60 protein-coding genes and 3 tRNA genes (2 of these 63 cut by a window edge) are annotated in these 55,021 nt (G+C 73.7%); 43 read left to right on the top strand and 20 right to left on the bottom strand.

Features of this window, described 5'->3' with window-relative positions; genetic code table 11:
• From NP048_RS15010 to NP048_RS19400, 19 genes are all read left to right on the top strand, one after another.
• Positions 1–393, top strand: partial view of a DUF4265 domain-containing protein gene (locus NP048_RS15010; protein WP_227576426.1) — the 3' portion only. 66 nt of this gene lie to the left of the window's left edge; only the last 393 of its 459 coding nucleotides appear in the window; its start codon lies off the left edge, out of view; it ends in the stop codon at positions 391–393.
• 167 nt (positions 394–560) lie between these two features.
• Positions 561–1,121 (top strand): hypothetical protein, encoded by a 561-nt coding sequence (locus NP048_RS15005; protein ID WP_227576425.1) that lies wholly within the window; start codon positions 561–563, stop codon positions 1,119–1,121.
• 199 nt (positions 1,122–1,320) lie between these two features.
• Positions 1,321–1,719 (top strand): hypothetical protein, encoded by a 399-nt coding sequence (locus NP048_RS15000; RefSeq protein WP_227576424.1) that lies wholly within the window; start codon positions 1,321–1,323, stop codon positions 1,717–1,719.
• Between the two features lie 253 nt (positions 1,720–1,972).
• On the top strand, positions 1,973–2,419 hold the full coding sequence (locus tag NP048_RS14995; protein WP_227576423.1) for a DUF7919 family protein: 447 nt from the start codon (positions 1,973–1,975) through the stop codon (positions 2,417–2,419).
• Entirely contained in the window at positions 2,416–2,682 is a 267-nt protein-coding gene (locus NP048_RS14990) for a hypothetical protein (RefSeq protein WP_227576422.1), read from the top strand. The genes NP048_RS14995 and NP048_RS14990 overlap by 4 nt, the downstream gene beginning before the upstream one ends.
• A gap of 165 nt (positions 2,683–2,847) precedes the next feature.
• Complete coding sequence (locus NP048_RS14985; protein WP_227576421.1) at positions 2,848–3,267, top strand: hypothetical protein; 420 nt, start codon at positions 2,848–2,850, stop codon at positions 3,265–3,267.
• A gap of 202 nt (positions 3,268–3,469) precedes the next feature.
• Positions 3,470–3,862, top strand: coding sequence for a hypothetical protein (locus NP048_RS14980; protein ID WP_227576420.1), 393 nt, complete (start codon positions 3,470–3,472; stop codon positions 3,860–3,862).
• Positions 3,863–3,937: 75 nt separating this feature from the next.
• Positions 3,938–4,387, top strand: a complete 450-nt coding sequence (locus NP048_RS14975) for a DUF4265 domain-containing protein (RefSeq protein ID WP_227576419.1) — start codon at positions 3,938–3,940, stop codon at positions 4,385–4,387.
• 162 nt (positions 4,388–4,549) lie between these two features.
• Positions 4,550–4,885: a hypothetical protein gene (locus NP048_RS14970; RefSeq protein WP_227576418.1), complete on the top strand. Its 336-nt coding sequence runs from the start codon at positions 4,550–4,552 to the stop codon at positions 4,883–4,885.
• 67 nt (positions 4,886–4,952) lie between these two features.
• Entirely contained in the window at positions 4,953–5,168 is a 216-nt protein-coding gene (locus NP048_RS14965; protein ID WP_227576417.1) for a hypothetical protein, read from the top strand.
• A 97-nt stretch (positions 5,169–5,265) separates the two neighbouring features.
• Complete coding sequence (locus NP048_RS14960) at positions 5,266–5,637, top strand: hypothetical protein (RefSeq protein ID WP_227576416.1); 372 nt, start codon at positions 5,266–5,268, stop codon at positions 5,635–5,637.
• 126 nt (positions 5,638–5,763) lie between these two features.
• Positions 5,764–6,192 carry an MmcQ/YjbR family DNA-binding protein gene (locus NP048_RS14955; RefSeq protein ID WP_227576415.1) on the top strand — a complete coding sequence of 143 codons (429 nt, stop codon included), beginning with the start codon at positions 5,764–5,766 and terminating at the stop codon, positions 6,190–6,192.
• Positions 6,193–6,233: 41 nt separating this feature from the next.
• Positions 6,234–6,692 (top strand): NUDIX hydrolase, encoded by a 459-nt coding sequence (locus NP048_RS14950; protein WP_227576414.1) that lies wholly within the window; start codon positions 6,234–6,236, stop codon positions 6,690–6,692.
• Between the two features lie 66 nt (positions 6,693–6,758).
• Positions 6,759–8,654 (top strand): hypothetical protein, encoded by a 1,896-nt coding sequence (locus tag NP048_RS14945; RefSeq protein WP_227576413.1) that lies wholly within the window; start codon positions 6,759–6,761, stop codon positions 8,652–8,654.
• A 10-nt stretch (positions 8,655–8,664) separates the two neighbouring features.
• Positions 8,665–8,964: a hypothetical protein gene (locus tag NP048_RS14940; RefSeq protein ID WP_227576412.1), complete on the top strand. Its 300-nt coding sequence runs from the start codon at positions 8,665–8,667 to the stop codon at positions 8,962–8,964.
• On the top strand, positions 8,961–9,701 hold the full coding sequence (locus NP048_RS14935; RefSeq protein ID WP_227576411.1) for a hypothetical protein: 741 nt from the start codon (positions 8,961–8,963) through the stop codon (positions 9,699–9,701). The genes NP048_RS14940 and NP048_RS14935 overlap by 4 nt, the downstream gene beginning before the upstream one ends.
• 337 nt (positions 9,702–10,038) lie before the next feature.
• Complete coding sequence (locus NP048_RS14930; RefSeq protein ID WP_227576410.1) at positions 10,039–12,450, top strand: ABC transporter permease; 2,412 nt, start codon at positions 10,039–10,041, stop codon at positions 12,448–12,450.
• A 10-nt stretch (positions 12,451–12,460) separates the two neighbouring features.
• Positions 12,461–13,228 carry an ABC transporter ATP-binding protein gene (locus NP048_RS14925; protein ID WP_227576409.1) on the top strand — a complete coding sequence of 256 codons (768 nt, stop codon included), beginning with the start codon at positions 12,461–12,463 and terminating at the stop codon, positions 13,226–13,228.
• Between the two features lie 54 nt (positions 13,229–13,282).
• Positions 13,283–13,633, top strand: coding sequence for an immunity protein Imm33 domain-containing protein (locus tag NP048_RS19400; protein WP_431355882.1), 351 nt, complete (start codon positions 13,283–13,285; stop codon positions 13,631–13,633).
• 55 nt (positions 13,634–13,688) lie between these two features.
• On the opposite strand, the gene NP048_RS14920 is transcribed toward NP048_RS19400, so the two are convergent.
• Complete coding sequence (locus NP048_RS14920; protein WP_227576407.1) at positions 13,689–14,552, bottom strand: aldo/keto reductase; 864 nt, start codon at positions 14,550–14,552, stop codon at positions 13,689–13,691.
• Between the two features lie 224 nt (positions 14,553–14,776).
• Between NP048_RS14920 and NP048_RS14915 the strand changes: the two genes are divergently transcribed.
• A complete protein-coding gene (locus NP048_RS14915; RefSeq protein ID WP_227576406.1) occupies positions 14,777–15,247 on the top strand; it encodes a RidA family protein in 471 nt (156 codons plus the stop codon).
• A gap of 75 nt (positions 15,248–15,322) precedes the next feature.
• Positions 15,323–15,754 carry an MmcQ/YjbR family DNA-binding protein gene (locus NP048_RS14910; RefSeq protein WP_227576405.1) on the top strand — a complete coding sequence of 144 codons (432 nt, stop codon included), beginning with the start codon at positions 15,323–15,325 and terminating at the stop codon, positions 15,752–15,754.
• 26 nt (positions 15,755–15,780) lie between these two features.
• Here NP048_RS14910 and NP048_RS14905 read toward each other — a convergent pair whose 3' ends face one another.
• The 4 genes from NP048_RS14905 to NP048_RS14890 form a co-directional block, all read right to left on the bottom strand.
• Positions 15,781–16,437, bottom strand: a complete 657-nt coding sequence (locus NP048_RS14905) for an MBL fold metallo-hydrolase (RefSeq protein WP_227576404.1) — start codon at positions 16,435–16,437, stop codon at positions 15,781–15,783.
• Between the two features lie 13 nt (positions 16,438–16,450).
• Positions 16,451–16,798, bottom strand: coding sequence for a pyrimidine dimer DNA glycosylase/endonuclease V (locus tag NP048_RS14900; protein WP_227576403.1), 348 nt, complete (start codon positions 16,796–16,798; stop codon positions 16,451–16,453).
• A complete protein-coding gene (locus tag NP048_RS14895) occupies positions 16,795–17,619 on the bottom strand; it encodes an alpha/beta fold hydrolase (RefSeq protein WP_227576402.1) in 825 nt (274 codons plus the stop codon). Before NP048_RS14895 ends, NP048_RS14900 begins: the two co-directional genes overlap by 4 nt.
• A 103-nt stretch (positions 17,620–17,722) precedes the next feature.
• Positions 17,723–17,908, bottom strand: a complete 186-nt coding sequence (locus NP048_RS14890) for a heme biosynthesis protein HemY (RefSeq protein ID WP_227576401.1) — start codon at positions 17,906–17,908, stop codon at positions 17,723–17,725.
• Positions 17,909–18,020: 112 nt separating this feature from the next.
• On the opposite strand from NP048_RS14890, the gene NP048_RS14885 reads away from it, so the two are divergent.
• Positions 18,021–18,869, top strand: a complete 849-nt coding sequence (locus NP048_RS14885) for a DUF2599 domain-containing protein (RefSeq protein ID WP_227576400.1) — start codon at positions 18,021–18,023, stop codon at positions 18,867–18,869.
• A 107-nt stretch (positions 18,870–18,976) separates the two neighbouring features.
• Here the strand turns inward: NP048_RS14885 and NP048_RS14880 are convergent, their stop codons facing one another.
• The gene (locus NP048_RS14880; protein ID WP_227576399.1) at positions 18,977–19,780 is read right to left on the bottom strand and encodes a hypothetical protein; all 804 of its coding nucleotides are present in this window, start codon (positions 19,778–19,780) and stop codon (positions 18,977–18,979) included.
• Between the two features lie 338 nt (positions 19,781–20,118).
• Here NP048_RS14880 and purL point away from each other — a divergent pair, with 338 nt between their 5' ends.
• The gene (gene purL, locus NP048_RS14875) at positions 20,119–22,518 is read left to right on the top strand and encodes a phosphoribosylformylglycinamidine synthase subunit PurL (protein WP_227576398.1); all 2,400 of its coding nucleotides are present in this window, start codon (positions 20,119–20,121) and stop codon (positions 22,516–22,518) included.
• 201 nt (positions 22,519–22,719) lie between these two features.
• On the opposite strand, the gene NP048_RS14870 is transcribed toward purL, so the two are convergent.
• Entirely contained in the window at positions 22,720–23,262 is a 543-nt protein-coding gene (locus NP048_RS14870) for a flavin reductase family protein (RefSeq protein WP_227576397.1), read from the bottom strand.
• Positions 23,259–23,819, bottom strand: a complete 561-nt coding sequence (locus NP048_RS14865; protein ID WP_227576396.1) for an NADPH-dependent FMN reductase — start codon at positions 23,817–23,819, stop codon at positions 23,259–23,261. The genes NP048_RS14870 and NP048_RS14865 overlap by 4 nt, the downstream gene beginning before the upstream one ends.
• Positions 23,820–24,164: 345 nt before the next feature.
• On the opposite strand from NP048_RS14865, the gene NP048_RS14860 reads away from it, so the two are divergent.
• The 6 genes from NP048_RS14860 to gdhA all read left to right on the top strand — a co-directional run bounded on the left by NP048_RS14860 (position 24,165) and on the right by gdhA (position 32,568).
• The gene (locus NP048_RS14860) at positions 24,165–25,652 is read left to right on the top strand and encodes an RNB domain-containing ribonuclease (protein ID WP_227576395.1); all 1,488 of its coding nucleotides are present in this window, start codon (positions 24,165–24,167) and stop codon (positions 25,650–25,652) included.
• A gap of 34 nt (positions 25,653–25,686) precedes the next feature.
• Positions 25,687–26,493, top strand: coding sequence for a M15 family metallopeptidase (locus NP048_RS14855; RefSeq protein ID WP_227576394.1), 807 nt, complete (start codon positions 25,687–25,689; stop codon positions 26,491–26,493).
• A 73-nt stretch (positions 26,494–26,566) separates the two neighbouring features.
• On the top strand, positions 26,567–27,625 hold the full coding sequence (gene rsgA, locus NP048_RS14850) for a ribosome small subunit-dependent GTPase A (protein WP_227576393.1): 1,059 nt from the start codon (positions 26,567–26,569) through the stop codon (positions 27,623–27,625).
• A gap of 223 nt (positions 27,626–27,848) precedes the next feature.
• Positions 27,849–29,252: a glycoside hydrolase family 6 protein gene (locus NP048_RS14845; RefSeq protein ID WP_227576392.1), complete on the top strand. Its 1,404-nt coding sequence runs from the start codon at positions 27,849–27,851 to the stop codon at positions 29,250–29,252.
• 318 nt (positions 29,253–29,570) lie between these two features.
• Complete coding sequence (locus NP048_RS14840; RefSeq protein ID WP_256769308.1) at positions 29,571–31,016, top strand: glycoside hydrolase family 6 protein; 1,446 nt, start codon at positions 29,571–29,573, stop codon at positions 31,014–31,016.
• A gap of 214 nt (positions 31,017–31,230) precedes the next feature.
• Positions 31,231–32,568 (top strand): NADP-specific glutamate dehydrogenase, encoded by a 1,338-nt coding sequence (gene gdhA, locus NP048_RS14835; protein ID WP_227576390.1) that lies wholly within the window; start codon positions 31,231–31,233, stop codon positions 32,566–32,568.
• 78 nt (positions 32,569–32,646) lie between these two features.
• Here gdhA and trpS read toward each other — a convergent pair whose 3' ends face one another.
• Together trpS and NP048_RS14825 are read right to left on the bottom strand one after the other, a co-directional pair.
• Complete coding sequence (gene trpS, locus NP048_RS14830; protein ID WP_227576389.1) at positions 32,647–33,735, bottom strand: tryptophan--tRNA ligase; 1,089 nt, start codon at positions 33,733–33,735, stop codon at positions 32,647–32,649.
• Positions 33,736–33,893: 158 nt separating this feature from the next.
• Positions 33,894–36,089 (bottom strand): MMPL family transporter, encoded by a 2,196-nt coding sequence (locus NP048_RS14825; protein WP_227576388.1) that lies wholly within the window; start codon positions 36,087–36,089, stop codon positions 33,894–33,896.
• Between the two features lie 136 nt (positions 36,090–36,225).
• Here NP048_RS14825 and NP048_RS14820 point away from each other — a divergent pair, with 136 nt between their 5' ends.
• The 6 genes from NP048_RS14820 to purM all read left to right on the top strand — a co-directional run bounded on the left by NP048_RS14820 (position 36,226) and on the right by purM (position 41,721).
• Positions 36,226–37,554, top strand: coding sequence for a sensor histidine kinase (locus NP048_RS14820; protein ID WP_227576387.1), 1,329 nt, complete (start codon positions 36,226–36,228; stop codon positions 37,552–37,554).
• Complete coding sequence (locus NP048_RS14815; protein WP_431355881.1) at positions 37,524–38,165, top strand: LuxR C-terminal-related transcriptional regulator; 642 nt, start codon at positions 37,524–37,526, stop codon at positions 38,163–38,165. Before NP048_RS14820 ends, NP048_RS14815 begins: the two co-directional genes overlap by 31 nt.
• A 36-nt stretch (positions 38,166–38,201) precedes the next feature.
• Entirely contained in the window at positions 38,202–38,579 is a 378-nt protein-coding gene (locus NP048_RS14810; RefSeq protein WP_227576385.1) for a sterol carrier family protein, read from the top strand.
• 14 nt (positions 38,580–38,593) lie between these two features.
• On the top strand, positions 38,594–38,965 hold the full coding sequence (locus NP048_RS14805; protein ID WP_227576384.1) for a histidine kinase: 372 nt from the start codon (positions 38,594–38,596) through the stop codon (positions 38,963–38,965).
• A gap of 90 nt (positions 38,966–39,055) precedes the next feature.
• A complete protein-coding gene (gene purF, locus NP048_RS14800) occupies positions 39,056–40,603 on the top strand; it encodes an amidophosphoribosyltransferase (protein WP_227576383.1) in 1,548 nt (515 codons plus the stop codon).
• A complete protein-coding gene (purM, locus tag NP048_RS14795; protein ID WP_227576382.1) occupies positions 40,600–41,721 on the top strand; it encodes a phosphoribosylformylglycinamidine cyclo-ligase in 1,122 nt (373 codons plus the stop codon). The genes purF and purM overlap by 4 nt, the downstream gene beginning before the upstream one ends.
• Positions 41,722–41,843: 122 nt before the next feature.
• Here purM and NP048_RS14790 read toward each other — a convergent pair whose 3' ends face one another.
• Complete coding sequence (locus tag NP048_RS14790; protein WP_227576381.1) at positions 41,844–42,050, bottom strand: DUF3073 domain-containing protein; 207 nt, start codon at positions 42,048–42,050, stop codon at positions 41,844–41,846.
• Positions 42,051–42,735: 685 nt separating this feature from the next.
• Here NP048_RS14790 and NP048_RS14785 point away from each other — a divergent pair.
• Positions 42,736–42,951, top strand: a complete 216-nt coding sequence (locus NP048_RS14785; protein WP_227576380.1) for a BldC family transcriptional regulator — start codon at positions 42,736–42,738, stop codon at positions 42,949–42,951.
• A 261-nt stretch (positions 42,952–43,212) separates the two neighbouring features.
• On the opposite strand, the gene NP048_RS14780 is transcribed toward NP048_RS14785, so the two are convergent.
• From NP048_RS14780 to NP048_RS14755, 6 genes are all read right to left on the bottom strand, one after another.
• Positions 43,213–43,500, bottom strand: coding sequence for a DUF3618 domain-containing protein (locus NP048_RS14780; RefSeq protein ID WP_227576379.1), 288 nt, complete (start codon positions 43,498–43,500; stop codon positions 43,213–43,215).
• Positions 43,497–43,931 carry a phage holin family protein gene (locus tag NP048_RS14775; protein WP_227576378.1) on the bottom strand — a complete coding sequence of 145 codons (435 nt, stop codon included), beginning with the start codon at positions 43,929–43,931 and terminating at the stop codon, positions 43,497–43,499. The genes NP048_RS14780 and NP048_RS14775 overlap by 4 nt, the downstream gene beginning before the upstream one ends.
• A gap of 120 nt (positions 43,932–44,051) precedes the next feature.
• On the bottom strand, positions 44,052–44,483 hold the full coding sequence (locus NP048_RS14770) for a phage holin family protein (RefSeq protein ID WP_227576377.1): 432 nt from the start codon (positions 44,481–44,483) through the stop codon (positions 44,052–44,054).
• Between the two features lie 321 nt (positions 44,484–44,804).
• A tRNA-Phe gene (locus NP048_RS14765) sits at positions 44,805–44,877 on the bottom strand.
• A 40-nt stretch (positions 44,878–44,917) separates the two neighbouring features.
• A tRNA-Asp gene (locus NP048_RS14760) sits at positions 44,918–44,991 on the bottom strand.
• Positions 44,992–45,045: 54 nt separating this feature from the next.
• A tRNA-Glu gene (locus NP048_RS14755) sits at positions 45,046–45,118 on the bottom strand.
• A gap of 134 nt (positions 45,119–45,252) precedes the next feature.
• Here NP048_RS14755 and NP048_RS14750 point away from each other — a divergent pair.
• Both NP048_RS14750 and NP048_RS14745 read left to right on the top strand, forming a co-directional pair.
• Positions 45,253–45,597, top strand: coding sequence for a metallopeptidase family protein (locus NP048_RS14750; RefSeq protein WP_255619815.1), 345 nt, complete (start codon positions 45,253–45,255; stop codon positions 45,595–45,597).
• Positions 45,594–46,511: a cation diffusion facilitator family transporter gene (locus tag NP048_RS14745; protein ID WP_227576375.1), complete on the top strand. Its 918-nt coding sequence runs from the start codon at positions 45,594–45,596 to the stop codon at positions 46,509–46,511. The genes NP048_RS14750 and NP048_RS14745 overlap by 4 nt, the downstream gene beginning before the upstream one ends.
• A gap of 148 nt (positions 46,512–46,659) precedes the next feature.
• Here NP048_RS14745 and NP048_RS14740 read toward each other — a convergent pair whose 3' ends face one another.
• Together NP048_RS14740 and NP048_RS14735 are read right to left on the bottom strand one after the other, a co-directional pair.
• Positions 46,660–47,778 carry a S1 family peptidase gene (locus NP048_RS14740; RefSeq protein ID WP_227576374.1) on the bottom strand — a complete coding sequence of 373 codons (1,119 nt, stop codon included), beginning with the start codon at positions 47,776–47,778 and terminating at the stop codon, positions 46,660–46,662.
• A gap of 75 nt (positions 47,779–47,853) precedes the next feature.
• Complete coding sequence (locus NP048_RS14735) at positions 47,854–48,801, bottom strand: LysR family transcriptional regulator (RefSeq protein ID WP_227576373.1); 948 nt, start codon at positions 48,799–48,801, stop codon at positions 47,854–47,856.
• Between the two features lie 102 nt (positions 48,802–48,903).
• Here NP048_RS14735 and NP048_RS14730 point away from each other — a divergent pair, with 102 nt between their 5' ends.
• Positions 48,904–49,809, top strand: coding sequence for an LLM class flavin-dependent oxidoreductase (locus NP048_RS14730; RefSeq protein WP_227576372.1), 906 nt, complete (start codon positions 48,904–48,906; stop codon positions 49,807–49,809).
• A 17-nt stretch (positions 49,810–49,826) separates the two neighbouring features.
• Here NP048_RS14730 and galE read toward each other — a convergent pair whose 3' ends face one another.
• Complete coding sequence (galE, locus tag NP048_RS14725; protein ID WP_227576371.1) at positions 49,827–50,804, bottom strand: UDP-glucose 4-epimerase GalE; 978 nt, start codon at positions 50,802–50,804, stop codon at positions 49,827–49,829.
• A 153-nt stretch (positions 50,805–50,957) separates the two neighbouring features.
• Here galE and NP048_RS14720 point away from each other — a divergent pair, with 153 nt between their 5' ends.
• The 4 genes in view from NP048_RS14720 to NP048_RS14705 are tightly spaced (at most 44 nt apart) and all read left to right on the top strand, a layout consistent with a single transcriptional unit that may run on beyond the window.
• Positions 50,958–52,121, top strand: coding sequence for a polyprenyl synthetase family protein (locus NP048_RS14720; protein ID WP_227576370.1), 1,164 nt, complete (start codon positions 50,958–50,960; stop codon positions 52,119–52,121).
• 44 nt (positions 52,122–52,165) lie between these two features.
• Entirely contained in the window at positions 52,166–53,092 is a 927-nt protein-coding gene (locus NP048_RS14715; RefSeq protein ID WP_227576369.1) for a phytoene/squalene synthase family protein, read from the top strand.
• Positions 53,089–54,741: a phytoene desaturase family protein gene (gene crtI, locus NP048_RS14710; protein ID WP_227576368.1), complete on the top strand. Its 1,653-nt coding sequence runs from the start codon at positions 53,089–53,091 to the stop codon at positions 54,739–54,741. The genes NP048_RS14715 and crtI overlap by 4 nt, the downstream gene beginning before the upstream one ends.
• Positions 54,738–55,021 carry the 5' portion of a lycopene cyclase domain-containing protein gene (locus NP048_RS14705; RefSeq protein WP_227576367.1) on the top strand. 91 nt of this gene lie beyond the right edge of the window, so only the first 284 of its 375 coding nucleotides appear in the window; it begins with the start codon at positions 54,738–54,740; the stop codon falls past the right edge of the window. Before crtI ends, NP048_RS14705 begins: the two co-directional genes overlap by 4 nt.

Raw genomic sequence — 55,021 nt, 5'->3', positions numbered from 1 at the left:
CTCGTCGAAGTGATGGGTGAGGGACGTTGGCGCCTGGTCGCCTCACCCGGTCTCGCACAGGGCATCGCCGCCGACGACGTGATCGAGCTTGATGAGGCGGGGCGAGCACGGCCCGTCAGCCGCGGGGGGAATCTTGCCATCCATGTCCTTGCCCCTGCAGAGCAGGGAGACGATCTTCTCCCCGGGATGAGTGCATTGGGGGGTCGGCGCGATGGTCAGACGCCTTCGCTCACCGTCTACACGGTGCCGGTCGTCGCGGGGTTCCCTGCAATCGAAGCGATTCTGGCCGATTTCATTCGTTCGCACCCTTCCGCCGAGTGGTACTACGGCAATGTCTATGACGATGACGGCGTGACGCCACTGCTGTGGTGGGAGACTGACCAGATCGACTGAGGCGTCACGAACGTCGACGGGCATGATTCTTGATCAGACCTCTGATCGCATCGCTCTGCACTCTTTCGGGCTACCGCTAACGTCAGTCCGGAGTTCATCGACGTATTGACCCCGGTGAGGAGTCGGTCCCGTGGGCGTGCACGCAGCGGGCGGCGGCGAAGAAGGCGGTGGCCGAGGCGGAGGCGTTCGTCGCGCAGATCGGTGACGAGATCGTCGGGTTGGTGCTGGACCTGATCGGGTTCACCGATGCGAAGAAGTGCATCAGCGAGGGTGATGTGGGGGCGTGCATCTCCACGGCGTTGAACGCGGTGCCGTGGGGAAAGATGTTCAAGGCGGCAAAGGTCGCGATCAAGGCGATCGGTGTGGGCAAGCGGCTGGTGGAGGGGTACTCCAAGCTCAAGGCCGCGAGCAAGGCGTTGGCGGACATCCCGAAGTGGAATCCGAAGGTCGTGCCGGACGCGGCGGCGTTGAAGCAGGCGAACACGGCTGCGGAGCAGGCGAAGGCGGCGGCGAACCAGTCGCGCACGGTGGCGTCTCGCACGTCGCGGGAGGTCGACGACGCCAAGCGTGCGAACGACCAGGCGCGCAAGGCGGCGGAGAACAAGAAGTCCGACACGTGCGACTCGTTCGTCCCCGGTACTGGTGTGGTGATGGGGGACGGGTCGGTCAAGGCGATCGACGACTTGATCCTGCACGGCACACGACGGGAGACCGTTCGGCGTACGTAGGGTCCCAGGATGTCGCCGGCAAGTGGGCTGACTACGCTACCGGCACTCGCGAAGACGGGTACATCACCTTCACGTTCCGGAAGGCTGACTTCGAGAAGGCAGCACCAGGCTCGGAAGCCGTCTCGCGATGCGGACGACATCTGGCGGCTGATCTCGCCTGAGCGCAACTCTGGCCGAGGTGAGATGAGTAGGGAGCGCGATGAACGTGTCGTGGGCTGCGACCGATGTGTCGGGACGTTTCGTTCCGCAGGAGCTCGAATCCGATATCAGCGACTTCGTCGAGCGGTGCGAGAAGTTGCGATCCGTCGGCTCCGGGTACGTCGAGGTTCGACGCCCACAGAGCGACTTCCCGGTGGTGACCCTGGGATTCCGGGGGAAAAGTGCCGTTCTTCATGTGATGCATGACCCCGAGCAGGTTCTGATCATGTCGGGTGATGGCTCGCTGCCCTCAGGCGGCTCTACAGAGGTACCCGTGATGGGTGACCTCACGGAGTTCGACGGACAGTTTGTCGTCACCGTCGACGAAGGGTGGGCGGCGCTTCTGGAGTTCCTCCGTTCAGGAAGACTGCCCGCTCGTGATGACCTGATCGATCCGTAGCACAAGGCCCGGGGCCCGGCCCGCCCGTCGTGAGCACGGAGGTCGCAGCGTGCGGAGGCCTAGGAAGGCCCGTTCGGCTCCCTCGAGCCGCAGTGCTCCGTCCACCGGTCGCTCGAGGAGCCGCTGCTCCTGCACCGGGTGGGTGACCGCCGCGCCCGTGAGGCCCGGGTATGCGAGCTCCTCGACATGATCGCCGGTCCGAGCACGGGCGCGTGCCACCAGGCTGCACGCGCCTGGTTTGCGTGAGTCCGGTATGAGTTTCTACGAGGACCTCTCCGCGTACGAGTACACGCCGGTCGACGTCCCGATGAAGAACATCGGGTGGCTCGCGCCCCCGCATCCCTTCCCGACCGGGGACAGCCCCGGTTGGCTCGTCTCGGCCCTGCTGCTGCTGCTCGCCGAGGACCTGGAGTGCGTGATGCGGGGCGTGCACGACTGTGCGTACTGCGAGGTGGAGTCCCCGGTGAGGCTCCGGTCGGGACCGGGCGGCAGGGTCGTCTCCGTCGGCACCGGGGAGATCCGTGTCGAGGGGCAGGACGGGCGGAGGTACGCGGCGCCGTCCCTCGTCGTGCACTACGTCGCCGCCCACCGCTACCGTCCGCCCCAGGAGTTCATCGACGCCGTCGACACCGCGCGGGGACGGTTCGCCCATGTGGAGCTGCCAGGCGGGACATCGAGTGATCGGCGGGACATCGAGTGAACACTGAGCCGCTGGTCAGGAGCATCCTCGCCGCCCTGCTCCTGCTGGAGAACTCGGACGACTCCGAGGTCGACCCGGACGTCGCTGTCGCGGGCATGGAGGCGATCGCGCACGAGCTGCAGCAGCTGACGCCTGCCGAGATCGAGGAGTTCATCACGGTGGTGGGGCACATCGCCGACACCGAGGAGGACCCTGCCCGCCGCGAGTTCTACCGCTCCGTCCCGTTCGCGCTCGGGATGTCGGTGCCGCCCTCCGATCGGTGATCCGAGGAGAGCGCGGGGTTCACGACGTCGCAGCGCACCGCTACCGTGCGCCCCGGGCGCTCGTCGGAGCCGTCGGAGCGCACGGGGGTGACGGAGATGGATCGGAGGGACAGGCCCGGGGACTCAGGACCGCGGGCCCCACGGGGAGAGGTACGCCGTGCGGCAGTGGAGGCGGCGCCCACGCTGCTCGTCCGTGCGGTCGTCGACACCGGTCACGAGGCCCGGGTGTGGGAGACGGCAGTCGACCGGCTCTGGCGACGTGTCGAGGCCCTCGGCGGCCGGGAGCTCGTCCCGTGGGGCGTGCAGGTCGTCTACGTCGTGGCTGCCGGCATGACTCCGGTGGACTTCGACGGCGTCAGGCTGGGTTCGCTGTCCCGGAAGGCACGGACGCTGGTCGTGAAGGCCGCCGTGCGCGGGGAACCGGACGAGGGCGTGGATCACGCGGTGCATGCCGTCCTCGACCAGGCGGTGACTCTCGCCGAGCATGTCGCCGTGCGCCGCGGTCTGATCGACTCGCTCGACCACGCGCGACGGATCGTCGAGCGGCTGGCCGAGCAGCCTGGTGACGGCCTGACCCGCTCATGAGTCCTAGTCCGCGGGTGCGCAGGGGGATGTGACTTCGCCTCTCCCCGTTGGGAAGACCGAGGTGAGGTCGGTGACTTCCACGACTGGCTACGCCGAGCGGTGGGGGCATCGACTTCGACGACCGACGCCGCTGGACCCCGACGGTGCGGATGCTCCAGGGTGGACCCCGAGGAAAGGCACGCGGACCGCACGAGGGATCCTGATGGCGACGATGCAGGTCGCGTTCGAGCTCGAGTCGCAGCACGGTTGTCTGGTCGTGCGCGACACGCACTCGGACGGCGACATCTCGGAGTGGGACCCGGGCGCGAGCGCGTCCTACGTCGATCGTGGCTCAGCGATCTTCGCCGTGATTCACGGCATCGAGGGGGCTGTCCGGTGCGAGCTGTGGCGAGGACTGCCCGCTGAACCGCTCCCGCACACGATCCTCACGGAGCTCTTCACGATCGACGGAGCGCTCCAGGTGCAGGACCCGGCGGGAGTGGTCGACGTCGTGGTGGCGACGCTCCGGGGTCGACGGGAGATCACCGTCCTGGGCGACGATCCCACGTCGCCTTCGCGGGTCCAGGTCGTCGTCGGTCCTGACGTCGGTGCGTAGCAGGCCAGTCGCGCTACGGTTCGATGCCCGGTATGCACCGATTCCGGTCCGGTGCGTCGGAGAGAGGACCACGCGATGGGGCTGACGACCTTGAGGGTCTTCGCCGCCGAGAACACGTCCGGTGGGCGCGTCGACGAGGACGTGCTCGTCGAGGACCTCGGCGGTGGGAGATGGCGTCTGGTCGCCTCACCGGGTCTGGTGCTCGGCGTCGCGGCGGGTGACGTCATCGAGCTGGACGCCGAACGCCGGGTGCGGCCCGTCTCCCGCGGCGGCAACGTCGCGATCCACGTGTTCGCGCCGCCGGAGCACGCCGACGAGCTGACTGCGTCGATGAACGCGCTGGGTGGTGTCCTCGACGGACGGTCCCCGGGGCTGACCGTCTTCACCGTCCCGGCGAGCGCGGGGTTCCCTGCCATCGAGCACGTCCTGCGCCGACTGGTGGAGGCGCACCCGTCGGCGGAGTGGTTCTACGGGAACGTCTACGCCGACGACGGTGTGACGCCTCTGCGGTGGTGGGAGTCGTGACCGACGCGTCCGGTGGGCGCCCGCGTCTGCCGCCACCTTCGCGCCGAGAGCTGGTGGAGAAGCTCGCCGTAGCCGGTACGTACCCGGACGGTCGCGCTACGGTTCGGTGCCGGGTTTGCACCGCTCTCGTTCCCGGCGCGGCAGGAGAGGACCGGGTGACCGATGAGCTTCGACCTCACGTTCTGGCACGAGATGCCGGCGCCCGACCCGCAGGCCGCGCTCGCGACGTACGAACGGCTCATGGATGGTGTGGAGGGTGTCGTCCCGCCTCACCCCGCCGTCCGCCGGCTCCACCAGGACCTCCTGGACCGGTACGGCGACCTGACGGAGGAGAACGTGGACGCCCCGTGGACAGCGGGCATCTGGGCCAACGACGAGTGCGTCGCGGTCGGCATCGCCTGGTCGCGGTGCGCCGAGGTGGCGCCGGAGCTGCACGCGATGGCGTCCCGCCGCGGCCTGGTGACGTTCGACCCGCAGGACTGCGCGGTGCTGACGTGACCCGCCGTCGACCAGATCCCACGCACGGGGCGATCGCCGCCGGCCCTCATCGGACGAGGTCGTAGCGATGGGGAGGTGCGGTGCCGGACCTTTCGCGAACGACTCGGCCGACGAGCTCCTCGACCGGTTGCGCGCCGTCTCGCCCGACGAGCGGCACGTCGAGCTCGACGAGCTGCTGCGGAAGGCGCTCGCGGACGGCGAGGACGCGGGCCCCGCCGAGGTCGTCGCTGGCGAGCGCGGCATCCGAGTGCACCACGGCCACGGGTGGCGACGGGACAGGTGACGTGTGAGGCGTGGGGCTTCGGGTCCGCGCGCCGGGGCCGCGGTGCCGCGCCGGCTCGTCGAGTCGGGGGAGTGGTCGCATGACGTTGATCCGCACGATGGACGACGACTTCCGCGTCTGCCGGATCGATCTGGCCACCTTGGTGGACCTCCAGAGAGCGGCCGAGCTGTTCGGCTGGTCGACGCGATGGACGTCGGTCGACGCGCTGCTGTCTCAGGTCGCGGGCGACTCGGTGCTGCTCCAGACCTTCCAGCGGCAGCGCGCCGCCGACGGCCGGAGCATCGTCCGCTGCCTCCTGCTGTTCGCGGCAGAAGACGACGGCGTCATGGGAGGCGTGACGACACTGGATGTCGACCCCGCACGGCTGAGCCACCTCGACCGCATCGACGCCGACCCTGCGGTTCGCGCGGCGATGGTGGACGTGTTCGTCCTGGCGTCAGGTGGCATCGCCATGATGCCGAAGCGCTGAGCGAGACATGAACGGACCGCTCCTCGTGGTCAGGACCGGCAGCCCCGGCCGCGGTAGGACGTGGGCACCTGCGTAACAAGGGAGACCCGCCGCGCGTCGGCAACGGGGCATCGCTAGCGTGCCCCCATGGGCACGTCGTGGACCCTGGACGACGCCGAGGCAGCACGGACGCGCCTCGCCGAGGTCGTCGCGCCCCTGCCCGAGGTGAGCGTGGAGCTGCGGAGCGAGCACGGTCACTCGGCGGTCCTCCTGGGTGGTCGCCGGTTCGCGGGGCTCACGGTCGACCACCACGACGACGGCCGGCTCGCGCTGCGTATCGGCACGACGCCCGAGGAGCAGCGCGACCTGGTCGCGCAGGACCCCGCCCGATTCTTCGTGCCCGACTACGACGGCGCCCACGGCTGGGTCGGCATGCTCGTCGACCCGGCGAGCGACCCCGACTGGGAGCACGCCGCGGAGCTGCTGGAGTCTGCGTGGCGCCGCCGCGCGCCGAAGCGTGCGCTGCGGGCGCTGGACGAGCGGCGCGCCGGCGACGACGGGCCCTCCGCCCTCTGACCCGGACTCCCCGACGTGAGCCAAGCGCGCTACCGTGCCGCGTGCCCGAGCAGCTCCTGCACTCGACCGGTGACGCCCCGTGGCTCCCGGCGGGCGGCCGTGCCGACGTCGTGCGTTCCGCTGTGCCGCCGTCGCCGGTCGGCCTGGTCCGCCTCCTCGCCCGGGACGGGTCCGCGGTGTTCTGCGCGGCGCGAGACGACGGGCGGGTGGACCTGCCCACGCGCGTCGTCCCCGCCGACGACCCCGACGGGAGCGTGACGGCCGCCCGCCTGACCCGGGAGGTCCTCGGGGATGGCCCGCGGGCCGTGCCCGTCGGCTTCGTGCGCAACGTCGTCGCGGCCCCGGACCCGGACTACGCGTGGCCGACACCGCTCGCCCACTTCGCGGTGTGGACGGCGGTGGGGGTGCCGCGCGGAGCCGGTGAGTGGGTCGACGTCGCGGACGCCACGTGCGTGCTGCGGAACCGTCACTGGTGGCCGCTGCTGGCGGCGGACCTGTGATCGACGGGTCGCGCGGCCGGGTAACCGTCCGCGTCCTGTGCTCGACGGTGTCGATGGACGTGGATCGTGGCTGAGCGGTCGGCACGGGACCTCGTCGCGCTGCTGACGAGGCGCGCCCTGGTCGACTGCCGACGCCTGGCGGGATCGGTGTCCGGTGACCTGTATGTCGAGGACGAGCGGCTGGACCCGCGTGTGGCGTCCGACGTCCAGCCGCTCGCTCGGATCCACCTGCTCACCGAGATCGTCCAGGGGTTCCCGCGCGTGCTGCGGATGACGCCGGCCCGGGGGGAGCGCGCCGCCCTTGACGCGCTCCGGCGCAGCTGGGCCGCGACGACCGCCTCGGGACGCCGGTGGATCACGGCGCGGGCAGCGACGGAGGGCCCGCGGCACCTGGCGACGTTGCGGGCGATCGTCGGCCCCGGCGAGCCGGACGTCGAGGGCCTCGTCGACGGGCCGCGACCGGGCATGGCGGGGTCCGTGCTGGCACGGTGGCTGCTCGAGCGCATGTCCGCGTCGGGTCCACCGGCCGGCTCCCTGGACGCCGCGCACCTCGCCGACCTCACGACGCTGCTCGATGGCGACCGTGTGGACGCCGAGGCCGCAGCCCGCCGACTCGGGGACGCACGAGCGCCCGACGGCCACGTCCCCGCGAGCGCGCCGCAGGTCGTGGAGGTCCTCGTCGCGGCCGTCGCGGAGCGGTCCCTACCACCCGGGAACCTCGTGTCGGCGCTCGAGGTGCTGGCCCGGCTCCTGCGCCCTGCCGACGAGCCACCCGTGTCCGGCCCCGCCCAGGTCAGGCCCCGTGAGGCATGCCGACGCGCGGCCCTGCGCGGCTACTGGGCGCTGGCGAGCGTGGCGACCGGGTACCGGCCCGAGGCGCTCGAGGCGGCGGGCGAGGTCCTGGCCCTCCTCGACGAGGGGCACGCCCGCCGCCTGCTCCCCGTCGTGGACGTGGAGTCGTGGCTCTTCGCGGCGGCGCCTCCCAACAAGCAGTGGAACCCGGGTGCGCCGCTGGTCGCCCGGGCGGGCGACGACGGCAGGCGCACTGGTGCGCGGACGCGTGGCAGACGTCGCAGGGTCGGGCCGGCCGACGTCCTCCTCCTGCTCCGGGAGTGTGCCCTCCTGGAGAGCCGACTCATGGCGGCGCCGCCCGGCGGCGTGCTGTACACGGTGGACGAGGAGCTGGACCCCTGCGTCGAGTCGGACGTCCGCGCCCTCGCGCGCATCCACATGATCACGTGGCTCGCGGACGACTTCGGTCGCATCCGGCGGACCGGGCCGTGGGGCAGGCGACGCGCCGTGCGTGACTCGTGGCAGCACGCGTGGGGGGTGACGGGCGACTCGGGGCGCCGCTGGATCCTGTCGCGCGCCGCCACGCAGGGCCCGGCGTACGTGGCGGCTCTGCGCCGCTACATCGGCCGGGACGCACTGGGCGTGGCCGGCACGGTGGGCGGCGACCGTCTGGGATGGCCGAGGGCGGTGCTCGGTTGGTCCCAGCTCGACCTCGCCCTGGGGGAGGCGGCACGCGGCGGCGGCGCTGCGACGCGGGTGCGCGACGACCTCGTGGTGCTGCTGTTCGGGGACGGGCCGGGGGTCGACGACGCGGGGGCACGGCTCGAGGACCAGGTCGCACCGGGAGGCGGGCTGGCCGAGTGCGCGCCGGCGGTCGTCTCGGTCGTCGTCGCGGCCTTCGCGGAACGGTCGGTGGCGCCTCCCAACCTCGTGCGGGCGCTCGGTCTGCTCGAGCGGCTCCTGGGTGGTGGCGGAGCGACCACCGAGGACGCCGGTCCTGAGGTGACGCTGCTCGCGCAGTGCCGTCACGAGGCGGCGCGGGGGTTCTGGACGTTGGCGCACCTCGCCACGCACGCGCAGGGCGCCGACGACAGTCGTCGCGCGGCGCGGCAGGTGCTCCGGTGCCTCGGCGACGAGCACGCCGGGTACCTCGTCGCGGGGGAGAGGTGACCCGGTGGACATGAGGGTGCGCAACCGGCTGACACGTCTGCGGCAGCCCGTCACGCAGCGGTTGGCGGACCCGGACCCGCAGACGTGCGCGTGGATCTGGGTCCTGCCCGTCCCGGACGGTCGGGTCCGCGTGGCCCGGGTCGAGGTGCCGCGCCGGCTCGTCGAGTCGGGGGAGTGCTTCGGTGAGGACGACTACGTGACCTCCGCGCCCTGCCTCGTCGACGTGGACGAGGTCGACGAGGTGGTCCGTGCGTGCGGTGGTGACCCGCTGTGCCTGGAGTCGCCGTGGCGGAACGAGTTCCCGCTGTGATCGAGCCGCCACATCTCAGCGTCTTCGTCCTGCCCGGGGTTCCCCAGGACGTGGCCCTGATCCGGTGCTGGGACGAGCTGGAGCGTGCCGGGTGCACGTTCAGCGGCGACGTCGTCGTCACACGGAGCGACTCGCCCTTCCGGTCCGTGACGGACATCGAGCGCGACGTCATCTCGTACCGGGGCGCGGCCGCGCTCCTCGTCAGGGAGCACCGGGTGCTCGCCGTCGGTCTGCGGCACGCACGGTTCGGCGCGGTCTCGCTGTCCGTCGCGTCGACACGCGACGAGGACGAGCGGCACCCCCTGGAGATCACGGTGTACGCGGGTGGGCTCGCATTCCCGGTCGCGCTGCGGTCGAGGGGGCAGAAGGGTGACGCGCGCACGCGGTGGCGCTGGGCGCAGAGCCTGCTCGTCGCGGCGTCCCTGCGGACCGACGCGGAGTACGGTGCAGCCGGCGTCGAGGTGGCCTTCCCGTCATCCCGTGCGCTGGGTGGCGCGGTGGCGCAGCGGGTCCTGCGTCCCTCCACGTGGTTCGTCCCGGCGTCCACGGACGACCGGGCTGCCGACGAGCGTGTGCTGGCGGCGCTCCCACCCTCGGCCCTCTCGCGGGGGCCGGCCGGTGCTCTGGTCCGAGGCCCGGGAGCCGACGGTGAGGGCGGTGTGAGCGAGGACGACGTCGATCGCGTCCTGGAGCTGCTCGCCCGCCGCGCGGAACGGGCACGGCGGGGGTCGCCGTGAGGCGGCGCGACCTCGGCCGGGTGCACGACGGTGGGGGAGGGCCAAGGGCGATTCGCTCATCTCGCCAGGACGCTCGCACTCAGGGTTGCCCCTGAGAGAGGGCCGCCAGGTCCAGGGTCATGTCCGGGGGCGTGCCGGGTGCCGGTGACGGGCTCGCCGGACCACGATCGCCCTGTGGCCCGGAACACGTCCAGCACGCCGTCCTGCACCCTGCGTCGCGCTGCCTGCGGCGCCTCTCGCCCCCACGGGGCCGGTGCACCCGCGGTGCACCCGCGATCGCGGTCCACCTCCTGCTCACCTCGAGGTCACTGCAGGTCACAGGAGTCCGGAACCTGACGTGAGGAACCCAGCGAAGGCCACAGACCGCCTGTACCTGCGCCATGCGTACAACGGCCTGGTCAGGAACAAGGCCGTCAACAGCGCCCTGATCGCCATCCTGATCCTGAGTGCCTTCCTCATGGCGACGGGGTCCATGGTGATCGAGCGGCTCGCGGGTTCGGTCGGCGGCCTCTTCGCGCAGGCGCAGCCCCCGCACTTCCTGCAGATGCACAAGGGCGAGTACGACCGCTCGGCGCTGGAGGCGTTCGCCGCCGACCACGACGAGATCGACGCGTGGCTCGTCACCGAGATGGTCGGCTACGAGAGCAACGCGCTGAGCTGGGACCGCCCGGCCACGGGCGAGTCCGGGTCCATGAGCTCGAGCCGGTTCGACAACCTCTTCGTGACGCAGAACGACGCGTTCGACTACCTCGTCGACGAGAACGGGGACATCCCGGAGCCGGCGCAGGGCGAGGTGTACGTCCCGGTCAAGTACCAGCAGGCCTTCGGCCTGCAGGCCGGTGACACGCTCACGGTCGTGACCGACGAGGGTCCGATCGTCCTGGACGTCCAGGGGGTCGTGAAGGACGCCCAGATGGCGGCGTCGTTGAACAGCGCCACGCGCGTCCTGGTCTCCGACGATGACTTCGAGCAGCTCCGCCAGGCCGGGGGTCTGCCCGAGGTCATCGTCGAGTACCGGCTGACGGACGGCGGGCTGGCGAACGACCTCCAGGGCGCGTACGAGGCCGACGAGGCGCTGCCGAAGAACGGCCCCGCGATCACGGGTCAGCAGATCCAGATCATCAACACGTTCAGCGACGGCCTGGCGGCGATGGCGCTGATCTTCGTCAGCCTGCTGCTGGTCGTCGTCGCGCTGCTCAACCTGCGGTTCGTCATCACGGGGACGCTCGAGGACGAGGTCCAGGAGATCGGCGCCATGAAGGCGATCGGCATCCCCGACCGCGCGATCTGCGGCCTGTACCTGTCCAAGTACGTCGCGATGACGCTGGCCGCCTGCGTCGTGGGTGGCCTCCTCGCGATCGTCGCGACGAGCTACCTGACGCAGAGCCTGCAGGCCAACTACGCCGCGGCCGAGGTGGGGCCGTGGACGTTCCTCGTCCCGTTGATCGCGCTGGCGGCAGTCTTCGGGATCGTCGTCGCAATCTGCCGCAGGGTGCTGCGCAAGGTGCGGAAGATCGAGGTCGTCAACGCCCTCGTGCACGGCAGCACGCTGAACGAGAAGCAGACCGCCCGGCGCGCCAGGCGCCAGGCGCGCTGGGTGCGTCGGACCGGCCTCGCCTCGTCGTCCGGCACGAGCCTCGACCGGCGCCTCGCCCTCCTGGACCTGCGGGCCGAGGGTCGGCAGTGGGTCCTCGTGCCCGTCGTGTTCTTCCTCACGGCGGTGCTGATCACGGTGCCGGCCAACCTGCTCAGCACGTTCGAGAGCCCGCAGTTCGTCTCCTCCATGGGTGCGCCCGAGCGCGACCTGCGTGTCGACCTGCAGTTCCAGGACGAGGTCGACAGCGTGCGTCAGGAGGTGGCCACCGCCCTCCAGGGCGACGAGCGGCTCGCCGACCTGCGGGCCTACGCGAGCGTGCAGTACCGGACCGAGGGCGCGGAGGGCGTGATGAGCCTGCCCGTCGAGGTCGGTGACTACTCCGGCGAGACGATCCGGTTCACGGAGGGCGGCGCACCGGAGGAGGGGCAGATCGCGCTGTCGGCCCTGAACGCCTCCGAGCTCGGAGTGGGCGTCGGCGACACCATGACCGTGGAGCGCGACGGCACCTCGACCGCGGTCGAGGTCAGCGGCCTCTACCAGGACCTCACGGCCGGCGGGAAGACGGCCAAGATGCGGGGCGAGATCACGCAGGGCGCGTCCGCGTACATCTTCTACGCGAACGTGGTCGACGGCGAGGACCCCGTGGTCATCGCGAGCGCGCTGGAGGAGCAGTTCCCCACCGCCGTCGTCTTCCCGATGGCGGAGTACCTGGAGCAGACCTTCGCCGGGACGACCGATGCGTTCCGGAGCGCGGCGTGGCTCGCGCTGGTCTTCGGGATCGGGGTGGCGCTCCTCGTCACGAGCCTGTTCCTCAACCTCCGGCTCACACGGGACCGGTCGAAGATGGGCGTGCTCACCGCGATCGGGTTCTCGGCGAGCGAGATCGTCGGGCAGGTCCGGACCAAGACGCTCGTGACGGTGGTCGCCGGGACGCTGCTCGGGCTCGTGTTCGCCGCGACGGGCGGGGAGTCCCTGGCGACCGGGCTGCTCGCCGCGCTCCAGATGAACATCTCGGACCTGACGTTCATCCCGGACCCGTGGCTCGTGTACGCGCTGTACCCGCTGCTGCTCGTAGGTGCCGGGTATCTCGGCGTCGTCCTGCTCACCGCCGGTATCCGGGGCGCCGACAAGAGTCAGTGGCTCCGAGAATGATGGGGAACTCATGAACCAGAACGTGACGCTCGAGTCGCAGGCACTCACCAAGACGTACTTCTCGACCGAGCCGCCGACCGAGGTGCTCCGCGGGATCGACCTGTCCGTGCGGTCGGGGGAGTTCCTCGTCATCATGGGGGCATCGGGCTCGGGCAAGTCGACGCTGCTCTACAGCATCAGCGGCATGGACCGGCCCACGGACGGGAAGGTGCTGCTGGACGGGCGCGAGCTGACGTCCCTGCGCGACGCCGAGATGGCGCACGTCCGTCTCACGCAGATGGGCTTCGTATTCCAGCAGGCGCACTTCCTCGGCAACCTCGACGTGCGCGACAACATCCTCCTGCCCGCGCTGAAGGCGGCATCCAAGGAGAACAAGAACGCCGCGATCGCCCGTGCGGACGCGCTCATGGACCGGTTCGGGATCGCGCACATCAAGGACCACGGCGTGACCCAGGTCTCCGGCGGTCAGCTGCAGCGGGCCTCCATCTGCCGGGCGCTCGCGGGCGAGCCGTCCGTCCTGTTCGCGGACGAGCCGACGGGCGCGCTGAACAGCAGCATGTCCACCGAGGTCATGGATGCGCTCACGGACGTGCACCGCAGCGGGACCACGATCGTCATGGTCACCCACGACCCGGCCGTCGCCGCCCGCGGCGAGCGCGTCATCTACCTCCGCGACGGCGTGCTCGTGGACTCGCACGAGGCCGGGCCGTGGCAGGCGGAGCAGGCGCAGCAGCGCGAGGACGACCTCCAGGCCTGGCTCAGGAATCTGGGCTTCTGACATCCCGACGACGAGTGCGTACGCTCGCGCAATGAGGAAGCGGCTGGGCCCGCCATGACCATCAGTGCGGCACAGCTCGCTGTCGCTCGCCGGTACGGTGCCCCGCCTCGTGGGGTCGAATCAGGTCAGACCGTGGGCGCGGCTCGGAACCTGGCATCGGGGATCCAACCCGTCAACGGGTTGCGGCTGCCGCCGGCGCTCGGTACCACGGGCTGGTTCCTGTGGGCGGGGGAGGAGCTGTCCGAGGACCCCGACTTCTTCGTCCCACTTCACGTCGAGCACCTCGTGACGTGGTGTGCGCTCACGGTGCCCTACCTCGCGCTCCCGCCGGGCTGGCGCTTCCTCATCGCTCCGGGACACGAGGACGTGTGGTGCGACGCCTCACTGGTCGGCGACTCGCCGTAGCAGCGTGTCGCGCCGTCGTAGGCGCGAGTGACCGGCGCCGTGGGTGCCCGTGGGGTCACGCCGTCCCGGTGAGGCGGTCGAGTTCCTCGGCGGTCAGCTCGAGGTCGACCGCGAGGACCGAGTCCTGGATCGACGCGGGCCGGGATGCGCCGGGGATCGGGATGACGACGTCGGCCTGCGCGAGCTCCCACGCGAGCGCGACCTGCTGCGGGCTGACGCCGCGCGCCTGCGCGACCTCGGCGAACGGCGCGAACCGGTCACCCAGCTCGCCGGCCCGTGCGATCCCGCCGAGCGGGCTCCACGGCAGGAAGGCGATGCCGAGCTCGGCGCACAGGTCCAGCTCCGGCTGGGACGTGCGGAACGCCGGGGAGTACTGGTTCTGCACCGACGCCAGACGCCCGCCCAGCACCTCCTGCGCGAGCCGGATCTGATCCGGGTTCGCGTTCGAGATCCCGGCGAGGCGGATCGTGCCCGCGGCGAGCAGCTCGGCGAGCGCCCCGACCGACTCCTCGTACGGCACGTCGGGGTCCGGGCGGTGGAACTGGTAGAGCCCGATCGCCTCGACGCCGAGCCGACGGGCCGACTCCTGCGCCGCCTGCTTCAGGTACTCGGGCCGGCCGTTCAGCGTCCAGGACCCGTCACCCGGGCGCAGGTGGCCGCCCTTGGTCGCGACGAGCACGGCGGAGGAGTCGCCGTGCCAGGTGCGCAGCGCCTCCGCGACGAGCTCCTCGTTGTGGCCCACCTCGTCGGCGTGCAGGTGGTACGCGTCCGCGGTGTCGATCAGGGTGACACCCGCGTCGAGCGCGGCGTGGATCGTGGTGATCGAGCGCTCACGGTCGGGGCGGCCCTCGATGGACATGGGCATGCCGCCGAGGCCGATGGCGCTGACGGCGACGTCGGCGATGTGTCGTGTCTGCATGCCCCCATCAGACGTGACCGGCCACCACCCCGCACCTCGACGCGCCGAGGTGCGACCCTCTGCGGTGCGACCGCGTCCGGGGCCTCCTCGTCGAGGGCGGCCGGCACCGGTTGGGCGGTAGCGTCGCGGCACGTCGCCGTGCGGCGGTGCGGACCAGCACGAGTGGTCGACGTGTCGGCGCTGCCGCCTCGCCCGCCGACGTACGACCCGTGAGGAGCCGCAGCATGCCGTGGTCCGCCGAGCAGCGCCTGTCCGAGCTGGGCATCGACCTGCCACCCGCGGGCTCCCCGCAGGCGGCGTACGCGAGCTGCGTGCAGGTCGGTGCGCTGCTGTTCGTGTCCGGCAAGGGCCCGGGCGCGCCCGTCACCGCGGGGAGGCTGGGCCGCGAGCTGACGACGGCCGACGGCGCTCGACTCGCACGGTCCGCCGGCCTGGAGGTGCTCGCGACGGTCCGGGACTTCCTCGGCTCGCTGGACGAGGTGGCGCGGGTCGTGCGCGTCCAGGGCTTCGTCAACGCGACCGAGGACTACGCCGAGCACCACCTGGCGCTCGACGGGCTGTCGACGCTGTTCGTCGACGTGTTCGGCGACGCCGGCATCCACACCCGGTCGGTGCTGGGTGCCGTCTCCCTGCGGGGCGGGTTGCCGATCATCGTCGAGTGCCTGTTCGAGGTCCGCGACCAGCCGTGCCCGTGAGCCTTCGGACCGGTCCTCGGCACACGCCACTGGTGGCCTCTGGTGGCGGGTGCCCCCGGTCGCTAGCGTCGCCCCATGGGCACGTCGTGGACCGAGTCCGACGCGGAGCGCGCTCGCCAGCGCCTCGTCGAGCTCGCCGCCGGGCTGCCCGAGGTCACGGTGCAGCCGCCGAGCGAGCACGGTCACACCGCCGTCGTCCTCGGGGGCCGGCGGTTCGCGTGGCTCACGGTCGACCACCACGACGACGGTCGCCTCGCACTGCGCGTGGGCACGACGCGGGACGAGCAGCGCGAGCTGGTCGCGGCCGACCCGCTGCGCTTCTTCGTCCCCCCGTACGACGGCGCGCAGGGCTGGGTCGGGATGCTCGTCGACCCCGCGAGCGACCCGGACTGGGACCACGCGGCCGAGCTGCTCGAGGCCGCGTGGCGGCGCCGGGCCCCGAAGCGGGCGCAGCGCGCGCTCGACGAGGCCCGCATCGCGCACGAGGGGGACGCCGCCCCGTCCTGACCCCGGGCGGCGAGGACGGTCGCCGCTCAGCCGCCGGTGACGTCGAGCGTCTCCCCGGGAGCCACGCGCCGGTACGCGTCGCCGACGAGCCCGCCGAGCACGCGGTCGACCAGCCCGATGCCGTTGTCGTTGTAGATCCCGGTGTGGATGGGCACGACCGTCCGTGCACCCACCGAGCGGGCGTAGTCGACGGCCTCGGAGATCTTCAGCCACGGCGCGGCGGCCGGCAGCAGCAGCACCTCGACGGTCGCGTCGGCCGGGGCGGCGGTGAAGGAGTCGCCCGGGTGCAGCAGGGAGCCGTCGACCAGGTAGGCGAGGTTGTGGATGCGCGGGATGTCGGGGTGGATGACGGCGTGCTGCCCGCCGAGCGCCGTCACCGAGAACCCGACGACGTCCGCCGTGTCCCCGGGCGCGAGGCCGTGCAACCGGGCGGCGTCCGCCCCGCCCTTCGTCAGCAGCTCGACGACCGTCGCAGGCCCCCACACCTCCAGACCCGGCACGGACGCCAGGGCGGACTGCAGCGGCCCGGGGTCGACGTGGTCGGCGTGCTCGTGCGTGATGAGCACGCCCGTCGCGCCGTCGAGCGCGTCGGGTGCGCTGAAGCTCCCCGGGTCGATCACGAGGGACTGCCCGTCGCGGTCGAGGCGGACGCACGAGTGCCCGAGGAAGGTCATGGTCGTCATCGAGTGGTGCCCTTCAGGTGTCGAGGTGCGGGGTGCCGGCCTCCTGAGCGTGCCGTGCGTCGACCGTCGGCGCTACGTCGGCCGACGGATCGGTCGCCCGCTCCCACTCCTCGACTCCACCCGGCACGACGACGAACAGCGGGTGCGGCACCGCACTCCCGGAGTCCCCGACGACCGCGTACCGCTCGGGGGAGCGGACCGCGAGCTTGCCCAGCAGGTGCCGCCACTCGAGGGCGAGCTGCCCGTCGGTCACGGCGACCCGAGGCGCGGTGCGCGTCCGCTCACCCTCGGGGACGTCACGCCAGCACGCCGTCAGCCCCTGCCGGTCGAGCAGCGCGGGGTGCAGCGACCACAGCCTCACCCACGCACCTGCCCGAGGACCGCTGCGGCGACGTCCGCCGGCCGGTGCTCCGGCAGCCAGTGGTCGGCGTCGAGGTCGACGTGCAGGAACGGCGCGTCGACGTGGTCACCCGTCGCCTCGACGGACGCGGGCGCGAAGAACGGGTCGCGACGGGCCGAGACGTACGTCGTCGGGACGCCGACCTGCCCGGTGCCGCCGGTGCGTGGCACACCGAGCGCCCGGTACCAGGCGAGGGCCGCGGTCAGCGCGCCGGGGGCGGACATGCGGGCGACGTAGTACTCGGCGCGGTGCGGTGCCAGGCCTGTGCCGACCAGGGCGCGTCGCAGGCGGGACCCGTCGCGTGCCAGCAGCGCGCGCTCGGGCAGCCGCGGCACCTGGAACGCGCCGACGTACCAGGACCGCGCGATCTGCCCGCGCGGCAGCCCCCTGCGCAGCGCGGCGGGGTGGGGCGTCCCCAGGGCGGTCAACGACGCGACGCGGTCCGGCCGGCGTGCGGCGAGCGCCCACGCGACGGCGCCACCCCAGTCGTGACCGACGACGTGCGCGGCGTCCACCCCGGCCGCGTCGAGCAGCGCCACGACGTCGTCGACGAGCTCCGGCACGGCGTACGCGCGCAGCCCCGCCGGACGGGCGCCCGGGCTGTACCCGCGCTGGTCCGGGACGAGCGTCCGCACGCCGGCCTCGGTCAGCAGCGGCACGACCGCGTCGTATGCGGAGGCGTCCTGCGGGAACCCGTGCAGCAGCACCGCGACGGGGGCGTCGTCGCGCGGGCCGTCGTCGCGCACGTCGAACCGCAGGCCGTCACGCGAGAACCCGTCCACTCCCGCAGCACAGCACGCGGGGGGCGCGGTCGCGAGCGGGGACCGGCCCGGTCGGGGCCGTCACCGTCGGGACCGGCGCCGTCGGGATCAGGCGCCGTCGGGATCAGGCGTGCCGGATCATCCAGTCGTGGTTCGGGTCCCGGCCGCCGTCGGGGTCCGGCACGTCGCGCACGTCCTGGGTCGCGATGGTGTCCTCGAGCGCGATGGGCTCGGGCAGCCGCCGGAAGTCGGGGGCGGGCTCGGCCCGGGGCTCGGGGTGGGGCTGCGGCCGGGGGGCGGTGGCGGACATGGCGCGTCCCTTCGTCGGGTGCAGGCAAATGTCCCACCCGGGCGGATGGGTGTCCATGCATCTGCTCCCGCCTGCGTCGTGCCCCGGGCCGCCGAGCGGCTACCGTCGCGCCGTGAGGCAGTCGGTGCGAGGCGTCGTCGTCGTGACGGCCGTCGTCGTGCTCGTCGCCGGCTGCGGACCGGGGCGCAGCCTGCCCGGCCCGGCCGCGTCGCCGCGCGCCTCGCTCGCGGCGACGGACGCGTCGACGGACGCGTCGACGGGGGACACCGGCACGCCGGACGCCGCGGCGCCCGGGAGCGGGCCCGTCCGCGACTCCGGGATGCTGCTCGGTGGACCGGCCGCCCTCGGTCGCGACGTGGGCTCGCTGCTCCCCGCCGACGGGACGCACGTGCAGGTCGAGGACAGCATGGACGGCTCGACGGTCACGACGGTCACGACGCCTGCGACGGCCGCCGGCCCGTCCGGCACGCTCGGTTGGGTCGCGCCACCGCGCGGCGGCCGGAGCGAGGTGCAGGGCGACGGGTCCGTCACGCTGCACGACGAGGCCGGGGCGGTCGTCGCCGCGCTCGCGGCCCCGGCCGGCACCGACGGCGCGCGCGGGACCTGGCGCCCCGTCGGTGACGTGCTCGCGCTCGACGCACCGACGAGCTCGGTGACGTTCGTCGTCGGGCTCGCGGCGCTCGAGTCAGCGACGTGGGGTGACGCGGACGGCGGCCGGTCGCTCCTCGTGGTCCCGGCGGACTGGGTCCGCCGCGGCAGCCTGGCCGCGCAGCACGCGCTCGTGTCCGAGCTCGCGCTCGCCGAGCCGGAGTCCGGGTCCGCCTCGATGCAGGCGCAGCTCTGGTGCCACGTCCTCGGTGCGCCGGAGAAGGCGTCGTGGAACATCGAGCCCTGGCGTCCCGAGGTCCCGACGTCGACCATGCTCCTCACGCGCTGCAACCCCACCGACGCGGACCGCTGAGTCCGGCGGCGCGCGGTGCCCGGGAAAGCGTGAAGCGTTGCTGCCGGGATGCGGCAACAACGCTTCACGCTCCCTTTCCGCCCGGCCGTCCACCGGGCGGCGGGTGGTCAGGGGGTCATGCGGCGGCGACGCCACAGGACGAGGGCCGACCCGGCGGCCAGGGCGAGCGCTGCGCCGCCGACGATCGCGCCGGTGCGTGCGCCCGTGGCGGCGAGGACCTCGGAACGTTCGACGACCGCCCCTGCGGCCGTCGGTGACGGCGCGGGGGTCGGCGCGTCGGCCGCGAGGACCTCGGCGCGCTCCGCCGGCGCGGGCGGCACCGCGGGTGCCGGGGCTGCGGGTGCCTCGGCGGGCGCGGGCGCCACCTCCGTCGGGGCGGACGCGATGGGCTCGCCCGGTGCTGCCGGGGCCGGGGCGTCGACCGGCGGCGCGGCCGGCGCGGTCGCGATCGGTGCCGGGGCGACCGGCGGCAGGGCAGGCGCCCCGTCCGAGGGGGCGGGCTCCGGTGCCGCGGACGGCGTCCCCGTGCGGCAGACGGGCGCCTGGCCGCCCTCGCCGTAGTGCTCGTCGTACCCGCTGACCTGCACCCACGTGATGCACGCGTCCGGCGGGAGGCCGGCGCGGTCCCAGGTGAGCACGGACGTGCCGACGAGGTCACCGAAGGGCGTCCCGGGGCCCTCGATGTGCACGTTGCGCGAGGCCGTGCCGCGCGCCGAGGTGTAGACGACGTTGACATGCCCGTGGACCTGCAGCGTCGCGCCCACGGGGAGCTCGAGCGCGGTCCCCGTCACGCGGTACGGCGGCGGGGCGTCCGATCCCGCGCTCGCGGCGGTCGCGGCGCCGACGAGCAGCAGCGCGGTCAGCGCGGTGGTGGTGGCGGACGCGAGCGCGGCGGTGCGGCGGGCGGACATCGGACCTCGGCTTCCGGGGAAGGGCGTGACGGCCAGGCGGGGTCCGGCGACGTCGCCGCCCCGCTGACCTGGCACGTCGGAGGTTATCGGGCAGATGGGACGAAGGGGATGAGAAGGGCGTGAGAGTCCTGCTGCGCCGGCCCCGCGGGGACTCGTCGTGCGGGCACAGCGGTCACGCGGGTGCCGTATTCACCCGGGTGGACCACCACCGGACGGGTGGTGGACACCTGCCCGGGCGTCGCGCCCGCGCCGGTACCCTGTGGCCGTCTGCCGACCTGCGGCGCGGGAACCTGCGCGGGCGAGCGCCCCTGAGGACCCGGCCTCCATCGAGGGAACCGATGACCACCGCACCTGCGCGCCCCGACGTCCCGTCCGCCCCGCACGCGTCCGACACCGTCGAGCACGCCGCGGCCACGCCCGACCTCGACCAGCCCTACGCCGAGCTCGGCCTCAAGGTCGACGAGTACCAGCGCATCCGCGACATCCTCGAGCGTCGTCCCACCGCCGCCGAGCTCGCGATGTACTCGGTGATGTGGTCCGAGCACTGCTCCTACAAGTCCTCGAAGACCCATCTGCGGCAGTTCGGCGAGAAGACCACGCCGGCGATGCGTGAGCACCTGCTCGTCGGCATCGGGGAGAACGCGGGCGTCGTCGACATCGGTGACGGCTGGGCCGTGACGTTCAAGGTCGAGTCCCACAACCACCCGTCGTACGTCGAGCCCTACCAGGGTGCCGCGACGGGCGTCGGCGGCATCGTGCGCGACATCATCTCGATGGGTGCGCGCCCGGTGGCCGTCATGGACCAGCTGCGGTTCGGCGACCCCGCGCACCCCGACACCGCGCGCGTCGTGCACGGCGTCGTCGCGGGCGTCGGCGGCTACGGCAACTCCCTCGGGCTTCCGAACATCGGCGGCGAGCTGGTGTTCGACGCCAGCTACCAGGGCAACCCGCTGGTCAACGCGCTGTGCCTCGGCGTGCTGCGGCACGAGGACATCCACCTTGCCAACGCCTCGGGCGTCGGCAACAAGGTCGTGCTGTTCGGCGCGCGCACGGGCGGTGACGGCATCGGCGGGGCGTCGATCCTCGCGTCGGAGACGTTCGACGACACCAAGCCGTCCAAGCGCCCGTCGGTGCAGGTCGGCGACCCGTTCATGGAGAAGGTGCTCATCGAGTGCTGCCTCGAGCTCTACGCCGCGCGCGTCGTCGAGGGCATCCAGGACCTGGGCGCGGCGGGCATCTCCTGCGCCACGAGCGAGCTCGCGTCCAACGGTGACGGCGGCATGCACGTCGACCTGGAGAACGTCCTGCTGCGCGACCCCACCCTGACGGCCGGCGAGATCCTCATGTCGGAGTCGCAGGAGCGCATGATGGCCGTCGTCAGCCCCGAGAAGCTCGACGCGTTCCTCGCGATCACGGCGAAGTGGGACGTCGAGACGGCCGTCATCGGCGAGGTCACCGGCACCGGGCGCCTCACCATCGACCACTTCGGCCAGCGCATCGTCGACGTGGACCCGAAGACGGTCGCGCACGACGGCCCGGTCTACGACCGCCCGTACGCGCGTCCGGCCTGGCAGGACGCGCTGGTCGCGGACTCGGTCAGCACGCCCGAGGGCGCGGCACGCTACGCGCGGCCCGAGAGCGCGGACGACCTGCGGGCGACCCTGCTGCAGCTGCTCGCGTCCCCGAACCTCGCGTCGCCGGCGTGGGTCACCGACCAGTACGACCGCTTCGTGCAGGGCAACACGGCCCTCGCGCAGCCCGACGACTCCGGCGTCGTGCGCGTCGACGAGACGACGGGTCTGGGCGTCGCCCTGGCGACCGACGCGAACGGCCGCTACACGAAGCTCGACCCGTACACCGGCGCGCAGCTCGCGCTCGCGGAGGCGTACCGCAACGTCGCGACGGTCGGTGCGCGACCGCTGGCCGTCACCGACTGCCTCAACTTCGGCAGCCCCGAGCACCCCGACACCATGTGGCAGCTCGTCGAGGCCATCCGCGGCCTGGCCGACGCGTGCCGGACCCTCGAGGTGCCCGTGACGGGCGGCAACGTCTCGCTCTACAACGGCACCGGTGAGCCCGGTCAGATCGACTCGGCGATCCACCCGACGCCCGTGGTCGGCGTGCTCGGCGTCCTCGACGACGTGGCGGACGCCGTGCCGTCGGGCTGGACCGCTCCGGGCCAGGCCGTCTACCTGCTGGGCACGACGCGCGCCGAGCTCGACGGCTCCGCGTGGGCCGAGGTCGCGCACTCCCACCTCGGCGGCGTGCCGCCGCAGGTCGACCTCGACGCCGAGCGCCGCCTCGCGCAGGTCCTCGTCGCGGCAGCGCGGGACGAGCTCGTGGACGCCGCGCACGACCTGTCCGAGGGCGGGCTCGCGCTCGCGCTCGTCGAGTCGAGCCTGCGCTACGGCATCGGCGTGCAGGTGAGCCTGGACGCGCTGTGCGAGCGCGACGGGTTGACCCCGTTCGAGGCGCTGTTCTCCGAGTCGCAGGCCCGCGTGATCGTGGCCGTCCCGCGCTCGGAGGAGGTGCGGCTGCAGGACCTGTGCACCGCGCGCGGCGTCCCGGCGCTGCGCCTGGGCGAGACCGCGGAGACCTGCACGCCCGGTGCCGGCACCCCTGCCGACGACGCGGACCACACGCACGCCCCGGCGGTCGAGGTGCGCGGGCTGTTCACCCTGCCGCTCGCCGAGGCGCGTGCGGTGTGGGAGGCGACGCTCCCGCGCCTGTTCGGCTGACACCCGCAGAAGAGCGGGATCGCCCTCTCGCGCACGGGAAGGTGGCTGGATTGCACTCTCACACCCGGGGAGGGTGACTGGATTGCACTCTCACGCCCGGGGAGGGTGACTGGATTGCACTCTCACGCCCGGGGAGGGTGACTGGATTGCACTCTCACGCCTGCTCTTGTGTGGTGAGAGGGCAATCCAGTCACCTCGGCGTCAGGGTGTTGCTGCGGCCAGGCGGTGGTAGACGCGGTCGCGGTAGACCAGCGGGTCGACGTCCGCGACGCCGTGCGCGAGCGCGCGCACCGAGACCAGGTAGCTGTCACCCACCGGGGTGCGCTGCACGATGCGGCCGCGGAGCCAGGCCTGCGCGCCGTCGATGACAGGCTCACCGGTCGGCAGCGCCGTCCAGCCGCCGGCGGCGAACCTGTCGATCCCGCTGGTCGCGAACCGCGTCGACACGTCCTCCTGCCCAGCGGCGAGGAACGAGACGGTGACGGTCTGCGCACGGGAGAGCGCGGGCCAGGAGGACGAGCCGGACGCGAGCGAGAACGCCAGCAGCGGCGGGACCGCCGACACCGAGATCACCGACGTGGCGGTGAAGCCGACGAGCCGGTCACCGTCGCGCAGGGCGACGACGGCGACGCCGGCGGCGTGGCGTCGGAACACCTGCTTGTACTCGTCGGCCGACAGCGGGGCCTCGTCGTGGTCGGCCAGGGCCCGCTCGAGGTGGCGCAGGTCGTGGGTGCTGGTGCTCATCGGGCCACCTCCAGCAGGCCCTCGACGCGGGAGGACGCGCCCACGGCACGTCGCAGCGGGCGTTCGGCGCGCTGCCACCACCGGTCGACGACGGGACCGAGGTCGACGAGGTCGGCGTCGAGGACGCTGAGCGTGCGCGTCGGGACGGTCGCCCCCAGCTCGACGAGGACGGGCCGCAGGTGCACCTCACCGACGAGCGCGTGCGCGGCGGAGGCCGAGACCACGAGCGGCACGGCGGTCACGCCCGCGAGGCCGTCGAGGCCGTAGAGGTCGAGGAAGGACTTCAGCAGCCCGGTGAACGAGGCCTTGTGGACCGGGGTGGCGACGACGAGGACGTCGGCGCCGGCGGCGGCGGCGAGGGCGGCGTCGAGGTCGGTCGAGCGGGGCCGCACGTGCAGCGCGGACGCCAGGGTCGCGAGGTCCACGAGTGTGGGCTCGGTCGCGTCGAGGTGGGCAGCGAGCGTCCCGGCGAGGGACGCGGCGGCACCGAGGGTGCGCGAGCCGATGCGGGGGTTGCCCACGACGGCGGTGATACGGGCGGGGTCGGGTCGGGTCATGACGGTTCTCCTGGGCGGGTCGTGCGGGCGGAGGGCGGGGGAGCGCGTGCCGGACCCGTCGGGCGGGTGGGCAGGTGACGCTCCGGGTGGTCCGTGGGCGCCGGTCGGGCGGGCGCGTGGCCGTGACGCGAGCCCGGACATCGGTGGCCGGTGGGCGTGTCGGTGGTCCTCACGCGTGCCTCCCGTCGCGCCCGGGAGGTGCCCCGGGTCGTCCCTGCGTCTGTCGGCAGGCTAGGCGAGCGACCGGCAAAAGGGGATAAGAACAGTCGGCTTTCTTGCCAGGTGAGACGGCACGCCACGGCGCCGCGGTCGAGCAGCGAGCAGGCGGACGCCTACAGTCGTCCCGTGCCCGGCCGCCCCCTGCGTCTCCCCGCCCCGTCCGACGACGCCACCTCGCGTGCGGTGGCCGCCGGCCTCGACGCCCTGCGCGCCGAGGTGGCGCTGCCCCTGGCGTACCCCGCCGACGCGCTCGCGGAGGCCGAGAGCGCCGCACGGCGGGCGCCCGACGCACCGCACGCCCCCGGTGAGCGCGCGGACCGCACCGACGTGCCCTTCGTGACGATCGACCCGGCGGGCTCGACCGACCTCGACCAGGCGGTCCACGTCGAGCGTCGTGGCAGCGGGTGGCGCGTGCGGTACGCGATCGCCGACGTCGCCGCCTTCGTGGTGCCCGGCGGGGCGCTGGACGGCGAGACGCACCGTCGCGGCATGACGTGCTACAGCCCCGACGGTCGGGTGCCGCTGCACCCGACCGTGCTGTCCGAGGGTGCCGCCAGCCTGCTCGCCGACCAGGTCCGCCCGGCCGTGCTCTGGTCGATCGACCTCGACGCGGACGGCGAGCCGGTCGACGTGCACGTCGAGCGTGCCCTCGTCCGCAGCCGGGCGCAGCTGACCTACGCGCAGGTCCAGGAACGGCTCGACGCCGGTACCGCCGACGACCTGCTGCGCGGCCTTGCCGCCGTGGGCGCCCTGCGCCAGGCGGCGGAACGCGCGCGCGGCGGCGCGTCCCTCGACGTCCCGGAGCAGGAGGTCGTGCGCTGCGACGACGGCGCGTACGACCTGCGTTTCCGCGCGACGTTGCCCGTCGAGGGCTGGAACGCGCAGATCTCCCTGCTCACCGGCATCGTCGCGGCGCGGCTCATGCTCGACGCCGGTACGGGAGTCGTGCGCACGCTCCCGCCCGCGGACCCCCGGGACGTCGCGCGCCTGCGTCGCACGGCCGCAGCGCTGGGCATCGACTGGCCCGACGCGCTCCCGTACCCGGACCTGCTCGCGCGCCTCGACTCCCACCTGGGCCCGCACGCGGCGTTCCTCCGCGAGGCGACCACCCTGTTCCGGGGTGCCGGCTACCGCTCCTTCGGCACCGACGACGCGCCGGTGCCGACGGGCCACGACGCCGAGCACGCCGCGATCCGCTCGCCCTACGCGCACGTCACGGCACCGCTGCGCCGGCTGGTCGACCGGTACGGCACCGAGGTGTGCCTGGCGGCGGTCGCCGGCCGTGAGGTCCCCGCGTGGGTGCACGACGCGCTGCCCGCGCTGCCCGGCACGATGACGAGCACGGGGCGGCGCGTCTCGGCGTTCGACCGCGGTGCCGTCGACCTCGTCGAGGCCGTCGTGCTCGAGCCGCACGTCGGGGAGACGTTCACGGGTGTCGTGGTCGACGCGGACGAGCCGCGCGACGGGCGGACGCGCGGTGCGCTGCTGCTGCGGGACCCTGCCGTGGTGGCCCCCGTGACGTCGGGGGGTGCGCTGCCGCTCGGCGGCTCCCTCACCGTTCGGCTGGACGAGGTCTCCGTCCCGCACCGGCGAGTGACATTCGTGGTCGGATGACCGGTTCGTCCCGGTTCCCCTTACGATCGCGTCCATGATCTCTCGGTCGTGGCGCAGCGTCGCGCTCGCCGTCGTGGTGGTCGCGCTCGTCGTCGGCATCGGCGTGGTCGCCTCGGGCCTGTGGTCCGTGCTCTGGGGCGGTGACGACGCGCGCATCGAGGGGCTGTCCGAGGAGGTGCCCTGGGAGCAGGCGATCGTGGTCCCCACGGTGGCGCCGCGCACCACGGAACCCGCCGAGCCGGTCTTCGACCTCGCGCAGCACTCCACGAGCGACCCCACCAGCCGGTGGGTGATCGTCAACAAGCAGCACCCGATCGACAAGGGCTACGAGCCCGCGGACCTGGTCGACGTGGACGGGGAGCGGGTCCGCGCGGCCGTCGAGCCCGACCTGCGCGCGATGGTCGAGGCGGCCGCGGCCGACGGCGCGCGCGTCGTCGTACGCGGCGGGTACCGGTCGTACACCGAGCAGGTGGGGGCGCGAGCCGCCGTCGAGGCGCGGCGAGGGTTCGCGCACGCCGAGCGCTACTCCGCGCGCCCCGGGTTCTCGGAGCACCAGACGGGGTTCGCCGTCGACGTCGACTCGGGGTCCCAGCCGTCGTGCAACCTGCAGACGTGCTTCACCCGGACGCCCGAGGGCGCGTGGCTCGCCGAGCGTGCCTGGGAGTTCGGGTTCGTGGTGCGCTACACGGAGCAGAACTCCGCGGTGACGGGGTACGCCCCGGAGGGCTGGCACCTGCGGTGGGTCGGGCGTGAGCTGACCGCGCACCTGCGCGCGGAGGGGATCGGGTCGCTCGAGGAGGCGCTCGGGGTGCCCGGCGGGCCGGAGTACGTCGCCGGCTGAGGCCCGTGCGGGCGGCGTGCGGTGCGGCGGAAATCCGTCGCGTCCACGAGCGGTCCGACCTACCGTCGACGACGTGACCGAGCCTGCCGTACCCCCCGTCGACGACGGGACGCCGCTGCGCGTGCGCGTCGTGCGCGCGGACCGCGGCGCGCTCCTGGTCGTCCCGGACGACGACCTGGGTGCCGCCGCGCACCGCGCGGAGCTGCCACGCGACGGCCTGCTGCCGCTGCCCGACGGCACGCGCGTGCCGCCGACCGTCGGCGACGTCGTGGACGTGGAGGTGGACGCGACCGGGGCGTGGCGTGCGACGGCGTTGCACACGCGACGCACCGCGGTCGTCCGGGACTCGGCGGGGCGCACGTCGCTCGAGCAGGCGGTGGCCGCGAACGTCGACGTCGTGCTGGTCGTCGAGCACCTCGACCCGGAGCCCGACCTCGGACGCGTCGAGCGGCTGCTGACGCTCGCGTGGCGCTCGGGCGCGCGTCCCGTCGTCGTGCTCACCAAGGCCGACCTGGTCCCGGACGCCGACGGCATGGCCGCGGAGGTCGCGCAGGTCGCGATCGGGGTCGACATGCACGTCGTGAGCGTCGTCGACGGAACGGGCCTGGGGCCGGTGCGCGCGCTCCTGACGCCGGGGGTCGCCCTGGTGGCGGTCGGTCCGTCGGGCGCGGGCAAGTCGAGCCTCGTCAACGAGCTGGCCGGGCGCGAGGTTATGGCGACGCACGGTCTGCGGGCGGACGGCCGCGGGCGGCACACGACGACGCACCGCCAGCTGGTCCCGCTCCCGGGCGGGGCGGTGCTCGTGGACACCCCGGGGGTGCGGGGGGTGGGGCTGGTCGCCGCGCCCGAGGCGCTGGACGCGACGTTCGCCGACGTCACCGCCCTGGCCGCACGCTGCCGGTTCTCGGACTGCGCCCACGTGACCGAGCCGGGGTGTGCCGTGCGGGCGGCCATCGAGAGCGGTGACCTGCCCGAGCGCCGCCTGGCGAGCTGGCGCAAGCTCGCGCGTGAGGCGGCGTACGCGGCTCGGCGCGCGGACGCGCGTCTCGCCGCCGAGGAGCGGGCTCGCTGGAAGCGTGTGACGCGCGAGTACCACCAGCGGCTGCGCGGAGCCGGTTCGCCCCGCGCGTGACCGCTGGACTGGGACCGGTTCCAGTCGCAAGCGCTTCGACGCGGATTTGTCGCGCGACAAAACGATTAGGCACCACCCCTGCGCTCGCCAGGGCGCGCCGTGCTCAGGTGTGATCAGCAGGTCGTTCGGGAGAGGTGTCGCAGGCGACACGTTCCCCCGGGCGCGCCGGCCCGACGTCCGTCGCCCCGGCGCGCCGATGGCCGACCCGATCCGAGGAGAGTCCATGCCCCCCCGTACGAAGGCGGCCCCCGCCGTCGGACGCAAGATCGTCGCGGCGCTCGCCGCAAGCGCGGTCGTCGCCGTCGGCGTCACCGCTCTCACCTCCACCGCGGCGAACGCCGCCGCAGGTTGCCGCGCGGACTACACCGTCACCAACCAGTGGCCCGGCGGCTTCGGCGCGTCGGTCACCGTCACCAACCTCGGCGACCCGCTGTCGTCGTGGAACCTGCGCTGGACGTTCCCCAACGGCCAGAGCATCCAGTCGCTGTGGAACGGCCAGGTGTCGTCGAGCGGCTCGCAGATCACGGTCACCAACTCGCCGTGGAACGGCTCGGTCGGCACCAACGGTGCCATCCAGGTCGGGTTCAACGGCTCCTGGAGCGGCAGCAACGGCGCCCCGACGTCGTTCACGCTCAACGGCACGACGTGCACGGGCTCGGTCACCGGCCCGACGCAGCAGCCCACCCAGCAGCCCACCCAGCAGCCGACGCAGCAGCCCACGCAGCAGCCGACGCAGCAGCCGACGCAGCAGCCCACGCAGCAGCCCACGCAGAACCCGCAGCCCAGCGGGGACTTCTACGTCGACCCGAACACCGCGGCGTACGCCGCGTGGCAGGCCGCGTCGGGCAACGACAAGGCGCTCCTGGCGAAGATCGCGCAGACGCCCCAGGCGCTGTGGATCGGCGACTGGGCGACCGCCTCGGCCACGGCGGAGCAGGTCCGTGACTACACGGGCCGTGCCCGCGCCGCCGGCAAGACGGCACAGATCGTCGTCTACGCGATCCCGGGCCGGGACTGCGGCAACTACTCGGGTGGCGGCGTCTCGACGTCGGAGTACGCGCGCTGGGTCGACACCGTCGCGGCGGGCATCCAGGGCAACCCGTGGGTGATCCTGGAGCCCGACGCGCTCGCGCAGCTCGGTGACTGCAGCGGCCAGGGCGACCGGGTCGGCTTCCTGCAGTACGCGGCCAAGTCGCTGACCGCCAAGGGCGCCCGCGTCTACATCGACGCGGGGAACTCGGCGTGGCTCTCGGCGTCGGAGGCGGCGAACCGCCTCAACCGCATCGGGTTCAGCGACGCGGTCGGCTTCTCGCTGAACGTCTCGAACTACCGGACCACCGCGGAGGCCAAGGCCTACGGGCAGCAGATCTCCCAGCTGACCGGCGGCAAGAAGTTCGTCATCGACACCTCGCGCAACGGCAACGGTGCGACGGGCAGCGAGTGGTGCAACCCCAGCGGTCGCGCGCTGGGTGAGCGTCCCACGAAGGTGAACGACGGCAGCGGGCTCGACGCGCTGCTGTGGATCAAGCGTCCCGGGGAGTCGGACGGGACGTGCAACGGTGGCCCGTCGGCCGGCGCCTGGTGGCAGGCGATGGCCCTCGAGCTGGCGCGCAACGCCAAGTGGTGACACACGGTGCCTGAGCGGTGACGTGCCGGTGGCGGCACGCGCAGCCGCAGGTGCGCGGGCACGCTGACGAGGCGCGCCCGCGCACCGAAGGACGAGGCCGCGGACATCCCCGGGACGCCGGGAGTGTCCGCGGCCTCGTCGTACCCGTCCGTGACAAATCGATTAGGGATCGCCGGGGCGCTCGCCAGGGCAGGGCGGGACCGGGTGTGATCGAGGGGTCGTTCGGGGACGGCGTCGACGCCGACGCCTCCCCGGGCGCGTCGGCCGGCGCCGTGCGCCTCGACGCGCCGCAGACCGACCCCGACCCGAGGAGAGCTCATGTCCCCCCGCACACCGGTGGCCCCTGCCGCCCGGCGCAAGGTCGTCGCGGCCGTCGCCGCAGGCGCGGTCGTGGCCGCAGGAATCACCACGCTGACGTCGACCATGGCCCAGGCCGCCGCGGGCTGCCGCGTCGACTACGCCGTCAGCAGCCAGTGGCCCGGCGGCTTCGGCGCCAGCGTGACCGTCACCAACCTGGGCGACCCGGTGTCGTCCTGGGACCTGCGCTGGACGTTCCCCGACGGCCAGGGGATCTCGCAGCTGTGGAACGGCGTCCACTCGACGTCCGGCTCCCAGGTCACCGTCACCAACATGCCGTGGAACGGGTCGCTCGGTACGGACCGGAGCGTCCAGATCGGCTTCAACGGCTCGTGGAACGGCAGCAACGGCGCCCCGCGGTCGTTCACGCTGAACGGGACCCTGTGCACCGGTGAGGTCGGCGGCCCGACGCACGAGCCCACGCAGGAGCCGACGCAGGAGCCCACGCAGGAGCCGACGCAGGAGCCCACGCAGGAACCGACGCAGGAGCCGACGCAGGAGCCCACGCAGGAACCGACGCAGGAGCCGACGCCCGAGCCCACGGAGGAGCCGCCGCCGGTCCCGTCCGGGGCCTTCCACGTCGACACGACCAACCAGGCGTACCGCGCGTGGCAGGCGGCGAGCGGCAACGACAAGGCGTTGCTCGAGAAGATCGCGCTCACGCCGCAGGCCTACTGGGTGGGCAACTGGAACGACGCCTCGCACGCCCAGCAGGAGGTGCGGGACATCACCGCCGCCGCGCAGGCCGCGGGCTCGACCGCGCTGCTCGTCGTCTACGCCATCCCGGGCCGCGACTGCGGCTCGCACTCGGGCGGCGGCGTCGGTGAGTCCGAGTACGCACGCTGGATCGACACCGTCGCCGCCGGCATCCAGGGCAACCCGTGGGTCGTGCTCGAGCCGGACGCGCTCGCGCAGCTCGGGGACTGCGCCGGCCAGGGCGACCGGGTCGGGTTCCTGCAGTACGCCGCCAAGTCGCTGACCGCCAAGGGTGCCCGGGTCTACATCGACGCCGGCCACTCGGCGTGGCTGTCGGCGAGCGAGGCCGCGAACCGCCTCAACCGGATCGGCTTCACCGACGCCGTCGGCTTCTCCCTCAACGTGTCGAACTACCGCACCACGGCGGAGACCAAGGCCTACGGCCAGGAGATCTCGCGACTGACGGGCGGCAAGACGTTCGTCATCGACACCTCGCGCAACGGCAACGGCCCGTCCGGCTCCGAGTGGTGCAACCCGCGAGGGCGTGCGCTCGGTGAGCGTCCCACGACGGTGAACGACGGCAGCGGGCTGGACGCACTGCTGTGGATCAAGCTGCCCGGTGAGTCGGACGGTGCCTGCAACGGCGGCCCGTCGGCCGGTGCCTGGTGGCAGGAGATGGCGCTGGAGCTGGCGCGCAACGCCAGGTGGTGAGGACGTGGTGAGGCGCCGCACCTGAGCGGTGCCGGCGCCGCCCGCAGGGACGAGGCCGCGAGCACCCCGGACGGGGGGCTCGCGGCCTCGTCGTCCCCGCACGGGGGGGCGTGCGCTGACCACGGGTCGGACGTCCTCCCTCGGACTTTGACGGCGGGCCTACGCTCGAAGGAGTTTCGTCCCCCGTCCTCGCTGAGCAGAGCGGAGCCGACCCATGCAGGTCCAGCTGGAGCGTGTCCTCGAACAGGTGCTCGCCCGCAACCCCGGAGAGCGCGAGTTCCACCAGGCCGTCACCGAGGTGTTCGAGAGCCTGGGACCCGTGCTCGAGCGCAACCCCCAGTACGTCGACGCGGCGGTCCTCGAGCGCCTGTGCGAGCCCGAGCGGCAGATCATCTTCCGTGTGCCGTGGGTCGACGACGCGGGCCACGTGCGCATCAACCGCGGGTTCCGCGTCGAGTTCAACTCGGCCCTCGGCCCGTACAAGGGCGGCCTGCGGTTCCACCCCTCGGTGTACCTGGGGATCGTGAAGTTCCTGGGCTTCGAGCAGGTCTTCAAGAACTCGCTGACCGGCATGCCCATCGGTGGTGGCAAGGGCGGGTCCGACTTCGACCCGCGTGGCCGTTCCGCCGGTGAGGTCATGCGGTTCTGCCAGTCGTTCATGACGGAGCTGTACCGCCACATCGGCGAGTACACGGACGTGCCCGCCGGTGACATCGGCGTCGGCGGCCGCGAGATCGGCTGGCTGTTCGGCCAGTACAAGCGCATCACCAACCGCTACGAGTCGGGTGTCATCACCGGCAAGGGCGTGACGTGGGGTGGCTCGCTCGTGCGGACCGAGGCCACCGGCTACGGCACCGTCCTGTTCGCCCAGCGCATGCTCGCGACCCGTGGCCTGTCGTTCGACGGCATGCGCGTCGCGGTGTCCGGCTCCGGGAACGTCGCGATCCACGCGATCGAGAAGGCGCAGGCCCTCGGCGGGCACGTCGTGGCGTGCTCCGACTCGCTCGGGTACGTCGTCGACGAGGCGGGCATCGACCTCGAGGTCCTGCGGCAGGTCCGGGAGGTCGAGCGGTTGCCCGTGGCGGAGTACGCGAAGCGTCGCGGCGGCGCCCACTACGTCCCGGCCGCCCGCGTGTGGCAGGTCGACGCCCAGGTCGCGCTGCCGTGCGCCACGCAGAACGAGCTCGACGAGACCGACGCCAAGCGACTCGTCGAGTCGGGTCTGCTCGCGCTCGCGGAGGGCGCGAACATGCCGCTGACGCCCGAGGCGGTGGCACTGCTGCAGTCCGCCGGCGTCCTCTACGCGCCCGGCAAGGCGGCCAACGCGGGCGGCGTCGCGACGTCCGCGCTCGAGATGCAGCAGAACGCGTCCCGGGACGCCTGGTCGTTCGAGCACACCGAGGAGCGGCTGGCCAGCATCATGGCGCGCATCCACGACAACTGCGCCGAGACGGCCGAGGAGTACGGCGACCCGGGCAACTACGTCCTGGGCGCCAACATCACCGGCTTCACCAAGGTCGCGGACGCGATGCTCGCGCTGGGCGTCGTCTGAGCCCACCCCGACGCGGGAACCGAGAACGCGAGAGAGCGATCCAGCACGAGCTGGATCGCTCTCTCGCGTTCTGCGCCGTCAGGCGGTCTGGCGCATGGCGGCGCGCACCGTGCGCAGCGTGGCGTCCGCGAGCTCGCCCGCCCGCGCCGCGCCCCGCGCCAGGACGTCGGTGACGACGTCCGGGTCGCGCGCGAGCTCGGTGCGCCGCGCCCGCAACGGCGCCAGGTGGGCGACCATCGCGTCGGTGACGTACCGCTTGAGGGCGGCGGCACCGCCGTCACCGATCTCGTCCGCCAGGTCCTGCGGCGTGCGGCCCGCGGCGAGCGCACCGAGCAGGAGCAGGTTCGCGACCTCCGGCCGGCGCTCGGGCTCGTAGGTGATGACACGTTCCGCGTCCGTGCGCGCGCCGCGCAGTGCGGCGGCCGTCGCGTCGGCGTCGGCGCGCAGCTCGATCGCGTTGCCGCGGCTCTTGCCCATCTTGGTCCCGTCGGTGCCCAGGACGAGCGGGGCGTCGGACAGCAGCGCACCGGGCTCCTCGAAGACGGGGCCGTAACGACGGTTGAACCGGCGCGCGATCGTGCGCGTCAGCTCGAGGTGCGGCAGCTGGTCCCTGCCGCACGGCACGAGCGTCCCGTGCACGGACAGCACGTCAGCGGCCTGGTGCACCGGGTACGTCAGCAGCAGGCCGGACAGTGCACGCCCCGAGGCGGCCTGCTCCGCCTTGACGGTCGGGTTGCGGTCGAGCTCGGCGACGGAGACCAGGGAGAGGAACGGCAGCATCAGCTGGTGCACGGCGGGCACCGCCGAGTGCGTGAAGATCGTCGTCGCCCCCGGGTCGAGCCCGGCGGCGAGGTAGTCGAGGACGACCTCGCGGATCGTCCCCGGCAGGTCGCCCGCGTCCTCGCGGTCGGCGATCACCTGGTAGTCGGCGACGACCACGATCGTCTCGACGCCGTGACGCTGGAGCGCGACGCGCGTCGCGAGCGTGCCGAACAGGTGGCCGACGTGCAGCGGGCCGGTGGGGCGGTCGCCGGTGAGGACGCGGTGGGCGGCCGGGTCGGCGGCGAGCACCTCGTCGAGGGTGAGGACGTCGGGGCGAGGGCGGCCGTCGGGGTGGGCGCGGACGTCGGTGTGGGCGCGGACGTCGGGCAGGACGGGGGCGGGCATCGGGGCTCCTCGGGTCGGGAGCCGCCCACGCAGCCGTGCCGGGACGTGACGCGACCCGTCGAGCTGCGTGAGCAGCTCGACGGGTCGGTGACCTACGGCTGCGTCAGGGCAGCCACCACCACGCGAGGTGGGCGCAGGTCGAGGTCATGCGATGGACCCTAGCGGGCCGCCATCGGCGTCTCAAGGGGCCCGACGGGCACGGTCACGGCCGGGCTCGTCGGCGGCAGGCTGCGCCGCCACACGCGCTCCCCGAGGAGCGTCAGGATCCCCGGCAGGAGCACCAGCCGGATGATCGTGGCGTCCACGAGGATCGCGACCGCGAGGGCGACGCCCAGCATCTTCAGCTCCAGCATGCTCAGCGTCGCGAAGATCGCGAACACCGAGACCATGACCGCCGCGGCGCTCGTGATCACCCCCGCCGAGTCGGCGATGCCGTCACGCACCGCGGCCTGCGGCTCCACACCGCGCAGCACACGCTCCCGGACACGGCTGAGCACGAACACGTGGTAGTCCATCGACAGTCCGACCAGCACGACCATGACGAACAGCGGCACCCAGTCGATGACGAACCCCGGGCTCGTGAAACCGAGCGCCCCGGCGAACCAGCCCTCCTGGAAGACCATCCGCAGCACGCCGAACGCGACGCCGACCGACAGCAGGTTCAGGGCCGTGGAGACCAGGGCGACCGACGTGCTGCGGAACGACACCGCCATCGTCACGCACGTCAGGAGGAGGACCACCCCGATCACCCAGGGCATCCGCTGGGACTGCCGCTCGGTGTGGTCGAGGTCGTACGCGGGCCAGCCGCCCACTGCGTGCTCGACGTCCAGGCCGGCGAGCGCCGCGGGCACGAGGTCCTCGCGCAGGTCCCGCACCACGTCGTCGAGCGCCGGGTCGGCGCTCTCGAGCGGCACCGCGAGCGTGAGCACGTGCGTGCGCCCGTCGTCGGCGGCGGCCAGGGCGGGCACGCCCAGGTCCTGGAAGCGGCCGGAGCCCACGGCTGTCGCCTCCAGGAACCGCAGTGCGCCCGCGACCTCGTCCTGCTGCGCGGAGGCGCTCCGCACGACGACGTCCACCGTCGACCCACGCGACGGGAAGGCCTCGCCCACCTGCGTCAACGTGCTGACCTCGGCCACGTCCGGCGGGAGCGTCCCGAGGTCCGCGCCGTGCAGCCGCAGGCCCAGGGCGGGCGCGGCGAGGACCCCGCAGACGACACCGGCGACGACCACCGCGGCGAGCGGGTGACGCACGGCCGGCGCCAGCACGCGACGGCTGATGCCACCGGGCCCGATCCTGCGGTTCACGCGCCACAGCAGAGGGACGCGCGGACGGTCGACCCACCGCCCGAGCGTCACCAGCAGCGCCGGCAGGACCGTGATCGAGCCGACCACCGACACGGCGACGACGAGCACCGCGCCGGTCGCGAGCGAGTCGAAGGTCGCGAGCTGCAGGAGGTACAGCGCGGCGAGGGAGACGATGACGGCGACGCCGGACACCGCGATCGCGTGTCCCGACGTCTGGGCCGCGATCTCGACGGCGTCGAGGGTCGAGCGCCCCTTGGCGCGCTCCTCGCGCTCCCGCTTGAGGTAGAAGAGCGAGTAGTCCACGCCGACGGCCATGCCGATGAGCACGACCATGCTCGCGACCGTCGGCTCCGCCGGGACGACGTGCGACACGACCGCGGACAGGCCGAGCGTCGCCGCGACGCTCGAGACGGCGAGCAGCACCGGGATCCCGGCTGCCACCAGCGCCCCGAAGGCCAGCACCATGAGCAGCAGCGTGACGGGCAGCGACACGACCTCGGCGGACGTGAGGTCCTGCGCGACCCGCTCGTCGATCGCGTCCGCGAGCGAGACCTCGCCGGCCACCCGGACCGTGAGGCCGGGATGGTCCGCCGCCACGTCGGTGACCGCCGCCTGCAGGTCGGTGACGTCGTCGACCGCGGGCTCCAGCTCCACCGTGACCAGCACCGCCGACCCGTCGGGGGAGGTCACGGGGTCCCCGACGCCGGCGACGCCCGGCCTGCCGGCCAGGACCCGCACCACGTCGCGCGCACCCGCGTCGAGTGCGGTCCTGTCGGGTGCCCCGTCGCCGGCCGCGGTGAGCAGGACGAGCTCGGCGTCGGGGTCGTCGAGGCCCGCCTCGGTCGTCCACGCCGCCGCGCGGCCCGAGCCGCCGACGCGGTCGTCCGCGTCCTCGATCGTCTGCGCGGGCACCAGGACGCTCAGGGCGGCGCACGCCACGACGAGCGCGAACCAGCCGCCGATCGCCCACCACGGGTGGGTGGCGCTCCAGCGCGCGGCGCGTGCCGCGGTCCGTGCGACGGACGGGGGTCGGTGGACGGGCTTGCGCATGGCTGCCTCCGGGGTCGTGGGTGATCGGCTCCACGGTGGCGTCGTGCGCCGGTCCGGGTCAGGAGGGGCAGGACCCGGACCGGTGGTGGACCTGGCACTACCGACAGGGGCGGACGCGGCCGCCAGGATGGGGGCCATGACGAGACGAGCACCCTGGGCGGCCACCGGCAGATCGCTCGTGCTGGTCGTGCTCTGGGTGCCCTGCGCGCTGCTCACGGTCGCCGCGCTCGTCGGGCTCGCCCTCGTCGTCGTGGGCGCCGGCCTGCCGGTGGTGGCGGCCGTCCTCCCCGGGGTCGAGCGGATGGCGCGCGTGCACCGGCGCCGCGCGGAGGCGGCGCTGGGGCGTGCCGTGCCGCTCGTGGCGCTCCGCCCGCCCGACGCGTCGGGGCCGGGCCGGCTCGGGCAGGTCGAGGAGGACGCGCGGCGGATGACCGAGGAGGCCCTGGGCCGCCCGCTCGGTGCGGGGGAGGCGCGGGCCCTGACCGGGGCCGAGCCGTTCCGCCGGGGGTGGCAGCGGCTGCAGGACGTCGACGCGTGGCGGCTGCTGGGGTGGTTGGCGTTCGCGGCCACGGGCGGCGCGCTGCTCAGCGCGTGCGTGGTGCTGCTCGCCCCGGCGGCCGTCGGCGCCCTCGTCCTGGCCGTGGTGCTGCCGCTCGCCGCGGGCCTGCCCTGGGGGTGGGCGGCCGTGCTGGCGGTCGCGGGACTGCTCGGCGGCTGGGCGTGGTGGCGCCACGGTGACGCGCTGGGCCGCCTGCGGGCCGCCGCCGACGCCGCGCTGCTGGCCCCCGGGCGGCAGGCGCGCCTCGAGCAGCGCGTGCAGGACCTGGCGGCGTCCCGGTCGCAGACCGTCGACCACGCGGCTGCGGAGCTGCGGCGCATCGAGCGCGACCTACACGACGGCGCCCAGGCGCGGCTCGTCTCCCTGGGCCTGACGCTCGGCATGGTCGCCGAGCTCGTCGAGAGCGACCCCGCGGCGGCGCGCGAGCTGCTCGACGAGGCCCGGAGCACGACGGGCGCGGCGCTGCGCGACCTGCGCGAGCTCGTGCAGGGGATCCACCCGCCGGTCCTGGCCGACCGAGGCCTGTCGGGTGCGGTCGAGGCGCTCGCCCTCGACCTCGCGGTTCCGGTGGCCGTCGGGGACCGGCTGCCGGGCCGCCCGCCCGCCCCGATCGAGTCGGCCGTGTACTTCGCGGTCGCCGAGTCGCTCGCGAACGTCGTGAAGCACGCGTCCGCCGCGCGCGTGTGGGTCCGTCTGGACGCGGGAGCGTCGTCCCTGCGGGTCGACGTCGGCGACGACGGGGTCGGCGGTGCGGACCCGGCCCGCGGGTCCGGGTTGCGCGGCGTGGGAGCCCGGCTGTCGGCCTTCGACGGCACCATGGTGGTCGACAGCCCTCCGGGCGGTCCGACCCTGATCACCCTGGAGGTGCCGTGCGCGTGGTCCTCGCCGAAGACCTCGCCCTCCTGAGGGACGGGCTGGTCCGACTCCTGACGGCCCACGGGTGCGACGTGGTCGCGGCGGTGGAGGACGCCCCCGCTCTCGAGGCGGCGCTCACCGACCCGACGATCGACGTCGCCGTCGTCGACGTCCGGCTGCCGCCCGGCTTCACCGACGAGGGGCTGCGCGCCGCGATCGCCGCCCGGGCCCGCCGTCCGGGGCTGCCCGTCATGGTGCTGAGCCAGTACGTCGAGCACCTGTACGCGCGTGAGCTCCTGGCGAGTGGCGAGGGCGCGATCGGCTACCTGCTCAAGGAGCGCGTGGCCGACCCGGCGGAGTTCGTCGACGCCGTGCGTCGCGTGGCGGCGGGCGGCACGGTGCTCGACCCCGAGGTGGTCGCCGCCATCATGGCGCGGCGCCGCGCCTCCCCGCTGTCGCGCCTGACCGCCCGGGAGCGGGAGACGCTCGGGCTCATGGCCGAGGGCCGCTCCAACGCGGCCGTCGCCGCTGCCCTGGTCGTCAGCGAGAAGGCCGTCGCCAAGCACATCAGCAGCATCTTCACCAAGCTCGACCTGCCTGTCGGGGCCGACGACCACCGCCGGGTGCGCGCGGTGCTCGCCTGGTTGCGCGAGGACGGCTGAGGAGGCGGGCGGGCCCCCGTGGGGGAGGATGGTCGTGTGCCACCTCGTCGTCGAACCGATCCAGCCGACGGGCGCGCTGCGCTGCGGGCGTGGCGTGCCGACCCCGAGGGCGCTCCGACGGCCGTGCGGCGCACCGCCGTCCGGTTCACGCTCGAGGAGCTCGCGGACGTCGCCCGCGGGAACGCCGTCGAGGTGCGGGTGCCGCCCGACGGCGCGGTGCAGGCCGTCGAGGGCCCCCGGCACACGCGCGGCACCCCGCCCAACGTCGTCGAGACGGACCCCGCCACGTGGCTCGCGCTCGCGGCCGGTGACGTGACGTGGGACGCCGCGGTCGCGACCGGTCGCGTGCACGCGTCCGGTGAGCGTGCCGACCTGTCGCACGTCCTGCCGCTGCAGGCCGCGAGGGCCCGCTGACCTAGGATCGTCAGGTGCCCGACGACCCCCGCCCCGCGGACGACGCCCGCCCCGACGACGCCACCGCCGCGACGCCCGACGAGGCCGAGCTCGCGCGCGTCGCGGTCCCGGCGACGGTGCGACGCGCACCGCGGTACGGGGCGTTCATCGTCGCGGGCGCCCTCGTCGGCGTGGTCGTCGGGCTGGTCGTGGCGGTCGTCAGCGGCGGAGACGGCCGCGTGACGTCCGGCGACGGCGGCGTGCTGCCCTTCCTGGCGGGGCAGAACGGCGTGCGGTGGGTGCTGGCCCTGGCGGCCGGTGTCGTCGGCGCGTTCGTCGGCGGTGGCCTGGCGGTGCTGGCCGACCGGCGCAGCACGCGTCGCCGACGAGCCGCTCCCCAGGACTGATCGCCACCGCGCGACCCCGCGCGGACCTGCGCAGTCACACCTGGTGGACGCGCGGCGCCGCGCCGCGCACCGGTGTGCCACCATGGTGCCGTGGCTCCCCGCGCAGACGGACGTCTCAACCACGACCTTCTACCCGGCGAGAAAGGCCCGCAGGATGCCTGCGGCGTCTTCGGCGTCTGGGCTCCCGGCGAAGAGGTGGCGAAGCTCACCTACTTCGGCCTCTACGCGTTGCAGCACCGCGGGCAGGAGTCCGCGGGCATCGCGACGTCGAACGGCTCACAGCTGCTCGTCTACAAGGACATGGGGCTGGTCTCCCAGGTCTTCGACGAGACGGCGCTGAGCGCCCTGCAGGGGCACATCGCCATCGGCCACACGCGTTACTCGACGACCGGCGGGTCGACGTGGGAGAACGCGCAGCCGACGCTCGGCCCGACGGCCGCCGGCACCGTGGCCCTCGGGCACAACGGCAACCTGACCAACTCCGCCGAGCTCGTCGACCTCGTCGCCGAGCGGTACGGCAGCCAGCGCCGGGGCGAGCTCGCGCGCGGCAACACCACGGACACCGCGCTCATCACGGCGCTGCTCGCCGGGGACCCGGACCACACCCTGGAGGCGACGGCGCTCGAGGTGCTGCCGCGCCTGCGCGGTGCCTTCTGCCTGGTCTTCATGGACGAGCGCACGCTGTACGCGGCGCGTGACCCGCAGGGCGTGCGGCCCCTGGTGCTCGGTCGCCTCGAACGCGGCTGGGTGGTCGCCTCCGAGACGTCGGCGCTGGACATCGTGGGTGCGTCGTACGTGCGTGAGGTCGAGCCCGGCGAGTTCATCGCGATCGACTCCGACGGGCTGCGCTCGACGCGCTTCGCGCCGATCGACCGCGCGGGTTGCGTGTTCGAGTACGTCTACCTCGCACGGCCGGACACCACCATCAACGGCCGGTCGGTGCATGCCGCCCGCGTCGAGATGGGCCGTCGGCTGGCCGTCGAGCACCCCGTCGAGGCGGACCTCGTCATCCCCGTCCCGGAGTCCGGCACCCCCGCGGCCGTCGGCTACGCCGCGAAGTCGGGCATCCCGTTCGGGCAGGGGCTGACGAAGAACGCGTACGTGGGGCGCACGTTCATCCAGCCGTCCCAGACGCTGCGCCAGCTGGGCATCCGGCTCAAGCTGAACCCGCTCAAGGACGTGATCCGCGGCAAGCGGCTCGTCGTCGTCGACGACACGATCGTCCGCGGCAACACGCAGCGCGCGCTCGTCCGCATGCTGCGCGAGTCCGGCGCAGCCGAGGTCCACATCCGCATCACCGCGCCACCCGTGAAGTGGCCGTGCTTCTACGGCATCGACTTCGCGTCGCGCGCCGAGCTCATCGCCAACGGCCTGGGTGTCGAGGAGATCGCCCGTTCGCTGGGCGCCGACTCGCTGGGCTACCTGTCCGAGGAGGGCATGATCACCGCCACCGAGCAGCCTGCGTCGCAGCTGTGCACCGCGTGCTTCAGCGGCCGCTACCCGATCGAGCTGCCGCCGTCCGAGCAGCTGGGCAAGCACCTGCTGGAGCAGAACGAGCTGCCGCTCGGGCAACCGGAGGACGGCCTGCTCAGCATCGTCCCGGCGACCGGTGGCGCGTCCGCGCTGGAGCGCCCGTGAGCGCCCCGCAGCCCGTCACCTACGCGTCCGCGGGTGTCGACACCGAAGCCGGTGACCGGGCCGTCGAGCTGATGAAGGACGCCGTACGGGCCACGCACGGACCCCTGGTCCTCGGCGGGGTCGGCGGCTTCGCCGGCCTCTACGACGCGTCGGCGCTCACGCGCTACCGGCGTCCCCTGCTCGCGACGTCGACGGACGGCGTGGGCACCAAGGTGGCGATCGCGCAGGCGCTGGACGTCCACGACACCATCGGCTTCGACCTGGTCGGGATGGTCGTCGACGACATCGTCGTCGTGGGGGCGCGTCCCCTGTTCATGACCGACTACATCGCGTGCGGGAAGGTCGTGCCGGAGCGCATCGCCGACGTGGTCCGGGGGATCGCGGCCGCGTGCTCGGCCGCAGGCACCGCGCTGGTCGGCGGGGAGACCGCCGAGCACCCCGGACTGCTCGGCCCCGACGAGTACGACGTGGCCGGCGCCGCGACCGGCGTCGTCGAGGCGGACGAGCTGCTCGGTCCCGAGCGTGTCCGGGCCGGCGACGTCCTGGTGGCTCTCGGATCCTCCGGGCTGCACTCCAACGGGTACTCGCTGGTGCGCCGCGTGGTGCAGGTGGCCGGCTGGGGCCTGGAACGGCACGTCGAGGAGCTGGGGCGCACGCTCGGCGAGGAGCTCCTGGAGCCCACCCGGGTGTACGCCGCGGACTGCCTCGCGCTCGTCGAGCAGTTCGGCCCGGACCGTGTCCACGTCTTCAGCCACGTCACCGGAGGCGGTCTGGCGGCCAACGTCGCGCGCGTGCTGCCGGCAGGGCTGGTCGCGGACGTGGATCGCGGCTCGTGGGTGCTGCCGCCCGTGTTCACGCTCGTGCAGGGCCTCGGGGCCGTCCCGTGGGGCGATCTGGAGAACACCCTCAACCTGGGGGTGGGCATGGTCGCGGTCGTCGCTCCCGAGGTCGCCGACGAGGTGCAGCGGGCGGCTGCGGAGCGCGGCATGCGGGCGTGGGTGCTCGGGACCGTGCGCGACGGACGTGCCGACGACGCGACCGCCCCCGATGTCGTGGCAGGGACCAAGGGCGTCCAGGGCGGCGCCGTGCGCCTGCACGGGACCTACCGCGTCGGCTGACGACGCGCCGCGGCCCGAGCAGACAGGTCTGCTCGGGCCGCGATCACTTCGCAGGTCGGTGTCCGACGACCGGTACTCGACGGTTCAGGCGAGCGGTCGGGTCGGCACCGACGCCCGCGCCGTCACCGGTCGTCGTCGCCAGGCCATCCCCAGCCGGGAGGGTCGTCGTCGTCCGTGCTCACCGCGCTGCGGCGGCTGTCCGTGACGACATCGTTGCGGCTACGCGACGAGAGCTCCTGCTCGAGTGCCCTGTAGTTGGTGTCCGGGCTGAAGTACTTCAGCTCCCGAGCAACCTTCGTCTGCTTTGCCTTCTGACGGCCGCGCCCCATGGCATCGACCCCCTCTAACGTGGAAGCGGGGCGGCTCCGTGCTGACACGTGCGGCCCCGGGGTGCTGTTGAGTCTCTTCGTGTGGCAACGGTACATGGTCGTGATCCATTCCGACCACCTGCGCCGGGTGGGTTCGGACACGTCCGCGGCTGTGCGGCGCCGACGTGACCCGCGAAAGGTCACTTCTTGACTAGTTCCGGCCGGACGCGGCCCGACGGCGCCCTGTGCATGTCCGACGAGTCCTGACATGGCCGGCGAAAAGGTGTGACATACGTCACATTCGAGCGCGCTAGCACCGCGGGAGCGCGTTCATGGTCCACGTGTTCACCCACGTCCCAGCGTCGAGGCGCTTCGATCCGGCGCGTTCTCGCTGGTCAGCGCGCTGGCTTCCGGGAGCGCCCCGGACTGGGTGATTTCTCCTATGCGATCGACATCACCCGAACGGGCGACCACCCCTCGGCCGACCGGGGAGATGTGTCCCGATTCGCGGGGGTTTAGGGTGGGTGCATCGACGGCGCCCCAGGGACGTGGTGACGGTCGCGACGCCCCTCGCGTGAGGGGTGGGGCCGACCAAAGGTGTCCTGGAGTGCCCGATGTGTCAGATTCAGTACCAAGCCGTGCCACCCCGCGGCGCACCGTGATCGCCGAAGCGCACGCCGGGGCGGCTACACAAGGGAGGTACGCAATGTCCACCACGCACTCGTCAGAGGCCGAGGCTCTCCTGACGCCGTCCGAGGTCGCGACCCTCTTCCGGGTCGACCCCAAGACCGTGACGCGTTGGGCCAAGTCCGGCAAGCTCTCCTCGATCCGCACGCTCGGCGGGCACCGCCGGTACCGCGAGTCCGAGGTCCGCGAGCTCCTCAACGGCGTCCCGCAGCCGAGGCCGAACCCGCAGTCCTGAGCCCCCGTGCCGCGCGCCCGCGAGCGGCCACGGGGTGACCTGCCGGGAGGGACCGCGCACCGCGGGGGAGTGCGCGAGAGCCCGACGGGTCAGGCCGGGGTCGGTCCGCCTCGGGGGACGGACCGGGCCCGGGCCCCGTGCGCGACGAAGGCCGCCGTCAGATGCACCCGCAGAGCGGGGCGTCGACGGCGGCCTTCGTCATGCACGGGGGTCCGTCTCCCGGACCCGCGCGGAGCGCGGCCCGCTCACGCGGGCCGCGTGTCAGCCCTTGGTCGCCTTGCGGACGATGCCCGCGACCACCAGCGTGACGACCGCCCCGGCCACGGCGAACACCTTGCGCGCCCGTGCGCGGTCCTCGGGCAGTGCCGAGGCGTCGGTGGCGTCGAAGACGAGCCTGCGCCCCTTCTCCTTGAGGCGCTCGGCCTGCCGTCGCGGGTCCACCTCCTCGACGAGCGCGTCGACCGTGGCCGCGAGCTGCTCGCGCGCCAGCGTGACGTCGGCCTCGAGGGCCGCGATCGCCGGCGCCGGGGTCGTGTCCTTGTCGCTCACCGGTGCAGCCCCTTCTTCACGGTGTCCACGTCCTCCTGCAGGTTCTCCATCGCGCGCTCCGGGACGGGCGGTGCGCCCTTCTTGACGTGCTTGACACCCAGCAGGCCGAGCACCGCCGTGACGACCAGCAGCACCACGGACACGATCAGCGCCGCGAGCCACGCGGGGACCGCGTTCGACAGCCCGATGATCGCCGTCGCGATGAAGGCGCCGAGCGTGTAGAGCGCGAGCACCGCGGCGCCGACGAGCAGCCCGGCACCGATGCCCATCTGCTGCGCCTTGGATGTCAGTTCGGCCTTGGCGAGAGCGATCTCGGCGCGCACGAGCCGAGTGGCCTGCTCGCTCAGGTCGCCGACCAGACGGCCGAGCGACCGGGGGTCGTCGGGCGCGTCGGAACGCGTGTCGCTCGCCCAACCGGAGTGCGTGACCATTCGCGGACCTTCCTCACCTGCGGGGACGGTTGAAGCCGGACCCTCAGTCTGCAGGTCCGGCAGCCTCCGCGCGACGCGACGCGGCGTACGGTGCGTCGCGTCGTCGGTGAGTGAGGTGGATCAGTCGATCCAGGGGTGCACGAGCTCCTCGGCCGGGTGCGTGCTGGGCGGCACGGGGATGACCGGGTTGCCGGTGGGCAGCATGGCCCGGCCCCAGGCCGCGACGCCGGCCGCGAGCACCACGAGCGCGATGCCGACGAGCAGGGCCGACAGCCACAGCGGCAGGACCTGCGCCACGGCCACCACGGCTGCGGTTGCGAACAGGGCGATGCCGATGACGGTGAGCAGCGCGGCGGCGGCGAAGGCGATCGCGGACGGTCGGATGCGCACGGCACGGGTGCGCAGGCTCGCGCCGACGGCGTCCAGCTCGTGCTGGACCGCGGCGCGCACCTTGTCCTCCGCGCGCTCGATCCGGTCCCGGGCGCGCTCGCCGAGGGGGTCGGCGAGGCGGTCGAGGATGCGGTGGCGGTGGCGGTCGGTCGTCGTGGTCACGGGCGGGTCCTCGTTCGTTAGGAGCGGTGCCTCCACGGTAGGTGTGCTCGTGCGCGCTGCGGCCGGGACGATAGGCCTGAGTTGGACGCGTGACCGGGTGGGATGCGCGGCGCGAGCGGGCAGACGAGCCGGCCGGGTCCAACGACGGGCGAGCCGCGGGAGTCGAGCCGCGCACCGGGCCGCGGGCGTCAGGCTGCGAGGTCCCGGCCGCAGGACGCTGTCCGCAGGGATCTGGTCGCGAGACACTGGTCGCAGGATCTCGGCTGGAGTCCGCGGACATGCCGACGGCCCCGGCGGGCGTCCCGCGGGGCCGTCTGGAGGTGGCTCCGACCGGCGTCGATCCGGTGACCTTTCGATTTTCAGTCGAACGCTCTACCAACTGAGCTACAGAGCCTCGCAACGAGTGAACCGGCCTTTCGGCCGGTTCCTCGCAGCGACCCCGACGGGACTTGAACCCGCGACCTCCGCCGTGACAGGGCGGCGCGCTAACCAACTGCGCTACGGGGCCTTGTAGTGGCCGTGACCACCTTAGAGCCTTCGTGCTGTACTGCTGACCTGCTCGTACCCCCAACGGGATTCGAACCCGTGCTACCGCCGTGAAAGGGCGGGGTCCTAGGCCGCTAGACGATGAGGGCGGGTTGTCCGCCCCGGACGTCGAGGCGTCGGAAGACCGGTGATGAGCATACGGGCTGGTGGCCGGAACTCCAAAGCGTGTTCGGTTGCGCAGGTCAGGGGCCTCGTCGCGGGGCAAGATGGGTGCGTGGTGGAGATGACGCGCGAGGACTTCGAGGACGCGGTGCGTGACGCGCTGGACGAGGTTCCCGAGGAGCTCGCGGCGATGATGGACAACGTTGTCGTCCTGGTCGAGGACGAGGCGCCCGAGGACGAGCCCGACCTGCTCGGGCTGTACGAGGGGACGCCGCTGACCGAGCGTGGCGAGTTCTGGGCGGCGGGGTCGTTGCCCGACCGGATCTTCGTCTACCGGCTGCCGACGCTCGCGATCTGCGAGGACCGCGAGGAGGTCGTCGAGGAGGTCGCGATCACGGTCGTGCACGAGATCGCCCACCACTTCGGCATCGACGACGAACGGTTGCACGCCCTGGGCTGGGCGTGACGCACCACCACGGCCACGCGTCCCACGGGCAGGCGAGCGGCCGGTTCCGGGGCAGGCTCGCGTGGGTGCTCGGGCTGACGCTCGTCGTCATGGCGGTCGAGGTCGTCGGCGGTCTGCTGTCGGGCTCGTTCGCCCTCCTCGCCGACGCGGGTCACATGCTCACGGACGCGGCAGGGCTGGCCGTCGCGCTCGGGGCGAGCGTGCTCGCCGGCCGGCCCTCCACGGCGCGCCGGACGTTCGGCTGGCAGCGTGCCGAGATCCTCGCGGCGATGGTCAACGGGCTCGTCGTGGCCACCGTGGGCGTCCTGGTCCTGGTGGAGGGTGCCCGTCGCATCGTGCGCCCGGGCGACGTCGAGCCGCGGCTGATGCTCGCGGTCGCGCTCCTCGGCGTGGCGGCGAACGCCGTCGGCCTGGTGCTGCTTCACCGCGGCCGACACGAGTCGCTGAACGTGCGCGGCGCGTACCTGGAGGTGCTGGGTGACGCGCTCGGGTCCGTCGCCGTGGTGGCCGCCGCGCTCGTCGTGCTGGCGACCGGGTTCGTGCGTGCCGACGGCATCGCCTCGGTCCTGATCGCGCTCCTCATCCTGCCGCGAGCGGGCATGCTCCTGCGCGACGTCGCCGCCGTCCTGCTCGAGGCGACACCCGACGGGGTGGACCTCGACGTCGTGCGTGAGCACATGACGGGCGTGCCCGGCGTCCTCGGCGTCCACGACCTGCACGCCTGGACCATCACGTCGGGCGTCTGCGTGCTGTCCGCCCACGTCGTCGTGGCGGACGACGAGCTCGACCGCGCGGGCACCGGGCGCGTCCTCGACGACCTGCGCACGTGCCTGTCCGGTCACTTCGACGTCGAGCACTGCACGTTCCAGCTCGAGCCTGCGTCGCACGGCGGGGAGCAGGGCCTGCACCCGTGAGGGAACGGCGGGCGGCGCGACGCCCCCTGAGCCGCGCCACCCGCCGTCCTGTCGCCCGTCGGACGGCGACGGGCTGCCTGCCCCGGGGCGCCAGTGGCGCGCCCGGGGCCGGGACGCGACAGGCACGTCGGTGCCTGCCGCGGGTCGGTCAGCCGATCACGAGCCGCAGGCCGTAGGCCTGCAGGATCTCGTTGACCGGCTGGAAGTACGTGGTGCCCCCGGAGCGGCAGCTGCCCGAGCCGCCGGACGTCACGCCCTGCGCCTGCGTCCCGGCGACCAGCGAGCCGCCGGAGTCGCCCGGCTCGGCGCAGACGCTGGTGCGGATCAGGCCCGTGACGGTGCCCTGCGCGTAGCGGACGGTCGAGTTGTAGGCCTGCACGGTGCCGCACCGCCACCCCGTCGTGCTGCCGGAGCGGCAGACGTACGCGCCCACCGCGGCCTGCTGGGAGCCGGTGACGCGCACCGTGCCGCCCGAGTAGTTGTTGACGAGGCCGCGCGGGGTGTTGCCCGACGCGACCTGGACCCACGCGTAGTCGTTGCCGGGGAACGAGGAGCCGCGGAACGTGCCCGACGGCGACGTCGTGGTCGCCCCGACCGTGCCGCAGTGGCCTGCGGTCACGAACCCGCCCTGGACGGCGAAGCCGACCGAGCAGCGTGACCGCGCGTTGATGTAGTACGCGTTGCCGCCGATCACGTCGATGAAGGTCTGCGGCGCCTCGGCGGTCGCGAGCGTGACGGCCTCGGCGGGCAGGCCGGCGGCGGCGACCAGCTCGGCTGCGGCTGCGGTTCCACCCACCGCCTCGACGACCAGCCTGTTGGCCGGGACGTCGACGTACCAGGTCGCGACGCCCGCGGGCAGACCTGCCGCGTCGAGCCGGGCGCCGAGGGACTCGAGCTCGGCGAGCGTGCGCTCGGCCTGGACGGTCGTCACGCCCGTGGCCATCGGGCCGCGGACCTTGGACGGCGTCGTCGTGGCGACGTGCACGGTGCCCGCGGCCGGGTCGACCCACGCGCCCGCGTACGTCGACCCGAGGGCCTGCGTCAGCGTGCGGACCTTCGTGGCGGCGTCGGCCTGGAAGGTCACGCGCCGGGCGGCGTCGGCGCGCGGGACGCCCAGGTCGCGTTCGAGCGCCTCGACCATCCCGGCCGGGAGGTCGGAGGAGGGGGTCGCCGCGGAGGCTCCCCCCGTGGCGAGCGGTGCCAGCAGCAGGGTCAGCGCGGTGGCGCCGGCCGCTGCCACGCGGCGGAGGGTGACGGAGGTGCTCATGGTGTGGCCTCTCGTTCGGTGACCGTCCTGTCACGATAGGCATCAACCCCAGTCAGAATCTAGAGGGTTCCCCAGTCACACCGCGGGACGGTCCTGGTGGCCGGCGTCGAGGGCGGTGCGCGACGCACCGGCGCCGGCCCCCACGAGCTGGTCGAGCCGGGCGTCACGGGCGGCCGCCACGATGCGTGCGCGCAGGTCAGGTGGGCTGTCGATGTGCGCCGCGAGCCAGGTCGACCAGCTCAGCGGCGCACCGCGCAGGCGAACGCCGCGCAGGCCTCCCGGCAGCGTGCCGTACGGGTGCGCGAGAGCCACTGCACCGCCGGTGCGGACGAGATCGAGCCCTGCGGCCCGGTCGCACTCGCTGGGCGTCGGCGGTGCGAACCCCGCGCGGGCGCACGCCCGCAGGAAGCACTCGACGAAGCAGCCCTCACCCACCGCGACGACCCAGCGCTCGTCCGCCAGGTCCACCAGGTCGGTCTCGTCACCGCACGGGTGGTCGGCGCGGACGACGACGTGGACCGCGTCCGTGCCCACGAGCTGCCACCGCACCCCCGGGGCCGCGGGCGGGAGCGCGTCGCCGCACGTGCCCGCCAGGACGGCGTCGTACGTGCCCGTCGCCAGCTCGGCGACCGCTCGCGCGGCGTCCCAGGTGCAGCGCAGGGTCGGGGGAGCGTCCGCGCCCTCGGAGAGCCGGTGGACGAACGCTGCAGCGAGGGTCGAGTCGGTGCTCGCGAGCCGCAGCGTCGTCGCGTCCCCGCGGGCCAGCCGTCGGGCGTCCTGCAGCAGGGCGTCCATCGCGGGGAGCAGCGTGCGGGCGCGGTCCAGGACCAGCGCGCCCAGGGGCGTCGGGCGCACGCCGCGGTGGTCCCGGACGAACGACGGGCCACCCAGGGCTCGGTCGATGCGGGACAGCTGTGCGCTCAGTGCCGGCTGCGCGATGCCGAGAGCCGCCGCCGCCTTCGTGATGCTGCCGAGGGAGGCGATCGTGGTCAGCGCGCGCAGGTGCCGGACCTCCAGGTCCATGGCGGAGAGGGTACGGGCGTGCCCACCGTCTTGTCACGGCCGGTCAGCACACGATCGCTCCATGCTGTGACTGCCCGGAGGGCGGGGGTAGCGTGACCCGCCATGGTGAGGGTCGGAGTGGTGCTGCTCCCGCAGGAGCGGTGGTCGAGCGCGCGGACGCGGTGGCGGCGTGCCGAGGAGCTGGGGTTCGACCACGCGTGGACCTACGACCACCTCGCGTGGCGTGACCTCGCCGACGAGCCGTGGTTCGCGACCGTCCCGCTGCTCGCCGCCGCGGCAGCCGTGACCGAGCGCATCGGGCTGGGCACGTGGGTCGCCTCGCCGAACTTCCGGCACCCGGTGCCGTTCGCCAAGGACGTCATGGGCCTCGACGACGTGGCCGGCGGCCGGTTCGTCCTGGGCGTCGGGGCCGGCGGGGAGGGCTGGGACGCGGGGGTCCTGGGGGCGGCGCCGACGCGTGGCGAGCGCACACGGCGGTTCGCCGAGTTCCTCGGCATGCTCGACACGCTGTTGACCCAGCAGGTCACCGACCACGAGGGCGAGTTCTACGAGGCGCACGGGGCACGGATGGTGCCCGGCACCCTCGCCCGGCCACGCACGCCGTTCGTCGTCGCCGCGAACGGGCCGCGGACCATGGCGCTCGCCGCGCGGTACGGCCAGGGGTGGGCCACCTACGGCCCCGGCACGGGCGTCGGCGACGGGCTGGACGCCGGCGCGGCGCAGGAGGCGTGGTGGCGCGGGCTCGCCGGGATGGTGGACGCGTTCGACGAGGTGGCCGACGGGCGCCGGGTCGGACGGTGGCTGAGCCTCGACGGCGCCCCCCGGTTCTCCCTCGGCTCGGCTGCGCTCGCGGTCGAGGGCGTCGAGCGGGCCGCCGCGTTGGGGTTCGGCGACGTCGTCCTGCACTGGCCGCGGGCCTCGGGCGTGTACGCCGGCGACGAGCGCGAGCTCGAGCGGTTCGCCGCCGAGCTGCCCCGGTTGCAGGCGCTGGAGCCTGCGGTGCGCTGACCTCGCCGGCCGGTCCCTCACGGGGTGCGGCGGCGGGCCTCCCAGGCGCTGGCGACCATCTGCTCCGGCGTGTGGCGCACGGCCCAGCCCAGGTCCCGCGCAGCGGCCTCGCCCGACGCGACGATGCGCGCCGGGTCGCCGGGGCGACGCGGCCCGACCTCGGGCGTGAAGTCGATACCCGTGACCCGCGCGACCGTGGTCATGACCTGCGCGACCGACAGGCCCTCGCCCGATCCGAGGTTGTAGACCCGCTCGAGCGGGCGACCGTCGGCGAGCGCGCGGGCCGCGGCGACGTGCGACGCGGCGAGGTCGGCGACGTGCACGTAGTCGCGGACGCACGTGCCGTCCGGCGTGGGGTGGTCCACTCCGTGCACGCGCGGCGTGCGGCCGGACGCCAGGGCGTCGAGGACCAGCGGGAACAGGTTGTGCGGGCTCGAGTCGTACAGGTCCGGGGACCCCGAACCGACCACGTTGAAGTACCGCAGGGACGTGTGGCGCAGTCCTGTCGCGACGCCCTGGTCCCGCAGCAGCCATTCGCCGACCAGCTTGGACTCGCCGTAGGGCGACTCGGGGTGCGTGGGGGTGCTCTCCGTGACGACGTCGACGTCCGGCGTGCCGTAGACGGCGGCCGACGACGAGTAGACGACCTGGTCGACACCGGCTGCGGCCATCGCGTCGAGGAGGTGCGCGGTCCCGGTGACGTTCTGCTCGTACGTGTGCAGCGGGCGCTGCACGGAGACGCCCGCGTACTTGAATCCCGCGAGGTGGATGACCCCGGTCACCTCGTGCTCGACCAGTGCGGCGCGGACCGCGGCCGTGTCGAGGACCGACGCCCGGACGAACGGCACGTCGTCCGGGACGAAGTCCGCGTGACCGCTCGAGAGGTCGTCGAGGACGACGGGGCGCAGTCGCGGGTCCTGCGCCGCGGCGTCCCGCAGCGCGTGCACGACATGTGCCCCGATGTACCCCGCCCCTCCGGTGACCAGCCATGTCATGCTGGGCAGCATACCGGGCGCGTATCACAGACTCGGACAGAACCGGACACTCCCGGGATGCCGCCGGAGCACGGCGTCACGAGGTGTCCTCCGGTGGCCCCCAGCAGAATCCTCAGTACGCTGAGTAATCTTCAACTGCTCCAGGGGGGCGACGTGGGTCACATCAGCGAGCGCCGGCAGCCCGGGGCGATGGTCGCCGTCCCCGCACGCCTCGACACGGCCGCACCCCCGGCGCCCCCGGCGCCCGACCGCACCCCCGGCGCCGCCCTCGCGCACGGCGTCGAGCAGGTCACGGACACCGCGGCGCGGATCCTGCGCGACCTGGTCGCCGAGCAGCGTCGTCGAGCGGTCGCGTTCGACCCGGCGTGCGCCGACCTGTGGCAGGACCTCGACGCGGTGACCGGCGGCAAGCTCCTGCGTCCGCGCCTCGTCGCCGCCGCCTACCTCGGCCTCGGCGGCGGTGACGTCGCCGCCGCCGCCCATGTGGCAGCCGCGCACGAGCTGCTGCACACCGCGATGGTCGTGCACGACGACGTGCTCGACCACGACGAGGTCCGCCGCGGCCACCCCAACGTCGCCGGCCGCACGCGCGCCCGGCTCGCCGCGAGCGGCGCGTCACGGTCCGCCATCGACCAGCAGGTCGGTGCCGCTGCCCTCCTCGCCGGGGACGCGGCGCTCGCCCAGGCCTTCGGGCTGCTGGCCACCGGCCACGTCCCGGCCGCGGTCGTCGGCGAGCTCGTGCGGCTGCTCGCCGACGGCGTCGCCACGACCGTGAGCGGTGAGCTGCTCGACGTCCGCGGCGCGCTCGCCGCGCCCGCCGACGTCGACGCCGTGCTCGTCGCCGAGCTGAAGACCGCCGTCTACTCGTTCCGCGTCCCGCTCGAGTCGGGTGCCGTCCTGGCCGACGCGCCCGGCGCCGCGCGGGCCGTGCTCGCAGGCGTCGGGACGGTGCTCGGTGTCGCGTACCAGCTGGTCGACGACGAGCTGGGCACCATCGGGGACCCGGCCCTCACCGGCAAGTCCGTCCTGTCCGACCTGCGCGAGGGCAAGCGCACCGAGCTGCTGCGGATCGCCTGGGGACGGGCGGATCCCCAGCAGGCCGCGGTCCTGGCGACCCACGTGGGGCGCGCGGACCTCGACGAGGCCGGCGCGCGTGCCGTCGTCGACGTCCTGCACGTCACCGGTGCGGTCGAGGACGTGCGCGCCCTGGCGCGCCGCGGCGCGGACATCGCGCGTACGCTCGCCACGACCTTGCCCGAGCCGTTGGCCACGTACCTCGCGGGCGTCGTCGACGACCTCGCCGGGCGCGCGCGTTGACGCCCCCTGGACCACCCGGCACGACCGAGACGAGGACGTACGACATGCGCACGGCCACCACCGGTCAGGTCCTGTACGACGCGACCGCGATGCGGGCCAGCGCACTGGTGCTGCGGGCGTACTCGACGTCGTTCGGCCTCGGCACGCGCCTGCTCGGCGCCCGCGCCCGCGCCGACATCCAGGCGGTGTACGCCCTCGTGCGCCTCGCGGACGAGGTGGTCGACACGTACCGGGGACCCGACGCCGGCGTCGAGCTCGACGAGCTCGAGGAGCAGGTGGCACGCGCGCTGCGCACCGGGTACTCGACCAACGTCGTCGTGCACGCGTTCGCGCGCGCCGCGCGCCGCACCGGCATCGGCCACGGCGAGATCGACCCGTTCTTCGCCTCGATGCGGGCCGACCTGACGGTCCGCACGCACGACCGCGAGAGCTACGAGCGGTACGTCTACGGGTCGGCGGAGGTCGTCGGCGTCATGTGCCTGCGCGTCTTCCTCGACGCCGAGCGGCGCCCCGGCGACCCGCGCGTCGAACCGGTGCCCGCGGCGCTCGACGGCGCCCGCGCACTCGGTGCCGCGTTCCAGAAGATCAACTTCCTGCGGGACCTCGCCGCCGACAGCGGCGACCTCGGGCGCGCCTACCTGCCGGGCGTCGACCCGGAGCACCTCACGCACGGCGACGTCCGCGCGGTCCTCGACGAGATCGGCGGCGACCTGGACCGGGCCCGCGCCGCGCTCCCGCTGCTCCCGACGCGCGCCCGGTGCGCCGTCGCCGCGACCACCGCGCTGTACGACCGGCTGCTGCGCGACCTCGCCGCGACTCCTGTCGAGACGCTGCGCGCACGTCGCGTCCGCGTGCCGGGGCCGGTCAAGGCCGTCGTCGTCGCGCGGGCCGTCGCCGGCGTCCTGGCCGGGGAGACGAGGGACCGGGTCCGCGACACCCCGCTGCTGCGCTCGCGGGCGGTGGCCCCGTGAGCGGTGCCGTGCGGGTCGTCGTCGTCGGCGGCGGCGTGGGCGGCCTCGCGACCGCCGCGCTGCTCGCCCGCGGCGGGGCCCAGGTCACGCTGCTGGAGCGGCACGAGCAGCTCGGCGGACGGACGGGGACGTGGGAGGCCGACGGCTTCCGGTTCGACACCGGGCCGTCGTGGTGGTTCATGCCCGAGGTCGTCGAGCACACGTTCGCGCTGCTCGGGCGCCGGGTGGCCGACCACGTGGACCTGCGGCGCCTCGACCCCGCGTACCGGCTGTTCCCCGAGCCGGCGTCCGGCGTCGAGCCGTTCGACGTGGTGGCCGACCCGCACGTCAACGCCGCGACGTTCGACGCGCTCGAGCCCGGCGCCGGGGCGGCGGTCCGGCGCTACGTCGACGACGCGGGCGAGGCCTACCGGACGGCGCTCGACCACTTCCTGTACACGACGTTCGAGCGCCCCGACCGCGCGCTCTCGCGGGACGTGCTGCGCCGCTCCGGGACGCTGGCCCGGCTCCTGACGCAGACCCTCGCCGAGCGCATCGCGCAGACCGTGCAGCACCCCGTGCTGCGGCAGGTGCTCGGTTACCACGCGGTCTTCCTCGGGTCCTCGCCGTACCGCGTGCCCGCGCTGTACTCGCTGATGAGCCACCTCGACCTCGGCGACGGCGTCTACTACCCGCGCGGCGGCATGTACACGCTCGTCGAGGAGCTCGCCAAGGCGGCGGTCAAGGAGGGCGTCGTCGTGCGCACGGGCGCCGACGTCGTCGCGGTCGAGGTCGACGACGCACCCCGCACCCGGCGGCACCCGCGGCGTCGCGGCGTCGCGCGGGGCGTCCGGCTGGCCGACGGCAGCCTCGTCCCCGCCGACGTCGTCGTGTCCGGTGCCGACCGGCACCACACCGAGACCGCGCTGCTGGCGCCCGACCACGCGGACCTGCCCGAGCACGTCTGGGAGACGCGCGGTCCGGGCATCTCGGCGCTGCTCGTCATGGCGGGCGTGCGGGGGGCGCTGCCGGAGCTGCGGCACCACTCGCTGTTCTTCACGCAGGACTGGCCGGGCAACTTCGAGGACATCCTCGGGGCGGGCCGTGCGACCCCGGCGGCGGGGCTGCGCGTGCCCGACGTCGCGTCGCTCTACGTCTCGCGCACGACCGCGACCGACCCCACCGCGGCGCCCCCGGGACACGAGAACCTGTTCGTCCTCGTGCCGTTCCCCGCCGACCCCGCGCTCGGCACCCGGCCCGGCGAGCTCGACGCGTACGCCGACCGCTACCTCGACCAGGTGGGGGCCTGGGCCGGGGTGCCGGACCTGCGCTCGCGCGTCGTCGTGCGACGGGTCGTGGGACCCGCCGACTTCGCGCGGGACCTGTCCGCGTGGCGCGGCACCGCGCTGGGCATGGAGCACACCCTGCGCCAGTCCGCGATGTTCCGCCCGGGCGTCGCCTCGCACCGGGTGCCGAACCTGCTGCACGTGGGCGGCGGCACCGTCCCGGGCGTCGGGCTGCCGATGGTCCTCATCGGGGCCGAGCTGGTCGCCAAGCGGCTGCTGGGGGAGACGTCGTCGCGCCCGCTGCCCGCCCCGCTGCGGCCCGGGTACCTCGCTTCCGGGCTGCCGCGCGGCCTGTGGTCCGACGTCACGGCAGGGCGTGCATGACCGGGTTGATGTACCTCGGTGCGCTGCTGCTGTCGCTGGGTGGGCTCGCGGTGCTCGACCGGCGGTTCCGGCTCGCGTTCTGGCACGACGCGCGGCGCTCGGCGTGGACCGTCGGGCTGGGCGTCCTGGGCTTCCTGCTGTGGGACCTCGCCGGCCTCGCGCTCGGGATCTTCGCGCGTGGTGACTCGCCGCACATGACGGGCCTGCTCCTGGCGCCCGAGCTGCCCGTCGAGGAGGCGTTCTTCCTCGCGCTGCTGACCTACACGGGCCTGCTCGCGTG

Source organism: Cellulomonas xiejunii, from assembly GCF_024508315.1.
In the GTDB taxonomy this organism is placed as follows: Bacteria; Actinomycetota; Actinomycetes; order Actinomycetales; family Cellulomonadaceae; genus Cellulomonas; species Cellulomonas xiejunii.
Note: the sequence above shows the minus strand (reverse complement) of the source record. Positions and strands in the feature narration are given on the sequence as shown.

What these genes read in the sequence shown, in the direction of transcription:
- NP048_RS14855 (WP_227576394.1), top strand. Translation starts at nt 25,687, where the DNA reads ATGATCTCTCGGTCGTGGCGCAGCGTCGCGCTCGCCGTCGTGGTGGTC.
- NP048_RS14905 (WP_227576404.1), bottom strand. Translation starts at nt 16,437, where the DNA reads ATGACGACCATGACCTTCCTCGGGCACTCGTGCGTCCGCCTCGACCGC.
- NP048_RS14960 (WP_227576416.1), top strand. Translation starts at nt 5,266, where the DNA reads ATGGACGACGACTTCCGCGTCTGCCGGATCGATCTGGCCACCTTGGTG.
- NP048_RS14975 (WP_227576419.1), top strand. Translation starts at nt 3,938, where the DNA reads ATGGGGCTGACGACCTTGAGGGTCTTCGCCGCCGAGAACACGTCCGGT.
- NP048_RS14940 (WP_227576412.1), top strand. Translation starts at nt 8,665, where the DNA reads ATGAGGGTGCGCAACCGGCTGACACGTCTGCGGCAGCCCGTCACGCAG.
- NP048_RS14880 (WP_227576399.1), bottom strand. Translation starts at nt 19,780, where the DNA reads ATGTCCGCCCGCCGCACCGCCGCGCTCGCGTCCGCCACCACCACCGCG.
- NP048_RS14785 (WP_227576380.1), top strand. Translation starts at nt 42,736, where the DNA reads ATGTCCACCACGCACTCGTCAGAGGCCGAGGCTCTCCTGACGCCGTCC.
- NP048_RS14915 (WP_227576406.1), top strand. Translation starts at nt 14,777, where the DNA reads ATGCCGTGGTCCGCCGAGCAGCGCCTGTCCGAGCTGGGCATCGACCTG.
- NP048_RS14995 (WP_227576423.1), top strand. Translation starts at nt 1,973, where the DNA reads ATGAGTTTCTACGAGGACCTCTCCGCGTACGAGTACACGCCGGTCGAC.
- NP048_RS15000 (WP_227576424.1), top strand. Translation starts at nt 1,321, where the DNA reads ATGAACGTGTCGTGGGCTGCGACCGATGTGTCGGGACGTTTCGTTCCG.
- NP048_RS14865 (WP_227576396.1), bottom strand. Translation starts at nt 23,819, where the DNA reads ATGACCCGACCCGACCCCGCCCGTATCACCGCCGTCGTGGGCAACCCC.
- galE (WP_227576371.1), bottom strand. Translation starts at nt 50,804, where the DNA reads ATGACATGGCTGGTCACCGGAGGGGCGGGGTACATCGGGGCACATGTC.
- NP048_RS14820 (WP_227576387.1), top strand. Translation starts at nt 36,226, where the DNA reads ATGACGAGACGAGCACCCTGGGCGGCCACCGGCAGATCGCTCGTGCTG.
- NP048_RS14980 (WP_227576420.1), top strand. Translation starts at nt 3,470, where the DNA reads ATGGCGACGATGCAGGTCGCGTTCGAGCTCGAGTCGCAGCACGGTTGT.
- NP048_RS14735 (WP_227576373.1), bottom strand. Translation starts at nt 48,801, where the DNA reads ATGGACCTGGAGGTCCGGCACCTGCGCGCGCTGACCACGATCGCCTCC.
- NP048_RS14845 (WP_227576392.1), top strand. Translation starts at nt 27,849, where the DNA reads ATGCCCCCCCGTACGAAGGCGGCCCCCGCCGTCGGACGCAAGATCGTC.
- NP048_RS14790 (WP_227576381.1), bottom strand. Translation starts at nt 42,050, where the DNA reads ATGGGGCGCGGCCGTCAGAAGGCAAAGCAGACGAAGGTTGCTCGGGAG.
- NP048_RS14715 (WP_227576369.1), top strand. Translation starts at nt 52,166, where the DNA reads ATGCGCACGGCCACCACCGGTCAGGTCCTGTACGACGCGACCGCGATG.
- NP048_RS14730 (WP_227576372.1), top strand. Translation starts at nt 48,904, where the DNA reads ATGGTGAGGGTCGGAGTGGTGCTGCTCCCGCAGGAGCGGTGGTCGAGC.
- NP048_RS14890 (WP_227576401.1), bottom strand. Translation starts at nt 17,908, where the DNA reads ATGTCCGCCACCGCCCCCCGGCCGCAGCCCCACCCCGAGCCCCGGGCC.
- NP048_RS14840 (WP_256769308.1), top strand. Translation starts at nt 29,571, where the DNA reads ATGTCCCCCCGCACACCGGTGGCCCCTGCCGCCCGGCGCAAGGTCGTC.
- trpS (WP_227576389.1), bottom strand. Translation starts at nt 33,735, where the DNA reads ATGCCCGCCCCCGTCCTGCCCGACGTCCGCGCCCACACCGACGTCCGC.
- NP048_RS14970 (WP_227576418.1), top strand. Translation starts at nt 4,550, where the DNA reads ATGAGCTTCGACCTCACGTTCTGGCACGAGATGCCGGCGCCCGACCCG.
- NP048_RS14925 (WP_227576409.1), top strand. Translation starts at nt 12,461, where the DNA reads ATGAACCAGAACGTGACGCTCGAGTCGCAGGCACTCACCAAGACGTAC.
- NP048_RS14955 (WP_227576415.1), top strand. Translation starts at nt 5,764, where the DNA reads ATGGGCACGTCGTGGACCCTGGACGACGCCGAGGCAGCACGGACGCGC.
- NP048_RS14910 (WP_227576405.1), top strand. Translation starts at nt 15,323, where the DNA reads ATGGGCACGTCGTGGACCGAGTCCGACGCGGAGCGCGCTCGCCAGCGC.
- gdhA (WP_227576390.1), top strand. Translation starts at nt 31,231, where the DNA reads ATGCAGGTCCAGCTGGAGCGTGTCCTCGAACAGGTGCTCGCCCGCAAC.
- NP048_RS14965 (WP_227576417.1), top strand. Translation starts at nt 4,953, where the DNA reads ATGGGGAGGTGCGGTGCCGGACCTTTCGCGAACGACTCGGCCGACGAG.
- NP048_RS14740 (WP_227576374.1), bottom strand. Translation starts at nt 47,778, where the DNA reads ATGAGCACCTCCGTCACCCTCCGCCGCGTGGCAGCGGCCGGCGCCACC.
- NP048_RS14775 (WP_227576378.1), bottom strand. Translation starts at nt 43,931, where the DNA reads ATGGTCACGCACTCCGGTTGGGCGAGCGACACGCGTTCCGACGCGCCC.
- NP048_RS19400 (WP_431355882.1), top strand. Translation starts at nt 13,283, where the DNA reads ATGACCATCAGTGCGGCACAGCTCGCTGTCGCTCGCCGGTACGGTGCC.
- NP048_RS14750 (WP_255619815.1), top strand. Translation starts at nt 45,253, where the DNA reads ATGACGCGCGAGGACTTCGAGGACGCGGTGCGTGACGCGCTGGACGAG.
- NP048_RS14920 (WP_227576407.1), bottom strand. Translation starts at nt 14,552, where the DNA reads ATGCAGACACGACACATCGCCGACGTCGCCGTCAGCGCCATCGGCCTC.
- NP048_RS14825 (WP_227576388.1), bottom strand. Translation starts at nt 36,089, where the DNA reads ATGCGCAAGCCCGTCCACCGACCCCCGTCCGTCGCACGGACCGCGGCA.
- purL (WP_227576398.1), top strand. Translation starts at nt 20,119, where the DNA reads ATGACCACCGCACCTGCGCGCCCCGACGTCCCGTCCGCCCCGCACGCG.
- NP048_RS14870 (WP_227576397.1), bottom strand. Translation starts at nt 23,262, where the DNA reads ATGAGCACCAGCACCCACGACCTGCGCCACCTCGAGCGGGCCCTGGCC.